Here is a 56,815-nt window from a genome sequence, read left to right on the forward strand (position 1 = left end):
CCGCCATCGCTACCCTCCAAGGCTTTGCCCGAGGGAATCACAATTGACGAATTACGCAACAGGCCCACAAGGGGAGAAGGGGCGGCATCGCTCGTGGCTGGGATCAACTCACTTCATCGCGCACTTGTCGTGGAAGCGATCCTGGTCGTTCTCCACGATGGTCGCGACCGTCTTCAGCGAGAGCTGGCCTTCGCCGTCCTTGACCACGTCCTGGAGGTAGAAGCTCTGCACCGGGATGTGGTTCTTGCCGTATTTGAACGGGCCGCGCAGCGACTTGAAGTTGGCCTTCTCCATCTCGGCCTTCATCGCGTCCTTCTTGCTGGTGTCGCCCTTCACCGCGACCACCGCACTGTTGATGAGCTGGGCCGCGTCATAGGCCTGGGCGCCGTAATAGGTCGGGCGCAGATTGGGGTATTTCTTGCGGTAGTCGGCGACGAAGCGCTTGTTCTGCTCGTTCGGGAGGTCGTTGACCCATTCCTGCGCGCCGGGAACGCCGAGCGCATTCTCCTTCTGGAGCGGCAGCGAGAGCTCGTCGACGGTGAAGGCGGTGTAGAGCGGCATCGTGCTCTTGAGGCCGGCCTGCGCATATTGATTGAGGAACTGCACGCCGGCCGCACCGGGATAGAACACGAAGATCGACTCGGCGCCCGAGGCGCGCGCCTTGGAGAGCTCGGCGGAGAAATCGAGCTGGCTCGGCCAGACCGTGTATTCCTCGCCCTTGACCTCACCCTTGAACGTGCTCTTCAGGCCCGCGAGCATGTCCTTGCCGGCCGCGTAGTTCGGCCCGATCAGGAACACGCTCTTGACGCCCTTCTGGTTCATGTAGAGGCCCATGGCGGCGGGCGTCTGGTCGTTCTGCCAGGAGGTCGAGAACACGTAAGGCGAGCACAGTTCGCCGGCGAGCTGCGACGGACCGGCATTGGCCGAGATCAGGAAGGTCTGCGAGTCCACCGCGGTCTTGAGCGAGGCCAAGAGCACGTTCGACCAGATGTAGCCGACGATGAAGTCGACCTTGTCGGACTGCACCAGCTTCTCGGTCTTCTGCTTGCCGACATCGGGCTTCTGCCCGTCATCCTCGTAGATCACCTCGACCGGCTTGCCGTCCATCTTGCGGCCGATGTGGTCGAGCGCGAGCTCGAAGGAATTGCGCATGTCGTTGCCGATCACGGCAGTCGGGCCGCTGAAGGTCGAAACGAAGCCGATCTTGATGGTGTCGCCGGCGAAAGCCTGATTTGCCAGTACCAGCGCCGCTGCGCCCGCCAGCCAGAATGCCGTCCTCATAACCACTCCCCTCCTTATTATTGATCCCGGAAACGGGGTGATCGCCGCCCCCGGGTCTGTCTCTATTGAACGCAAAATCTGTCGCGCCGCCAATGGCTCAGCGTCCGCCCCTGCACCATATTTCGCCCTAATCGAGGATGGCAAGAAATATAATTCTACTCACTTCGATCAAGGCTGCGGCGCTTTTTCGCGGGGTATGGCGATACGCCCAGCCTATGCCGCGATTGATGACGGCTATTGGACTACGGCGCCCAATGCGCACTTAGATGAAGGGAGAGCAGCAGCGAGATTCGAGGGTGCATCATGGCCGCAAATCCCCACCGCGTCGTCATCGTCGGAGCCGGCTTCGGCGGGCTGGAGGCGACCTACCGGCTTGCGGGCGCGCCGGTCGAGATCACGCTGATCGACCGCCGCAACCATCATCTGTTCCAGCCGCTGCTCTACCAGGTCGCGACCGCCTCGCTCGCGACCAACGAAATCGCCTGGCCGGTCCGGCACCTGATGCGCGACCGGCGCGAGGTGACGACCCTGTTTGCGACGGTGAGTGGCGTCGACGCCGACCGGCGCTGCGTGCTGATCGACGACGGCAGCGAGGTGCCCTACGACACGCTGGTGCTCGCCACCGGCGCGCGCCATGCTTATTTCGGCCATGACGAGTGGGAGCAGTTCGCCCCCGGCCTGAAGACGCTGGAAGACGCGACCACGCTGCGCCGTCACATCCTGGTGGCATTCGAGCGCGCCGAGCGCGAGACTGATCCGGCCAAGCGCGCGGCGCGGCTGACCTTCGTCATCGTCGGCGCCGGCCCGACCGGCGTCGAGCTCGCCGGCACCATCGCCGAAATGGCGCACCACACGCTCCCCGCCGACTTCCGCAACATCGACACCCACAAGGCACGCGTGGTGCTGATCGAGGCCGGACCGCGCGTGCTCGCGGGCTTCCCCGACGATCTCTCTGCCTATGCGCAGGCTTCGCTGGAAAAGATCGGCGTCGAGGTCGTGCTGGGCCAGGCCGTCACCGAGATCAACCGTGAGGGCGTCGTGTTCGGCGGCAAGCTGCTTGAGGCAAAGACACGAATCTGGGCCGCCGGCGTGCGCGCCTCGCCCGCCGCCGAATGGCTGGGCGCACCAAGCGATCGCGCCGGGCGCGTGGAGGTCGAAGACGATCTGACGATACCTGGTCATCCCGATATCTTTGCGATCGGCGACACCGTTGTGATCAACGCCTGGGAGGGTAAGCCAGTGCCCGGCATCGCGCCGGCCGCCAAGCAGCAGGGCCGTCACGTCGCCGAGACCATCAAGGCGCGCCTGCGTGGCGAGAGCAAAGGTGCATTCCGTTACAAGCACTCCGGTAGCCTCGCACAGATCGGCAAGCGGCTCGCCGTGATCGATTTCGGCAAGGTCAAACTGCGCGGCACCATCGCATGGTGGATCTGGGGCATCGCCCACATCTACTTCCTGATCGGCCTGCGCCACCGCCTCAGCGTCGCCCTGAGCTGGCTCTGGATCTACGCCCGCGACCAGCGCGCGGCGCGGCTGATCACGCAGGGGAGCAGCAAGGTGGCGTAGGGACGCTACCGTAGCGCGCTTTGCTTACCCTCCCCTGGAGGGGGAGGGTCGGCTCAGATGGAGCGCAGCGACATGCGAGACGGGGTGGGGTGACGGTCTCTCCGCATCGAACAGTGCCCGTGTTGAGAGATCACCCCACCCCGCTCGCGCTTCCCGCGATCGACCCTCCCCCTCCAGAGGAGGGTGAAGAGGCAACCGCAGCGACATCGCTACTTCACCAGTTCGCATCCGCCCTCCGCGAGCGGCCGGAACGCCTGGTCTGCGGGAATCGTCGAGACCAGCTTGTAATAGTCGTACGGATATTTCGACTCCTCCGGCTTCTTCACCTCGAACAGATACATGGGATGCACGACGCGGCCGTCCTGGCGGATCGTGGTGTCGCCGAACAGCTTGTCCTTACCCCTGAACTTCTTCATCTCGGGCACGGCGTCCTTCGCATTGTCGCTGCCGGTCGCGGCGACCGCGTTCAGATAAGCGAGCGTCGAGGCATAGACGCCGGCCTGGTTGCCGCTCGGCATCTTGCCGTTCATGCCGGGCCGCACAGCGAAGCGCTTTGCAAACGCGCGGGTGTCGTCGTTCATGTCCCAGTAAAATGCTTCCATGAGCTGGAGGCCCTGGGCAACCTTGATACCCATGCCGTGGACGTCGTTGATGAAGAGCAGGAAGGCGACGAGCTTCTGGCCGCCTTGCTGGATGCCGAACTCGGCGGCCTGCTTCACCGCGCTGATGGTGTCGCCGCCGGCATTGGCGAGGCCGATCACCTGCGCTTTCGAGCCCTGCGCCTGCAACAGGAAGGAGGCGAAGTCGGAAGTGCCGAGCGGATGTTTTGACGAGCCAAGCACCTTGCCGCCGTGCGCCTCGATGTATTTCTGCGCCTCCGCCTCGATGCCCTTGCCGAGCGCATAGTCGACCGTGAGGAAATACCAGTCCTTGCCGCCGCGCGACATCATCGCGGCCGCGGTGGTGTTGCCGGTCGCCCAGGCGTCGTTGACCCACTGGATCGTATTGGGCGAGCAGGCCTTGCCGGTGAGATCCGAGCTTGCGGTCGACGACGCCAGGAACGTCATGCGGCTGTCGCGCAAGAGCGTATTGATGGAAAGGCCGACGGCAGAGTTAGGGACGTCAACGATGGCATCGACGCCCTCGACATCGAGCCATTTGCGCGCGATCGCGTTGCCGACATCGGCCTTGTTCTGGTGGTCGGCATAGACGATCTCGACCTTGATGTTCTTGCCGCCGCCGTTGAAATCCTCCGCGGCCATGCGCGCGGCCTCGACCGACCCCATGCCGTTGGTATCCTGAAAGATGCCCGAGATGTCATTGAGCACGCCGACGCGCACGACATTGTCGGAGATCTCGGCGCTTGCCGCGCCGCTCATCAGGCTAGCCGCCAGCGCAAGCGTCCATTTCAGGTGTTTCATTGTTCCCTCCCCTATTTGTTTGGCAGCCGTTCGCGTCAGGCCGGCGTGATCGTCACCGGCAGGCTGTCGAGCCCGCGCAGCGTGTTGTTGAAGCGGCGTTTTGGTTCACCCGTGATCTCGATGCTGGCGACGCGACGGGCCAGTGCCGTGAGCATCGTCTCGCCTTCGAGCCGCGCCACGAGCTGACCGACGCACATGTGAATGCCGGAGCCGTAGCCGACATGGCCGGAGGTGCGGCGCGTGATGTCATAACTGTCTGCCTTGTCCCAGCGCCGCGGATCGCGATTGGCGGCGGCGAGGAACATCAGGACTTTCTCACCTTCGCCGATCGTCGCGCCCGACAGCTCGACATCGCGCGTCGTGGTGCGGAAGAACGTCTGCACCGGACTCTCGAACCGCACCGCTTCCTCGAAGGCGTTACGCGCCAGCGTGAGATCGCCACGCAAGCGCTGCCACTGCTCGGGGAAGCGCGCCAGGCAATAGACCGCCGCACCGATCCCGTTGACGGTGGTGTCGAGGCCGGCCGACAGCAGCGAGCGTACCAGCAGCGGCGCCTCGGTGGCCGTAATCGCGCCCTCGTCGACATGGGCGTGAATACACGCACCGATGCCGCCGGGCGTGAGATTGTCGCGCTGGCATTGGTCCGTAACGTAGGCCTGGTGCGGCGCCGAGCGCGCAATGGCTTCTTGGCGCAGTTCATTGGGTGGGCCGAACGCGTTGAACACCACGCTCGCGTAGGGGATGAGATGCTCGCGTCCCTCAGGCTTCAGCCCGAGCGCATCCGGGAAGATCGAGAGCGGATAGGCTTCCGCGAGATCCGTGATCGCGTCAAAACTGCGCTTGTCGAGCAGCACATCGACCCGTTCTTCAGCTGCCGCTGCAAAGCGGTCACGGAGGCCCTTCATGACGGTCGGCGACAGCACCTTCGAAAGCACGGCGCGGGTCCGCGTATGCGCGGGCGGATCGGCCTCGAGGATCAGGCTCGGCGGCCGCCACGGCGTCTCCTTCCTGAAATCGGAGAGGCCGACGCCGCGGCTGGAGCAGAACGTCGCGGGATCGTTCAGCACGGCGTGGACCTCGGCATAGCGTGCCACGCCATAGACGTTCCACTTGTCGAGATAGACGACAGGGCCAGCCTCCCGCAGCAGCTCGTGCGTGGGATAGGGGTCGGCGAAGAAATCCATTGCGAAGGGATCGACGTCGAGATGCGGGACGCCTGACGCAGGGGAGCCCGATGCGCTCATGAAAATCCTCCCTCATTTTGATCTTGTGAAAGGGCAGCGCTTGCCCTTAGGTCATCAGGCGCGCCGCTAGTGAGCCCGATATGCCGCCTTCGACCAGATCCCGCCAAAGACCTGCGACCGCCGAGGCGGGACCGACGCTCGACCTCGATCGTTACGTCCCGGCCTTCGTCACCTTCATCGCCAACAAGCTCTCGAACAGCGCGACCGCGTTCTACCAGCGAGAGTTCGGCGTCAACGTCACGGAATGGCGGATCATGTCGCTGCTGGCGATCGAGCCCGGCATTCCCGCCTCGCGGATCTGCCACGTCATTGGCTTCGACAAAGGCCCGGTGAGCCGGACGCTCGCGGGGCTGGAGAAGCGCGGACTGGTCTCGATTCGAACCGACCCGAACGACGGCCGCACCCATTCGATCTCGCTGACGGCGAAGGGCCGCGCCACCCATGACAAGGTGATCGTCGCGGCGTTCGAGCGCGAGCGGCGGCTGTTGTCCTGCCTGAGCAAAGACGAGCGCGAGGTGCTGATCGATCTGCTGCGCCGGCTGCACGAAAATCTCGGCGCAGTCACCGGCAGCAGCACCAGTTGACGCAGCGGGCGTGAGACGCGTGAGCCGCGTCGTGTTGCCGCCTTCAGGCATACGACGGCATTTACCCGCGGCCCCCTCTCTGCCGAACATCGTTTCCTCCAGGATCAGGCGCAGCGGTTCCCCCGCCGTCATCCTTGTCTGGAACGGTTCGCACAAATTAGTTGCTTAAGCAACAAAAGAATCATGCAGGATATTGCGGCAGAATGGCTGGCGTATTTTGCGAGCTGTTTCGCACCCTCTCCCCGTTCTTACGGGGAGAGGGTGGGGTGAGGGGCCTCTCTCCGCAAATGAGATGGCCGTGAGACCTGTACCCCCTCACCCGGATCGCAAGAGCGATCCGACCTCTCCCCGCAAGCGGGGAGAGGTGAAGGAGGCGCGAGCTCCGTTGTGATTGACGAACGGCTACAGACCGATCCACTCACCCGACGCATCATCATTCACCCGCGCCACCGCATCGGCCCGCCGCGTCAGCACGGCGCGCTGGTTGATGTAACCCTTGTCGGTGATCTCACCGCCATCGACCGACGGCGGCTCGGCGAGCAGCAGCGCGCGCGTAGCGTGGCCGGAGGAGTTGGCGCCCTGCTGTTTCAGCTTCGCCAGGCCCTGTGCGATCGCGGTCCTGACCTTGTCATCGCCAAGCACATCGTTCACGCCTGCCGTCTCGGGCAAGCCGGCATGGGTACGGCACATGGCCATGTTCGGGAACACCAGAAACCGCACCTCGTCGCCGCCATGGCCGGTGACGACGATATCCTGCGCCAACGGCGCCAGCGCGGCGATGCCGGCGACGCGCAGCGTACCGACGCTGACCCAGGTGCCGGAGTTGAGCTTGAAGTCCTCCGCGACGCGGCCGTCGAAGAACAACCCGCGCTCAGGCCGTTCCGCATCGGCAAGCTTCACGGCATCGCCGATCATATAGAAGCCCTCGTCGTCGAAAGCCTGCCTGGTCAGCTCCGGCGCCTTCCAGTAACCCGGCGTGACATTGGGGCCGCGCACCCGCACCTCCAGCTTGTCGCCCGACGTGACGAGCTTCAGCTCGGTGCCGGGAATGGGCACGCCGATATTGCCCGAGCGCTCCGCGAGGAAATGACAGTCGGTCGCCAGCGGCGACGTCTCGGTCGAGCCCCAGGCCGACACCATCGGCAGCGGACGACCAACAGTCTCCACCGAAAGCTGCTCGAGCGCGTCCCAGAGGTTCTGCGGCAGCGCGGCGCCGGCATAGAAGGCGAATTTCACTTCGCCGAAGAAACGGCGGCGCAGCTCCGCGTCGCCGCGCAGCGCTGCGATCAGCATGTCGAAACCGCGCGGCACGTTGAAATAGACCGTCGGCATCACGCTTTTCAGATTCGCGAGCGAGGTCGCGAACAGACCGGGCGCGGGCTTGCCGCCGTCGATATAGAGTGAACCGCCGTTGCGCAGCACCAGATTGAAATTATGGTTGGCGCCGAAGGTGTGGCTCCAGGGCAGCCAGTCGAGAATGACGAGATCGCCGCCGCCCGGTTCGAGAAACGTCCAGGTCTGCGCCTTGGCCTGCTGGCTCGAGGTCAGCATGCGCTGGGTGTTGATGACGGCTTTCGGCGTGCCGGTCGAGCCCGAGGTGAACAGGAATTTTGCGATCGTGTCCGGTGTTACCGTGGCGAGGGCTTTTGCGACGTCGCCCGTTTCGGGCGTCGCCGCGATGTCACGGAAGGCCAGCGCATCGGCATCGCCGGCATTGCCACTGATGATCTGCGCCTCGTGCAGCGGCTTAATCGCGGCGAGTGCAGCAGCAAACGGCTTTGTCGCGGAGACATAGATTGCGCCCGGCTGAAGCAGCGAGATCATGCTCTTGAGCTTGTCGAAATCCTTCGACATCAGCGAATAAGCCGGCGAGATCGCGGCCGAGGGAACGCCGACATGCTGGGCGGCCAGCGCAAGCAACGCGTGATCGATGCTGTTGTCGGAGAGGATGATGACGGGACGCTCGGCGCTGAGCTCTTGCGCCAAAATCCAGCTCGCCGCTGCGCGGACCCGCCGCAGGGCGCCCGCGTAGGTCATGGTGGCCCAGGGCGTGTCGGCGCTGTCACGCTCGGCGAGGAAGATCGTGTCAGGCGTCTGCCGCGCAAAATGCTCCAGCCAGTCGCCGATGCAGCGCGCGCCGTCGCGCAAGGGTTCTGGCGAGCGCAGCACGATGCTGCCGTCGGCGCGATGCTCGGCGACGGTCTTGGGCGTTGCGAACAGGCTCGAAGCGTCACCGCGTGCGGCGGTTGTCATGGTTTCCTCCTCGCCCTGGACGTCCGGATCGGCTGCAGCCTCGTTCCGGGCCGCTTTGGCCATATTGTTGGGCACGGCAATTGTTGTCGTCAACAACAATCTTCCGCGAGGGCCTTCGGAGCGCTAAGCTTGCACGGCAGGAGAGATCACGTGACAGCCAGCGCAGCCCGAACTGAGCCCCGCCCCGCCCCACGCAAGCGTGCCGGCAACGGCGCGGCGCGGCCGAACGACGCGGACGAGATCGGCCTCGACGCCCTGGTCGGGCACGCCGGTTATGCGGTGCGGCGTTTCCAGATCTGGATCTTTCAGGACTTCATCAAGACGCTCGGCGAGGTCGACATCAAGCCGACGCAGTATTCCGTGCTGACGGTCATCGGCGCCAATCCGGGCCTGTCCCAGATGGCGGTAGCGAAGCGGCTCGGCATCGAGCGCGCCCGGCTGGTGCATCTGCTCGACAGCCTCGAACAGCGCAAGCTGGTGAAGCGGGTCAAGTCGAAGGCGGACCGCCGCTCCCACGCGCTGCACCTCACCGCACCGGGGGAGACGGCGCTGGCAAAGTTCAAGCGCCTCGCTGCCGAGCACGAGCGGCATGTCGTGGAGAAGATCGGCAAGGAGAACAGGGAGCGCCTGCTCCAGATCCTCGCCGGCTTCACCTGATCGACGCTGCCTAATATTTACGCAAATGCCCGTATCAGGGCGCTGGCACGACCGCCCAACAATCCTCGAAATATCTTACAAGCCACTGATCCCTCGATAATATCCGAGACCTAACGCCTGCCCGGATTGTGTACACAATGGCACATCGCTTGCTTCAATCCGGGTAAGACCTGTTGCCGGAGTTTTGTCACCATGGGGGCTGAGCAGCCTGAAACGATCGCCGCGATTGTGGCTGCGCATCGCGCGGGCACGATCACGCCTGCGCAGACCGTCGCGCGAACCTATCAGCGCATCCGCGATCACAACGATCCCGCGATCTTCATCAGCCTGCGCGACGAGAAGGACGCGATCGCAGAAGCCGAGAAGCTTGCCGCAAGGGATGCCACCAGCCTGCCGCTCTACGGCGTGCCGGTTGCGGTGAAGGACAATATCGACGCGCTGGGATTTCCGACCACCGCGGCCTGCCCGGCCTTCTCATATACGCCGATGCATGATTCGACCGCGGTGGAACGCCTGCGTGCGGCCGGCGCGATCATCATCGGCAAGACCAATCTCGACCAGTTTGCCACCGGCCTCGTCGGCGTGCGCTCGCCTTACGGCATCCCCAAAAACTCGATCCGCGAGGATCTCATTCCCGGCGGCTCGAGCTCGGGCTCGGCGGTCGCCGTCGGCGCCGGACTCGTGCCGCTGTCGCTGGGCACGGACACCGCCGGGAGCGGCCGGGTGCCGGCGATGCTCAACAACATCGTCGGCCTGAAGCCGAGCCTCGGCATGATCTCGAATGCGGGCCTGGTGCCGGCCTGCCGCACGCTCGACTGCATCTCGGTATTCGCTCTGACCGTCGACGACGCCGCGCTGGCACTCTCCGTGATGGCGGGTCCAGACCAGGCCGACCCATTCTCGCGCGACCGGCCGCTGGGCGCGATCACGCCGTTCCTCGCGAATTTGCGCCTCGGCGTGCCCCGCAACGGACAGCTGATCTTCTTCGGCGACAGGAAGGCGGAAGCGGCTTACGGCGATGCGCTGAAGCGCTGGACCGCGCTCGGCGCTGAGCTGGTCGAGTTCGACCTCGAGCCGTTCTACGAGACGGCGCGGCTGCTCTATGAGGGGCCGTGGGTCGCCGAGCGTTATCTCGTGATCAAGGATCTGCTGGCGTCCGCGCCTGATTCGATTCATCCGGTGACGCGCGAGATCACCGCGGCCGGCGCGCGGCTGACCGCTGCGGACACCTTCTCTGCGCTCTACCGCCTGCAGGGCCTGCGCAAGATCGCCGAGCGGACGTTTGCCAGCATCGACGCGCTGGTGTTGCCGACGGCGCCGACGGCGTACACGACCGCGCAGGTGCTGGCCAATCCAATCGAGCTCAACAGCCGGCTCGGCACCTACACCAATTTCGTCAACCTCCTCGATCTCTGCGGCCTCGCGGTCCCGGCGTCGATGCGCGCGGACGGCATTCCGTTCGGCATCACGCTGCTCGCGCCCGCAGGACGCGATGCGATGCTCGCGAGCATCGGCCGCGTCTTCCATACCGACACCAAGCTGACGGTGGGCGCCAAGGACGCTACACAAGCACCGCTGGCGCCGCTTGCCGCAAGGAGCAGCGACGAGATTCCGATCGCAGTGGTCGGCGCTCACCTGTCCGGCATGGCGCTGAACGGCGAATTGAAGGCGCTCAACGGAAAGCTTATCGAAGCGACCAAGACCGCGCCCGACTACAAGCTCTACGCGCTCCAGACCACGCCGCCGAAGCCCGGCATGCTGCGCGTGGAAGCAGGCAAGGGCGCGGCGATCGAACTGGAGATCTGGTCGCTGTCGTCGTCGGCTTTCGGCAAGTTCGTGAATGCGATTCCAGCGCCGATGGCAATCGGCACAATCAGGCTTGCGGATGGCCGCAGCGTGAAGGGCTTTCTCGTCGAGCCGGAGGTGCTGGGCGAGGCGCGCGACATCACGGCGTATGGGGGATGGCGCGCGTATATGAAGGAAGTCGCGGCGATATAGGTCTCGTAGGGTGGGCAAAGCGTAGCGTGCCCACCATCACAGCGGTTAGGAAAGACGTGGGCACGGCGCTTTGCGCCTTTGCCCACCCTACGGTACCGCGTGCGCAGCTCTAAACCGACACCGCGTAAATCTCATACTCCCCGCGCACCAGTTCGATATGGGCGCGCATGGCGGCCGCCGCGCCCTGCTTGTCGCCGCGCATGATGGCGACGACGACGCGGTCGTGCTCGGCTTGCGACTTTGCCAATCGGCCGAGATTGCGGAACTGGGCGCGGCGGAACGGTTGCACGCGGACGCGGGTCGCCAGCGTGATCTCGGCGATGTAGCCGTTCTGCGATCCCGCATAGATCGCGTTGTGGAAGCGCTCGTTGACCTCGTGGAAGCGATCGGGATTGCCGGCGTAGCTGAGGACGCGCAGCTCTTCGTGGACGGCTTCGAGACCGTGGCGCTCGGCAGCGGACATGCGCTCGGCGGCAAGGCCCGCGCACAGCGCCTCGAGCTCAGCCATCGCCTCGAACATGCCCTTGAGACGCTCGACCGAGGGCTGCGCCACCACCGCGCCGCGATGGGCGCGCGATTCGACGAGGCCGCTCGCCACCAGCTGGCGCAACGCCTCGCGGACCGGCGTGCGCGAGACGCTGAAGCGCCGCGCGATGTCGGTTTCATCAAGCGGCGCGCCGGGGGCCAGGGTTCCGCGTACGATCTCGTCGGCGAGTTGAAGCCGCAATTCCTCGGCGCGCGTGATCTTGTGCACGCTGGGCTGCGCCCGGTCGACGCGCGGCACCACCGGCTCGGCCGGCAATAATCCCTGCGGAAGATCGTCAAGCGTCATACGATCAGGTCTCTTTCGACTCGTCGATGATGCTGACATGGGCGGCGACGACGCGCCAGCCCTCCGGGAAGCGAATCCAGGTCTGCATCTGCCGGCCGACCTTGCCGGGAGCCGTGTCGCGATAGAACAGGGTGGAGGCCACGGCCGTGTCGCGGCCATAGCTGGTGATCACGGTTTTCGCGGTGCGGCGGTTGAGGCCCACCGGCGAGCGCCCGGCGCGGAAGCCGGAGATCGCCTCATAGCCGTAGAGGTTCTCGCCGATGCCGTAGCGCAGCGTGCGGGGATCGTTGCGGAAGAGCTCGCCGAGCACGGCGACGTCGTTGGTGATCAGCGCCTGCTCATAGCGCTCGAACGCGGCCTTCACTTCCGCGATCACCTCGGGGAGATCGATCTCCATCTTAAATTCCTCTCAAGTCCCCTTTTATAGTCCCCTTGGCGACGGCGCGGATACCACGCCCATCTTCTCCAATGCGTACGCGACGCGCAGCGCGATGTCCTCGCGCCAGGGCGCGGCGATGATCTGCACGCCGATCGGCAACGGCTCGAGCGGCACCGGCACGGCGACCACCGGCAATCCGATGAACGAGATCGGCTGGGTGTGGATGCCGATATTGGCGCGAACCGGCAACTCGACGCCGTCGAGTGTGAAATTCACCTGGCCAAGCTTCGGCGCGGTACAAGGCGTGGCCGGTGCAATCAGCACGTCGACGGATTTGAAGATCTCGGCAAGCTGCACGCGATACCAGCGGCGGAATTTCTGCGCGCGGTCGACCAAGGGCGCGGGCACCATCGCGCCGGCAATCAGCCGGTCACGCACGGCGGGATCGAAATCGTTCGGGCGCTTGCGCAGGCGATCGAGATGCAGCGAGGCGCCTTCGGTGGTGGTGATGACATAGGCCGCCGCGCGGGCGCGCGAGGCTTCGGGCACGTCAACGATCTTCGTCGCGCCGAGTGCCTTGGCGACGCGGCTGACGGCTTCGACGGCCTCGGGAAACAGGTTCTTCTGAAAGTGCCCGCCGGCAATCGCGATGCGCAGGTCCGACACCGGATTGGCGAGCAGCGGCAGCGTCGGCTCCAGGCCACGCGTGGTGCAGGCGGCATCATCCGCATCCCCCCCCTGCATCACGTCATAGGCGAGCGCGAGATCGGTCGCCGAGCGCGCGAACGGGCCGAGATGATCGAGGCTCGCGACGAACGGGAACGAGCGCGCGCGCGACAGCCGGCCATAGGTCGGCTTCAAGCCAAAGATGCCGCAGAAGGAGGACGGCACGCGGATCGAACCATTGGTGTCCGAGCCGAGCGCGATCGGCACCAGCGCGCCGCCGACGGCGCTCCCCGAACCACCAGACGAGCCGCCGGTCATCCGGGTCGTGTCATGCGGATTGCGCGAGGGACCGTCATGGACGTTCTCGCCGGTGAAGTCGTAAGCGTATTCGCCCATGTTGAGCGCGCCGACGAGCACGGCGCCGGCGGCCTCAATCCGCTCGATCAGCGTAGCGTCGCGCTTGGCAGGCGCGAGGTCACGATTGATCTTCGAGCCGGCCCGCGTCGGAAGCCCCGCGACGTCGAACAGGTTCTTCACCGCGAAAGGAACACCGGCGAGCGGGCCGATCTCCTTGCCGGCAGCAATGTCGGCATCAACAGCGCGCGCCTTCGCACGGGCGCGCTCGGCGGTGACGTCGGTAAAGGAGTTGAGGACGCCATCGTGCTGCTTGATACGCGCAAGAGCTGCGTCGGTGGCATCGAGTGCCGACATCTTGCCGCCGGCCACAGCCTTGGCGATGTCCGCAGCCGTCATCTCTGGCTTGGTGGTCATGGCGGGATCAGACCGTGAAGATCGGCGCTGGCTCGGTCTCGTCCGGCAGCGCGAATTCGTCGACCAGTCGGCCAAGCCGGAGCGAGACTTCGAGATTGGCGCGCACCGCCGGCCTCCAGGCCTCCTCGACCGGCAGCGCCAGCGCTTTCGATACGGCGTCGATATAGTTGTCCAGCGGTTCGGCCATCACGCTCCCAAACAATCTCTCAGTGTACCTGCAACGGCGGATGCGGGATCGCCGTCAGCAGCTCCTTGGTGTAGTCGTCCTGCGGATCGCTGAGGACTTTTTCGGAAGAGCCCTCTTCGACGATTCGACCTGTCCGCATGACAATGACACGATCGCACAACAAGCGCACTACGTTCAAATCATGCGAGACGAACAGATAACTCATACCTAAGCGCGCTTTCAGGTCCTGAAGCAGATTGAGGACCACGGCCTGGACCGAGACGTCCAGCGCCGCGGTCGGCTCGTCCAGGATGACGAGTTTTGGATGCAGCGCGATGGCGCGCGCAATGCCGACGCGGGCCTTCTGGCCGCCGGAAAGCTGGTGCGGAAACCGATCCAGCAGATTGTGCGGCAGCCCGACCATGGTCGCGAGTTCCTCGCAGCGCGTGCGCAGCGCATCGCGGCCCCTGATGTCGCCGAGCTGCATGATGGGGTCGGCGATGGCGCGGGCGGCGGTAAAGCGCGGGTTGAGGCTGTCGGTCGGGTCCTGGAACACCATCTGGATGCGGCTGCGTTGCGGCAGCCGGGCGAAGGAGGCAGGCGCGATGGCGCCGATGTCCTCGCCGTCGAACTGGATCAGGCCGGAGGTCTGGTCCAGTAGGCGCATCACCATCATCGACGTCGTCGATTTGCCGCAACCGGATTCGCCGACCAGGCCGACGCTCTCGCCATGGCCGATGGAGAGGCTGATGCCGTCGACCGCGCGGAACACGTCGGGCTCGACTGGCGGCTTGCGGCCGAACAGTTTGCCGAGCGTGGCGGTGGCACCCTGACGAGGATATTCCTTGACCAGCTTTTCGACGAGGAGGAGGGGCTTCTGGCTCTCTGCGGCGGCGGCCGGGGCCGGCTCCGCGGGGGCGGCGGGTTCCGCGCCCTCCTCCTCCGGCAGCAGATCGCGCAAGCTCACACCAAGCCGCGGCGTCGCGCGCATCAGCTTCTTGGTGTAGGGGTGCTGCGGGTTGGCGAAGATGTCGGCGGCCTTGGCGGTCTCGACGACGCGACCCTTCTCCATCACGACGACGCGGTCACAATAGGCGGCCGCAAGGCCGAGGTCGTGCGTGATCAGGATGGTCGACATCGCCTTGCGTTTTGTCAGCTCGACGATCAGGTCCATCACCGCCTTCTGGGTGGTGACGTCGAGGCCGGTGGTCGGCTCGTCCGCGATCAGGAGCTGCGGATTGCAGGCGAGCGCGAGCGCGATGACGACGCGCTGGCACATGCCGCCTGACAGCTCGAACGGATAGGCGTGGTAGCGCTCGCGCGGGCGGGCGATCTTGACCTGCTCCAGCGCCTCGATCGCCTTTTCTCCGTGGTCCGAGACCGTGGCCTGCTGCACGTGGGTGCGCAGCACGTCCTCGATCTGGTCACCCACTTTCCGGATCGGGTTCAGGGCCGCGCGCGGGTTCTGGAAGATCATCGAGACTTCGCGGCCGCGCAGATCGCGCATCTGGTCTTCGGTGGCCGCCCTGACGTCGATGCCGGAGAACATCACCGAGCCCTCGGCGATCCGCCCCGCCCGATCGAGGATGCGCATCACCGCATAGGACGTCACCGACTTGCCGGAGCCGGACTCGCCGACGATGGCGAGCGTCTCGCCCTTGGCGACGGAGATGTTGACGTGCTGGACGGCTTTGACGATGCCGCGGCGGGTGGTGAATTCGACCGTGAGATCCCTGACGTCGAGCAGGGGCTGGGCGGTCATGAGGGCCTCCCGATCAAAAAAGTAGAAAACAACCCCATGCACAGTAGAGATGTGCTTGATTCAACTAAGAAACTTTTTGGAGAATTTTGGCGTGAGGCGGACCCGGCCCTCTCATTCCCTCCCCCCTTGCGGGGGAGGGGCAGGGAGAGGGGTAGCCACGAACTCAGATCTCGCTTGGGGCTACCCCTCTCCCATAGCCGAAGCTTCGCTTCGGCGTTGACTAAGAGGACGGCCGCCGAAGGTGGCCTGTGCCTCCCCCGCAAGGGGGGAGGGAGCGCAGCTGCGAGCTTGGAAACAGCCATCACGTCCTCCGCTGCGGGTCGACGATGTCGCGGAGGCCGTCGCCGAGGAGGTTGAAGCAGAACACGGCGATCATCAGCGCAAGGCCCGGGAACAGCGCGATCCACCATTCCCCTGACACCATGAAGCCCGCGCCTTCGGCAACCATGATGCCCCACTCGGCTGTCGGCGGACGGACGCCGAGGCCGATGAAGGACAGGCCGGCGGCATTGAGGATGGCGTAGCCCATGGTCAGCGACATCTGCACGATCATGATCGGCATGATGTTCGGCAAGATGTGCACCAGCAGGATGCGGAGTTCGCCGTTACCGGACAGGCGTGCGGCCTGCACGAAGCCGGCATTGCGGCGGACGTTGGCTTCGGCGCGGGCGACGCGGGCGTAGAGCGGGAAGTTCACGATGGCCGTGGCCAGGATGATGTTCTGCACGGTGTTGCCGAGCGCGGCGACGATGCCCATCGCCAGCACGAACAGCGGAAACGCCATGATGGTGTCCGCGATGCGGCCGACAATGCGATCGGTCCATCCGCCGAAATAGCCCGCTGCGATGCCGGCAAGGCCGCCCATCAGGAACACCAGCACCACGGAGGCGATCGCGATGAACGTATCGAGCCGCGTCGCAACCACGACGCGGCTGAAAATGTCGCGGCCCAATTGATCGGTGCCGAACCAATGCGCGGCCGAGGGCGGCTTCAGTGCAGCGGCCGTGTCGGAGGCCAGCGGATCATACGGCACCACATAGGGACCGAAGATCGCGGCAATCAGGATCACGATCAGCAGCGCAAAGGCAAAGCCGGTGACCTTGTTCTCGCTGAGAACGTAGCGGGTCTGTTCGAGGATCGCAGTGAGGCCCGACGTTCGCGCGGGGCCGACAGGTTCAACAGCAGGCGCAACCGAACTCATGATTTAGCCCTCCAACCTGACACGCGGATCGATCACGCCATAGAGAATGTCGATCACGAGATTGAGCAGCACGTACATGACCGCCATGGTCAGCACGAAACCCTGCACCGGCGCGAAGTCGGACGAGATCAGCGCTTCCACCGCGTAGGAGCCGATGCCGGGCCAGGCGAACACTTTCTCCACCAGCACGTTGGCCCCTAACAGGAACGAGAACACCATGCTGAGCGTGGTGATCACGGGCAGCATCGCGTTGCGGAACGCGTAGGTGATGATGACGGTCGCCGGCGACAGACCACTGGCGCGGGCCGTCCGCACGAACTCCGACGACAACACCGCCAGCATCGAGGCGCGCGTCATGCGCGCGATCGGCGCCAGCGAGAAGATCGCGAGCGTCGTCGCCGGCAGAATCAGCTGGCTCAGCGCGGAGCGGAACGCCTCGAAGTCGCGCGCGATCAGCGTGTCGATCAGGTAGAAGCCGGTCACCGTCGGCGGCGCGCTGGTGAACACATCGAGGCGACCGAGCGGCGCGGGTGACCAGCCGAGCCTGAAATAGAAGATATAGACCAGCACGAGGCCGGTGAAGAACACCGGCAGAGAGACGCCGGCCGTCGTCGTGACACGGCAGAGATGGTCGACCCATGATCCCGGCCGCGTCGCCGCCAGCACGCCGAGCGGAATGGCGATGACGACCGAGACGATGAGGCCGAGCAAGGTCAGCTCTGCGGAGGCCGGCAGGCGGTTGCGGATCTCGGCCGCCACCGGCTGTCCCGTGGTGAGCGAGTTGCCGAAATCGCCATGGGCAAGGTCGTTGGTGTAGCGGAAGAACTGCTCGATCAGCGGCCTGTCGAGGCCGAGCTTCTTGCGGATCTGCTCGACAGCTTCCTTGGTTGCCGCGGGCCCTGCGAAGTAGGCGGCGGGATCGCCCGGCAGCGCGCGCGTCAGCAGGAAGGTGACGATGACGACCCCGATCAGCGAGGGAATCGCGAACATCAGGCGCTTGCCGATCATGGTCAGCATGGAAAGACGCTCCTGGATGACGAACGAATCTTGCTAGCGGACAAGAGCGTTGCCCCGCGCTCCGCTGCGTTCCCTCCCCCCTTGCGGGGGAGGGTTAGGGAGAGGGGTGGCTCCGGGTGAGATCTGAGTTCGTGGCTACCCCTCTCCCCGCCCCTCCCCCGCAAGGGGGGAGGGAGTGAGAGGCCAGCGCCCGCCTCACTCCGAAATGCAGCTAGCGTCGCGGCCATGTCGCGCGCGCTCATGACGGCTCACCCCTTCACCAGCGCGCGGTAATCCAGCCTCCGGTGGAACCAGTATTGGTAGCCGCTGATGTTCTTCTGCATCGCGACGTTGACGAAGGGCTGGTACAGCGGGATGCGCGGGATGTCGGTGAAAGCGAGATCGACAAAACCCTTCACATCGGCATCGTAGGCCGCAGTGTCGCCGGTCGCAGCCGCCGTGCGCGCGCCGTCGATCAGTCTGTCCATCTCCGCCGACTTGTAGCTCATGGTGTTGAAGACGGAATTATTGCCGTGATAGCACCAGTAGAAGAAGTATTCGGGGTAATCGAGCCAGCCCGAGAACACGTTGGTGAAGAGCGGCATCTCCTTCTTGTTCAGCTCGGTGCGCCAGTTGGCGCCGGGCACCTTGTTGATGGTGGTCTTGATGCCGATCTGCGCCAAGCTCTCCTGCACCAGCACGCAGAGCGGCTCGTTGACGCCGGCGAAATTGAGATCGAAGGAGATCGTGGTCTCGAAGCCGTTGGCGAGGCCTGCCTCCACCATCAGCGCTTTCGCCTTCTCGATGTCGGTGTTGTATTTGTGCGGCTGCGGCCAGGCGACTTCGGTCGACTTGTCCTTGGGCGCGCCGAACATCGGGTTCGCGAGGCCGAACATCACCGCGTCCATGATCTTCTGATAGGGCAGTGCATAGGCCACCGCCTGGCGGACCTTGGGATTGTCGAACGGCGGCTTGGTGACGTTCATGCCGATATACTGGATGCCGTTGGAGAACGGCAGCGACACGACGTTGAGCTTGCCGTTCGCCTTCATCTCCTGAAAGTCCTTGTTGGGCAGCTCATAGGAGATATCGGCGTCGCCCCGCTCCAGCAGCGCGCGGCGGTTGCCGGCCTGCGGCACCATGCGCCAGATCACGCGCTTGATCTTCGGCAGCGGACCGCAGACCCAATCCTCGTTGCGCTCCATGATGACTTCGGTGCCGGCGGTCCACTTCGTCACCTTGTAGGCGCCGGAGCCCGCGGTCTGCTGCTTGGTGAATTCGAGACCCCAGGGGTCCTTCTCACTGGCGTTCTTCTTCACCAGCTCGGAGTTGACGATGCAGGGCACGATCACCGCGAGATCGGGGATCGTCAGCCTGTCCTTCTTCAGGAAGTCGACGCGCACGGTGTGGTCGTCGATCACGACGAACTGCTCGGGCTTTGTGAGAGAGCCCGCGCTCATCTGGAAAGTCGGGAAGCCGCCGACGCTGACGGCGCGGTCGAGCGACCACTTTACGTCCTTGGCGGTAACGGGCGTGCCGTCGTGGAATTTGGCGTTCTTGCGCAGCTTGAAGGTGACCGACATGTCGTCGATCTTCATGTCCTCGGCGAGCTCACCCTTGAACTTGTCGCGGTCGTAATAGGGCACGCCGCCGGGGCCGACCTTCATCTCGTGGCTGATCAGGCGGTCGTAGCAATTCCAAGACACTTCATAGCCGGGCACGTTGGTGCCGACGCCGTGGATGTCGAGATTGTTCGGGCCGCCTTCCGAGACGATCAGCAGCGTCTCCGAGCGCGCATCGGCGTAGGCGGACGAGATCACCTGTGGCATCGCCGGAAGCGCCGCGCCTGCGGCCAATCCGGACACGGACTTGAGGAAATCGCGGCGCTTCATGGAAAATGCTCCAACGCAAAAGTTTCTGGTTGGAACAGGGATTCGCAAGGTTCGTGCCAGCGCTTAACGAGGCTTTAATTTCCACATAAGGTACTGATTCTGAATAATATTTTTGACATTTCGGCGATCGATCGCGCTTCGGGCAGACCGGTCAATTGCATACAAAGGTGCGATTATGCTCCAAAAATAGGCTGAAAGATTGAGCGCTGCCGGATTGAGCAGGCCGTCGCAGATGGCCTGGGCGGTTCAGCCCGGCCAGATCAGATCCTGGAGTTCGACGAGATCGTTCGCCCTGTCCTGCCAGCCCTCGATACAGACGTGGCTGTTGAGGTCGCTGGCGCGGTGCAGCAGCATCAGCGCCATCAGCCGGCGCTTGAGCGCATAGTCCAGCTTCGCATAGCCAAAGCCCTCGAGCAGGCTGCGCACCCTCCCCGGCCGTCCGGCCGCCATGAAGGCGCTGGGGCCGAGCAGGTCGTAATCGCGCCATCCTGCGAGCACGTCGCCGAAGTCAAACAGGCCGGCGAGCGACCAGTTGCCGTCGTCGCAGGCGAGCAGGAAATTCTGGGGGATATATTCGCCCACCAGGATCACCGGCGGCGCATCCATTGGAATCAGCTCGGCTGCATCGCGCAGGAGATCGTCGAGGCCTTCGAGGAATTTCGGCGCAAGGCCAAGCCGCGTGTGCCGCGCCTTGCATCCCTCCATCTGGGCACGCATGAAGTCGTCCCAGCGCGGTTCGATCTTTGCGAGCGGCCCAAGCGGCGCGTGCTGCACGGCGGCGATGGTCTCGCCGATCTGGCGCAGCAGGCGCTCTTTCTGGTCTTCCGCCAGCTGCGGCCACACCTCCGAGCCGAGCGTGCCGGCAAGGCGCGTGATGATGAGGTAAGGCCAGCCGTCGCGCTCACCCTCCGCGACGATCTCCGGGATCGGCAGATGAAGGCGGCCGGCAAGCTGCGCCAGCGACCCGCGTTCGGAGACGAATTGCGCGCGCAAGAGCGGCGGGAAGATTTTCAGGATCAGCCGGTCATCGAGGCCGACGACGAGATTGGTGCCTGTTACAAACACGTGCGGCGAACTGGCATCGAGACCGTGGCTGCGCGCGACGTCTATCGCAATTCCCAGCCATTGCCGTGGATCAGAGCGAAAGACGCGAAAGCTGTCCGCATCGGCGAAAGCCGGCAACACGGCAGTTGTCATGGGCCGCTACCGGTCCGGGCTGGCGCGCTCGAACTGGCGCAGCAGCTTGTTGCCGCGCTCGACCGCGGCATCGAGCGCAGCCTGCGCGCCCTTCTGGCCGGTAAAGGCCTGCTCCAGCTCGTCCTCGATGGCGCCGCGGATCAGCACGAACGAGCCGAGCCGGATGCCCTTCGAGTTCTCCGTCGGCTGATGCAGCGTGATCTCCTCGAACGAGATCGCGGAGCCCGGATTGCGCTCGTAAAAACCCTGCGCGCGCGTCAGCTCGAAGGCGGCGCGAGTGATCGGCAGATAGCCGGTGTTCTGGTGCCAGGCGGCCTGCACGCCGGGCTGCGACAGATAGGCGAAGAACCGCGCCACGCCCTTGTATTCCTGGCGCGGGCGGTCGCGCAGCACCCACAGCGTGGCGCCGCCGATGATCGAGTTCTGCGGCGCGTTCTTTACATCGGGCCAGTACGGCATCATGCCGTAGCCGATATCGAATTTCGAATTCGCCTTGATGTCGGCCCGCGTCGCCGAGGAGCCGATGAAGATGCCGCATTCGCCCTTCTGGAAGCGCGGCTCGGCCGACTGCCCGCGGCCGCCGTAATCGAACACCTTGCCCTTCTGCCACTCGGCGAGCTGGGCGATGTGTTGCACGACGACCGGGTTGTTGATGGTCAGCTCGGCATCCAGCCCCGCAAAGCCATTGGTCCGCGTCGCGAGCGGCAGATTGTGGAAGGCGGAGAAATTCTCGATGTGGATCCAGGACGGCCAGGAGGTGGTGAAGCCGCAAGCCGCGCCGCGGTCGCGCAGGCGTTTTGCGGCAAGCCCAAGCTCGGGCCATGTCTTCGGCGGCGTCTCCGGATCGAGGCCCGCGTCGCGGAACATGGTCTTGTTGTAATAGAGGATCGGCGTCGAGGAATTGAACGGGAAGGACAACAGATTGCCGGCCGCATCGGTGTAATAGCCGGAGACGGCGGGAAGGTAATCATCCAGCGAGAACGGCTCCTTCATGTCCCGCATCATGTTGAACACGGGATAGATCGCGCCCTTGGCCGCGGTCATGGTGGCGGTGGCGACCTCGTTGACCTGGACGATCGCCGGCTGGCTGCGCGAGCGGAAGGCGAAGATCGCCGCCGTCACGGTCTCGGTGTAATTGCCCTTGTAAGCAGGCACGATGCGGTAATCGGACTGCGAGGCGTTGAAATCGGCGGCGAGCTTCTCGAGCTGCCGGCCGAGCTCGCCGGACATGGCGTGCCACAGCGCGATGTCGGTGGCGGCGCGCGCCTGAAGAGGCATTGCGAGGACGATGAAAGCGGCGAGGATCCGCAAAAGACGCGATGCTGAAATCACGATGGCTCTTCCCGTGGCGCGCGGCAAAAGGCGACCATACCTGCTTAAGGCGCGGCATTTCCCGTTTCAACCGGGAATGAACGGCGGCCGCGCCGCACAATCGCCCCGCCGGGTGCGGCGGGATGGCCTTCCCTTAACCATCTGCTAGATTGCATTGAACCTTTTGGCTTCGCCATAGACTCCACCACTGAGGGGTTGAGTGTGCCAGTGCTGAACCGTGCCGAACTCTCGCGGACCGGGGTGATCTTCGTTGCGCTTCTGCTCGCGGTATGCGCGACGGGCGCAGCTGCGCGCGAATTCCGCGCCGCCGACACCCAGACCGAGGACTACCCGACCGTCCAGGCGCTACGCTACATGGGCGCGCTGATCGCCGAGCGCACCGGCGGCCGGCACGAGATCAAGGTGTTCCACTCCCGTCAGCTCGGCGAAGAGAAGGAGACCATCGAACAGACCAGGGTCGGCGCGATCGACCTCAACCGGACCAATGTGGCGCTGATCGGCAACTTCGTCCCGGCGATGAACGTGCTCGCCATGCCGTTCCTGTTCCGGTCCATCGAGCACATGCAGAGGGTGCTGGACGGGCCGATCGGCAGCGAGATCCTCGGCAGTTTCGAGCCCTACGGCTTCGTCGGGCTCGCCTTCTACGATTCCGGCGCGCGGTCGATCTACAACGGCGTCCGTCCGATACGGAGTGTCGCCGACCTCAGGGGATTGCGGATCCGGGTGCAGCAGTCGGAGTTGATGAGCGAGATGATCCGCTCGCTCGGCGCCGAGCCGGTCGAGATGCCCTACGGACAGGTGCTCACCGGACTTGCCAACCATCTGATCGACGGCGCCGAAAACAACTGGCCATCCTTCGTGACGACAGACCATTACAAACATGCTGGCCACCTCGCGCTCACCGAGCACACGATGAGCCCGGAAGTGCTGGTGATCTCGCTGAAGGCCTGGAAAAGCCTGTCGGCGGACGACCAGCAGATATTCCGCGAGGCCGCGGCTCGCTCCAGCCGGTTCATGCGCGAGAAGTGGCGCGACCTCGAGGAGCAGTCGCAGCACAAGGCTGAAGCCGCCGGCATCACCGTCGTCAAGGACATCGACCGCAAGCCGTTCGAGGAGGCGATGGCTGCGATCTACGCCAAGGCTGGGCGCGATCCCGCCGCGGCCGCGCTGATCGAACGCATTCGCAAGGTGGAGTGAGCCGCTTGGCTGCACTTGGACACAGCGAGCACGCAGACAGGCCGCCCGGCCCGCTCGGGCGGCTGCGCGCGCGTCTGGTCGGCATGCTCCGCGCGGTGCCGATCCGCTGGCGCATCCTGTCGATCGCGGCGCTGAACTCGGCCGTGGTCGTGGTGCTGGTGGGGCTGATCTGGAACGGCACGCAGGTGCTGGGCTCGGCCTGGGGCGACGTCCGCCAGGTGCGCGAGTCCGACCGCATCCTGGCGCTGCTCGAAAGCGAGACCGGGCGCCTGCACAATCTGATCCACCGCTACATCAACCAGCCGAGCCCGGACCTGTTCGCCGAGATCCTGCTGCTGCGCGAGGCGGTGCTGGGCACGCTGACCGACCGTGCCGCCAAGGACCCGATGCTGTCGGGCTCGGTCGAGGAGCTGGAGCGCACCACCGACCGCTTCCTCAACGGCTTCGGCGAGCTGCGTAGCGTGCAGGCGACCATCGCCAAGACCTATGAGGAGCAGGTGCAGGGCCCGGCCCGGGACATGGCCGGTCTCTATTCCATCATCGAAGGCGCCACCGGCCACCGCGACGCGCTGATCTGGCCCTCGCTCGGCAAGTCCCGCGAGGCCTTTACCGCGATGCTGGTGGCCGCCAACTCCTACTATCTGTCGCTGTCGCCTGGTGCCGCCGACGACGCGCGCCGCAACACCGAGACGATCGAGAAGACCATTCCGGTCATGATCGATCTCGCCGACAACGACCTGCAGCGCATGGCGCTGCAGCGGCTCGGGACCCGCACCATGGCGCTACGCGAGGGTTTCGCAAAACTCTCCGAGCAGCTGACGAGCCGCACCGAATTGCTGCGCAACACCATCGACGCCAGCCAGGCCGAGGCGATCGGCGCCATCGACGACCTCTCCACCAAGATGCGCCAGCGCGAGCAGAAGGCGCAGGAGACGTTTGATCGTACCCTGGCCGATATCTCGCGGCGGGTGCTGTCGATCGCGGTGATCTTCCTCGGCATCATCCTCACCGCGGGCGTGCTGATCGCGCTGTCGATCCGCCTGCCGCTGCAGCAGATCATGACCGCGATGCGCGCGATCACGCTCGGCGACCTCGACCGCGAGGTGCAGGGCACCAAGGCACGCGACGAGGTCGGCGCCATGGCGCGCGCGGTCGAGGTGTTCCGCGAGAACGCGATCGCGAAGCGCGAGACCGAGGACGAGCTGCGCGCGTCCAAGGAGAAGGCCGAGAGCGCGCTGCTCGAGCTCAACACCGCGCAGCAGAATTTGATCGACGCCGAACGGCTGGCGGCGCTGGGCGGCCTCGTCGCCGGCGTCGCGCACGAGGTCAACAACCCGATCGGCATCAGCCTGACCGTCGCTTCCAGCTTCGCCCGGCGCACTGAGATCTTCGAGGCCCAGCTCAAGGGCGACGGCGGCCTGCGCCGCTCGCAGCTGGAGGAGTTCGTGCAGTCCTCGCGCGACGCCTCGCAGCAGCTCGTCGCCAACCTCACCCGCGCCGGCGAGCTGATCCAGTCGTTCAAGCAGGTCGCGGTCGACCGCTCGCACGCCGAGCGGCGGCAGTTCTCACTCAGCGAAGCTACCGACCAGATCATCGCCAGCCTGCGTCCGGTCCTGAAGCGCTCGCCGATCACGCTCCAGGCCGACGTGCCCGAGGGGCTCCTGCTCGACGGCTATCCCGGCTCCTACGGCCAGATCCTGACCAACCTCTTCCTCAACGCCGCCAACCACGCCTTTGCCGACGGCCGCGCCGGCACGATCACGATCTCGGCGCGGCCGCGCGGGACCGACGACATCGAGATCATCTTCGCCGATGACGGGGCCGGCATGACCCCCGACGTGCAGCGCCAAGCCTTTGACCCATTCTTTACCACCCGGCGCAATGAAGGTGGTACGGGACTCGGGCTTCATATCGTCTATAACCTTGTCACCCAGCAGCTCGGCGGGCGCATGATGCTGGAATCCAAGCTGGGACAAGGCACTACTTTTCGCATTATCATGCCCCGGGTCGCCAAGGGCGGCGCGCAAAGCACAGAGACTGACGGGACTTCTCAATGGCCGAACAGGACGATGTCCTCCACCTGATCGACGATACCGGTACCGCACCGGAGGACCAGAACGCACGGAAGTGGAAGATCGCCGTCATCGACGACGATCCGGCCGTGCATGACGGCACCCGCTTCGCGCTGTCCGACTACAGCCTCAACGGCCAGGGTCTTGAGATCCTCTCCGCGCATTCCGCGGCGGAAGGTCGCAAGCTGATGGCCGCGCATGGCGACATCGCCGCCGTGCTGCTCGACGTCATCATGGAGACCGATGTCGCCGGCCTCGAGCTGGTCGAGTTCATCCGCAACGAGCTCAGGAACGAGACCGTGCGCATCATCCTGCGCACCGGACAGCCCGGCCAGGCGCCGGAGCGGCGCGTGATCGTGCAGTACGACATCAACGACTACAAGGCCAAGACCGAGCTCACCGCCGACAAGCTGTTCACCTCGCTGACCGCGGCGCTGCGCTCCTATCAGCAGCTCGAGCGCATGGTGCAGACGCGGCGCGGGCTCGAGATCATCATCGACGCCGCCTCGACGCTGTACGACTTCAAGTCGATGCAACGGCTCGCCGAGGGCGTGCTGACCCAGCTCGCCTCGCTGCTCAATGTCGATTGCGCCGGCATACTGGTGCTGCGAGACAATGGCGGCGTGGACCCCGAGCTCTCCGTGCTCGCCGGCAGCGGCTGCTACAGCCGCTTCATCGGCACGACCTCGTCGAAGGCGCTCGACCCCGATCTGCGGACGATGGTGGAGGCCGCGTTTCAGGGCCGCAAGAACGAATTCGCCGACCACCGCAGCGTGATCTATCTGCGGACCGGCTCCGGTCGCGAGGTGGTGGTGCTGCTGCAGGCCGAGCGCGAGCTGTCCGAGACCGACCGCTCGCTGGTCGAGATCTTCTCCAGCCGGCTCTCCATCGCCTTCGACAACGTCATCCTCTACCAGCAGCTCCAGGACGCCAACACGCAGCTGGAGGACCGTGTCGCCCAGCGCACCCGCGCGCTGATGCAGGCCAACCGCCGCCTCTCTGCGCAATGGCTGCGGCTGCAGCGCGCCAACGGCTTCAAGAACGAGATTCTGGGCACCGTCGCGCATGACCTCAAGAACCCGCTCGGCGTCATCCTCGGCCGTACCGAGATGCTGAAGGAGCTGATTTCGACCGGCGCCTCGTCCGACGGCGTGGTCGCCCAGGTCGATCACATCCGCGATGCGACGAAGCGCCTGACCACGATGGTCGATCATCTGATCTCGGACGCAATGGCCGATGCCTTCGACATCACCATCCGCCGCGAGCCGGTCGACGTCGCGGCCCTGGTGAAAGAGGTGGCCGACGCCAACCATCCGCTCGCGGTCAACAAGCAGCAGGCGATCAGCGTCACGGCGCCGCCCAACATCGTCACCATGTGCGACACCGACCGCATCCGCGAGGCGATCGACAATCTGATCAGCAACGCCATCAAATACTCACCGATCGGCGGCAAGATCATCGTCGCCGTCACCCATGAGGCCAATGATACCGTCGTCCGCGTCAGCGACGAGGGCGCCGGCCTGTCGCCGGAGGATCTCGGCCGCCTGTTCGGCCGGTTCCAGCGGCTGTCGGCCAAACCGACCGCGGGCGAGAGCTCGACGGGGCTTGGGCTTTCCATCGTCAAGCGTATTATCGACATGCATGGCGGCGAGGTGACGGCCGAGAGCGACGGTCCCGGCAAGGGATCGACCTTCACCATCACCCTGCCCGCGACCGAGTTGCCGTGATTCGAGTACCGAGATCTGAGTGATATGACCCAAAGCCAGCACATCATGATCGTCGACGACGAGGCCCCGGCCCGGGAGATGGTCGGCGATTACCTCAAGATGCACGGCTTCACCGTGACGCTGTGCGACGGCGGCAAGAGCTTGCGCACCGCGATCGACGGCAGCATGCCGGACCTCGTCGTGCTCGACCTCAACATGCCCGAGGAAGACGGCCTCTCGATCATCCGCGACCTCAAGAGCCGCATCAACGTGCCCGTGATCATGCTGACGGCGACCGCGAGCCCGATCGACCGCGTCGTCGGTCTCGAGCTCGGCGCCGACGATTACGTGGCAAAGCCGTGCGAGCTGCGCGAGCTGATGGCGCGCATCCGCTCGGTGTTGCGGCGGAGCACGCCGGTGAAGGCGGTCGAGACCGCGCCCGCCAAATCGGACAAGGATCAACTGGTGCGCTTTGGCACCAAATGGCTCGACCTCGAAGCGCAGGCCTTGCGCGACGACGAAGGCAACGAGCATCCGCTCACCGCCTCCGAGTTCGGGCTGCTGAAAGTGTTCGCGGCCAATCCGAAGCGCGTGCTGTCGCGCGAACGCCTGCTCGAACTGGCCAATGCGCGCGACGCCGAAGCCTTCGACCGCGCCGTGGACCTGCGCATCATGCGCATCCGCCGCAAGATCGAGCCCGACCCGACCAAGCCAGCCGTGATCCGCACCATCCGCGGCGGCGGCTATCTGTTCTCGCCCGCGGGCGAGAAGGCGTAAGGCGGCCGAGCACGCGGTGCCGTAGGGTGGGCAAAGCGAAGCGTGCCCACCATTCTCTCCATGGCGAAAAGAACGTGGGCACGGCGCTTTGCGCCTTTGCCCACCCTACGAGATCGTCGTCCTGGCTGCGCGCGCCCCACGACGACAGTACTGGGCGTCGCGCGGCCGAACGCAATCCCCCGAAATACGTTCCCGGCGCCACCGTCCGCGTCAAAATCCCCACCCCCGTATTTTCCGTACATTGAAATTCCACGGCTTTTCGCCCCGAATGTTTCGTCGCGGCCTGTCCGACGAAACAATTTGGCGGCGCACGAAACCATTTTCCGCTTTTGGTGCAGACGTCCCGAAACGTTCGCTGATTAACACTTTGGTCCAAGGAAACGCCGCTCGGTTGCGGCGCTACGGGGAGCAAGTCAATGCCGAACGTCATCGCCATCAACGCCCAAGCCAGCCAGAGCATCATTGCCGCTCAGGCGACCTCGGACGACATGCTTCTTGAAAGCATTGCCGACGGCAACCGGACGTCGATGCACATCCTCTATTGCCGGCACAATGTGCGGGTTTATCGCTTCATCCTGCGCATTGTGCGTGACGCGACCACGGCGGAAGACCTCGTCAGCCAGGTGTTCCTCGACGTGTGGCGCACCGCAGGCCAGTTCCAGGGCCGCTCGCAGGTCTCGACCTGGCTGCTCTCGATCGCGCGCTTCAAGGCGCTGACCGCGATGCGCCAGCGCCGCTTCGAAGACATCGACCAAGACGACGTGCGCCAGATTCCCGACGATGCCGAGACGCCCGAGACCTCGCTCGACCGCAACGACACCAGCGCCATCCTGCGCGCCTGCGTGCAAAAACTGTCGCCCGCGCATCGCGAGATCATCAACCTCGTCTACTACCATGAGAAGTCGGTGGAGGAGGTCGGTCAGATCATCGGTATCCCGCAGAGCACGGTGAAGACCCGGATGTTCTATGCCCGCAAGCAACTGGCCGATTTGCTTAAGGGCGCCGGCGTCGACCGTTTCGCCGCATAAGGCCAAGGATTTCAATTGGATAGGACCGGACTTTCGGCCCTGCCCTCGGACACGGAAGTGTTACCGCCGACGAAACAATTGAAACAAAGCACAACATCACGCGGAAAAACTTCCCTCCTATAAAGCTCACATACGGTTTCGTTAAACCTCCCAAGACCTCCAGCGACCCGGACGGGATGCCCCCCCTCCGGGTCGTTTTGTGTTTGGGGATGGCTGAGGTCCCGCTTCCTGCTGGAGTGAGGTAGGCACCACTCTCTCATTCCCTCCCCCCTTGCGGGGGAGGGGCAGGGAGAGGGGTACCGCACGGGGGCTCTCTCGATTTGTGCGTACCGCGATCGCGTAGACCATTTCCCGGGGCCACCCCTCTCCCCCGCCCTCCCCCGCAAGGGGGGAGGGAGCGCACCGTCGCCGTGGCCGACTGGGTTGCCTCGCAATGCCGCCCGGTACGCCCCACACCAGGCAGCCGCCCCCTCACGAAGACGTGACGCCACGTAACAACGCGTGCATCCATCCCGAACTGCCCTCGTGACCTCCTTCACGAGTACCCGATGCTCGAACTTGTCTTCGCCGTCCTTGCCGGCATCCTGACCATCGCCGCGCCCTGCACGCTGCCGATGCTGCCGATCCTGCTCGGCGCCTCGATCGGGCGGGTGGGGCACTTGCGGCCCGCGATGATCGCGCTCGGCTTCGTCGTCTCGTTCTCGGCGACCGCGCTGCTGTTGGGTGCGATCACGCAGGCATTCGATTTCGATCCGAACGTGCTGCGCGAGGCCGCGTCGATCCTGCTGCTCGGCTTCGGCTTGCTGATGCTGTGGCCGGCGCCGTTCGAATGGCTGTCGATCCGGCTCAACGGCTGGCTCGATCTCGGCAATTCCGGCGCCGTGCAGCGCGAGGGCGCGCTCGGCGGCCTCGTGCTCGGCACCACGCTCGGCCTGGTCTGGACGCCCTGCGCCGGTCCCGTGCTCGGTTCGATCCTGACGCTGGTCGCGACGTCGAAGAACGCCAGCTGGGCCGGCGTGCTGTTGATTGCCTATGCCATCGGCGCAGCGATCCCGATGCTCGCGATCGCCTATGGCGGACAGGCCGCGACCACGCGGGTCCGCAGCCTCGCGCGGATCTCGCCGCGGCTGCAGCAGGGCTTTGGTGTCGTCGTGATCGCCTTCGCGGTCGCGGCCTATTTCCAATACGACACGCTGATCGTGGCGTGGCTCACCGGATTCTATCCCACCGGCCAGATCGGCCTGTGATCATCCCTCATCTTCACCGGAGGACGCTTCCATGACTTTCAAACTGCTCGCTGTCTCCACCGCATTGATCGGCATGGCCGTGACAGGCGCCGTCATCCCCGGCATCTGCGACGAGGCCGCGCGTGCCACCCCTGTCGTCACCGCCGCCGCAAGCCAGCAGGCCGCCCCTGATTTCACCGGCATCAACAATTGGTTCAACTCGAAACCGCTCAACATCGCCGACCTCCGCGGCAAGGTCGTGCTGGTCGACTTCTGGACCTATGGCTGCGTCAACTGCGTCAACACGCTGCCGCACGTCACCGATCTCTACGCCAAGTACAAGGACAAGGGCCTCGTCGTGGTCGGCGTGCACACGCCGGAATTCCCGTTCGAGCGCTCCGCCGCCAACGTGCAGGCCGCACTGAAGCGCCACGGCATCACCTATCCGGTGGCGCAGGACAATGATTCCAAGACCTGGAACGCCTACCAGAACCAATATTGGCCGGCGCAATATATCATCGACCAGAACGGCAAGATCGTGTTCCAGCACGAGGGCGAAGGCCGTTACGATGAGATCGACCGCACCGTGGCAAAGCTGCTGAACGCCAATAGCTGAGGCCGCATGCTGCACGAGCGACTCGATTTCGGCGCCGTCGTCGATTTCCAACAGCGGCAGCACCACTCTGTTCAACGGAACGACGACAGCGTCATCCACGCTTTGTAACGTGCAATACCACGTGCTCCAGAGCGGCACTTGGCACGGCTGTCAGTCCCAGATGTCTGCCAGCAGTTCGGGGGGCCTTTAACTGAAAATTAGTCATTCCGGCCAGGATGCTTGTGTTTCTATAGATTGCTGAACGCGCTCGACATGGCATTCTTGGCGCAAGATCGCGAGGGCATTCAGGGAAAGTTCGGCCCCATGAGCACCATTGCCACCACAAACGTTTCAACAAACGACGCGCTGCTTTCACTAATAAGGTCTGCATCCGCCGGCAGTTCCGGCGGAGCTTCAATCGCATCGGCTGGTGCTGCTCGTTTTCCATCCGACCGCGTCGAACTCTCGGATCGTGCTCAACAAATTCTCGAACGAAACAGGGCTGATCAGACGGCCGCAGACAAGCTCACCCAATTGATCCAAGATTTGAGAAGTCGGGGCTCCAAGGGCAAGACCACAACCTATTCCGACTTGGCGAAGATTTCCGGACCAGCAGATGCTTCGACGACCGGAGATAAGACGGTCGATGCGGTCAAGGCGATGGCAAAGATGCCGGAATTTCGTTCAGCAGTGAACGGTCGCGCCGACGATACCGTTCGGGCGCTCGTGCGTGATGGCAAGGTCCCGCAATTGCCCCTTCACCTGACTGATGCTCAGGCGGCGCAGCTCAGCGAGAAGGAGTTGAACCTTTTTGAGATCGTTCCGGGTGTGCAGGGCCTTTACGATGCGATGCCCAAAAGTCTCGACGACGCACTTTCTCAGCACGTGAAGCAGGTGATCGACGGGTATCCGGACATGATCAACCAGATGAAAGCCGACATTGCCGCAGGAAAGCTCCCTGGTGAATACGGGGAGAAACAAGTGAGCCGCTACGAGTCGGAGCTTGCAGCCGCGCGGGGCGGCACGATGAAGATTTCCGCCGAGACTGACACACGTCTGGTTAGGGGCAAATCCGAGTTCACAATGCAGCGCGACGCGATTGGATACAGCGGTCGGGGTCAGACGACGACGACTTCAGACTGGAATGCGATCATCAAAAAATATGGGACCGAGAATATTCAAATCGGATCGGGCCCTTATACGCCTGGATGGGTGATTACCTGGTAGCTTGTTCTTGATCGGATCTTGGCACGCGACTGGCCGTTCGTTGTGATCACTGCTCCACCGGCCATCGCGATGCCTGGGGCGGTGAGAATCCAGGCGATGTAGCTCGCGGCCCAATACGCAACAGCTATGATTTGAAAACCTCGCTATGCTGCAGCTTACGCAACCTCCCCTTCTGCGTTTGAAATTGCAGCGAATCGCCTAGAATCTGCCTCTCCTCGATGCCCTCGAAGCGCAGTCAACTGGCAAATTGACCACACCGATCCGGGCGGTGCCCCGTGCTTAAATAGTGCCCAGGCCCATGTGATTCGGTGGTGAATGGAACTTGAGCCGGCCCTAACGGCGATCGACCGCGCAAAGAATATCGCGGACCTGTCGGATGTGCTGAATCACTGGCGCGACGAAAGCGGCCTCGCGCATCTCGCCTATCATGCCATCCATGTCCCGACTTGCGACAAACCCAACCCCGTGTTGCTGCTCACCTATGACACAGCTTGGGTCGATCGCTACATCACCCAAGATTACTTTCAGATTGATCCCGTGGTCGCCGCGGGCCGGAAGAGCGACCTGCCAGTTGACTGGTTGAGGGTCGATCACGAAACGCCCGCAGCGAAGCACTTCTTCGCTGAAGCCGAGAGCCATGGCGTTGGCCGACACGGCTTCACAATGCCGATCCGAGGCCCGTTCGGGGAACGCGGCCTTTTCACGATCACCTCAAACGAAAGCGACGAATATTGGCACCGCTGGCGCTATGCGCACCTGCGCGACTACGCGCTCCTTGCCCACTTCCTCCACGACAGGGCCATTACGCTCGCCGGCCTTCGTTACACGCCAAGACCACGGGCCCTCTCGCGCCGCGAGCAGCAATGCCTCAAGCACCTCGCAAATGGCGACACTCCTCAGCAAATCGCAGGGCTGCTGAATATCTCCGCCGCGGCCGTCCACCTGTACCTGCGATCGGCGCGGGACAAACTCGAATGCAAAACCATCGAGCACGCCGTCGCAAAGGCCGTCTGCCTCGACTTCGTGCAGTATGGCGGAGCCTGAACGCCAATAGTTGATGCCGCATGCAGCGGCTTTCCGATGTCGCTTGACTCCACGGACCCGTCCGTGGAGTTTCGCGCCGACGAAATCAGCCGCCCACAATGGACGACGCGACCACCAGCACCGACATTCGCCTTCGCGAAGGCGCCTCGATCGCGCAGCGGCTGGTCATGTCCGGCTTCGCGGCCGCCGTGGCGCTGTGCTTCACGCCGGGCCTGTTCACGCACGACATTTTGGAAGTGATCGTCTCGGTGGCCGCGCTCTTCGTGGGAGCAGCGTTCGTCGTCGGCATCATGCTGGCGCCTGCGGTGGTGTGGATCATCACGCCGAACGAGATCCTGATCGGGCAACAGCGCCCGTTCGGAAAACTCCGGACCAGGATCGTCGCGAAAGACGACATCAGGGGACTACAGGTTCCCGGCAGCAAGCGGGCAAAAGCCCGTTTCCAGCTGGCCTTCACGTTGGCCTCGGGGGAGCGCCTGACGTCGCCGCCGATCTCGGACGTCACCCATGTACGCGACACCGTGGCGCGGATCGCCGCGCAGTTCGATGTCCCCGACGTCGAGTCACCCGTCAATCCGCTCGATGCCAGCAATCCCGAGATGCGTCTCGGCGAGCCGCTCGAGGCGTTTTCCGCGCGGGACATCAGGATCGTCGCGCTGATCGCCGTCGCCTTGTCCGCCGTTCCCTACGCCTACAAGCTCTGGCGTGGATGGCCGCCAAGCCATGTCGACATCCTGCTGCTGCCGCTCGGCGCGCTCGCCGCATTCGCGGTTTACAGATACGCCAACCTCGTGACCGGCGCGTTCTGGATCATCCGCGAGAGCGATATCCGCGTCGAGCGCCTGTGGGGCGACGGCACGCCGCGCGCCGACCATATCGAGGGCCACGACGTGAAGACGATCACCGTCGACCGCCGCGGCCGGTCCGAGGACGAGCACTGCATCGTCACGATCCGGTTGCGCTCGGGGCGCCGCTTTCGCAGCCCACGAATCGGGTCGCGGATCGAGGCCCGCGCGGTGGCGACCGAAATCGTCCGGCGGCTCGGGATCGCGCCGGAGAACAACAAGATTTAGCTCTCCCCCCTTGCGGCGTTGCGATCGCATTTCAAGGTGAGCTGACAAAGTCGCCTGCGGCCATCCTTCGAGACGCCCGCCTCCGGCGGGCCCTCAGGATGAGGACGGAGTGCGTGGCGGCAATTGCGACGGGCACCGATGCGTCTTCGCCGCATCCTGAGGAGACCGCGAAAAGCGGTCGTCTCGAAGGACGAGGCGCGAACTCAGGCCGCCGCCAAGCAAGCGGGGGAAGGAGCGCACCGGCCTTTGCGGCCGCGATCTAGGCTTTTCGCGCCATCCCCCGTTTGTGGCATTGCGAAGTGCCCGTCAAAAAACCAAAGCATTCTCGTGACATACCAGCCGGGCGCGCCATCAACTTGCCATGAACATGCCCCTGAGATTTGATGGTTCCGAATGATTTTCGCTGTGGCAGCGGGGAGAGCTTAAAATGACGGATTATCGTCGCCTGACCGGGGCGTTCATCGCGGCGCTGGGCCTGGTCCTGACCACCTCATACGCCTCCGCCCAGCAGCCCGACCGCGGCGACGAGCCGGGTCTGGTCGCCGACGACGGCTACCAGCTCGAGCCCGAATGGCAGAAGCAGGTGGTCTACTTCCGCACCACCGAGACGCCGGGCACCATCATCATCTCGACCGCCGAGCGACACCTCTATCTGGTGCAGCCGGGCGGGCGCGCGATCCGCTACGGCATCGGCGTCGGCCGCGATGGTTTCCAATGGCAGGGCCTGGTGAACATCACCAACAAGAAGGAGTGGCCGGACTGGACGCCGCCGCCGGAGATGATCCAGCGCCAGCCCTATCTGCCGCGCTTCATGGCTGGCGGCCCCGGCAATCCGCTCGGCGCCCGCGCCATGTATCTCGGCACCACCGTCTACCGCATCCATGGCACCAATCGTCCCGATACGATCGGCACCAAGGTGTCCTCGGGCTGCTTCCGTCTCGTCAACAATGACGTCGCCGATCTCTACGATCGCGTCCCTGTTGGCACCAAGGTGGTCATCCGGCAGAAGCCCGAACTCTGATCTTCCTCGCCTTAGCGAATAGTCCTTTTCCCGATTTTTTCGAGAGAGCAACATGATGCGCACTTTTCGAGGCGGCCTGCTGATCGGGCTCGCGGTTGCCGTGCTGGTCGGCGTCCTGGCGGTGATCTACGAGTTCTACGATACCCGCACGCTGAAGCGCACCGTGCGCCGTGGCGAGGTGCTGTGCGGCGTCAACAAGGGCCTGCCGGGCTTCTCGATCCCCGACGACAAGGGCAACTGGACCGGCTTCGACGTCGATTTCTGCCGCGCGGTGGCCTCCGCGATCTTCAACGATCCGAACAAGGCGAAGTTCGTTCCGCTCGACGCCGGCGAACGCTTCAAGGAATTGCAGAGCCGGAAAGTGGACATCCTCTCGCGCAACTCGACCTGGAGCATGGCGCGCGAGCTCGACTACGACCTCTATTTCCCGGCGGTCGCCTATTACGACGGCGCAGGCTTTATGCTGCCGCGTTCGCGCAACAAGGAGACGTCGCTGGACCTGACCGGCAGCAAGGTCTGCGTCCAGTCCGGGACCACGACGGCGCTCAACGTCGCCGACTACTTCCGCGCCAACAACATGAAGTATGAAGAGGTGAAGTTCGACAAGCTGGACGACGTCGTGAAAGCCTACGACACCGGCAAGTGCGACACGCTCTCCGCCGATGTCTCCCAGCTCTATGCGCTCAGGCTGAACCTCGGCAAGCCCGGCGACCACATGATCCTGCCGGACATGATCTCCAAGGAGCCGCTCGCACCCGTGGTGCGCCAGCGCGACGACGACTGGATGATGATCGTGAAGTGGACGCTCTACGCGATGATCAACGCCGAAGAGCTCGGCGTGACCTCGGAGAACATCGACGAGGCCCTGAAGTCGAAGAAGCCGGAAGTGATGCGCCTGGTCGGCACCGAGGGCAATTACGGCGAGCAGCTCGGCCTCACCAAGGACTGGGTCGTCCGCATCATCCGCAACGTCGGCAATTACGGCGAGATGTACGAGCGCAACATCGGCGAGAAGTCCAAGCTGAAGATCCCGCGCGGCATGAACCAGCTGTGGAATGCCGGCGGCGTGCAGTACGCACCGCCGGTGCGGTAAGGACGGTCTAACCGCCGTCATTGCGAGCGAAGCGAAGCAATCCAGAATCCCTCCGCGGAAACAGTCTGGATTGCTTCGTCGCATCGCTTCTCGCAATGACGAGATTGGGGCACGAGCTTTCTCCACCTTCTCAACTGTCATCGCCCGGCTTGACCGGGCGATCCAGTATTCCGAGACGTCAATCGTATGCGGACAGGCCGCGGCGTACTGGGTCGCCCGGTCAAGCCGGGCGACGACACCGCGTGTGAGGCGCGCCCCTCGCGCCTCTCCTCAACTCAATACCCCCGCGCCCTTGCCAGCTGCTCGGTGTGGTAACTCGCATCACCGAACAACTCCTCGCACACGCGTGCGCGCTTCATGAAGAAGCCGATGTCGAACTGGTCGGTCATGCCCATGCCGCCATGCATCTGCACGCCCTCCTGCACCGCGCGCGTGGCGGTGGTGCCGGCGCGGGCTTTTGCCACGGCGACGCTTGATGCGGCCTTGGCGACGTCGGCATCCAGTGCCTGGAGCGCCTTCATCGTGGCGGCGCGGGTGATCTCGATGTCGACATAGAGCTCGGCGGCGCGGTGTTGGAGTGCCTGGAATTCGCCGATCAGCTTGCCGAACTGCTTTCTATTCTTGAGGTACTCGACGGTGCGGTTGAAGACTTCTTCGCTCAAGCCCACCATTTCGGCGGCGACCGCGCCGCGGCCGATGTCGAGCACGCCGTCGAGCAGCGCTGCGCCCTGATCGACCTCGCCGAGCACGCTATCGGCGTTGACCTCGACATTGGCAAGCTCGATCCGCGCCGCGTTGTGCGCATCGACCATGATGGTGCGCTCGATCGCAACGCCCTTGGCCTTGGGATTGACCAGGAACAGCGTCAGCCCTTCACGCTCGCCGGCGGCGCCAGCGGTACGCGCCGCGACGATGAAGAGGTCGGCAACGTGACCGTCGATGACCAGCGCCTTGGCGCCGGAGAGCTTGAAGCCGTTGCCGGCGCGCACCGCCTGGAGGCTGGTCTGGAGCGGGCGATGCTTGGCGCCTTCGTCGATCGCGAGCGTCGCGAGCAGCGAGCCGTTGGAGATTTTCGGCAGGTGCTCCGACTTCTGCGCGGCATTGCCGCCGCGGTTCAGCGCGGAGGCTGCGACGACGCTGGTGGCGAGGAACGGCGACGGCATCAAGGTGCGGCCGATCTCCTCCATCACGACACCGGCCTCCATGAAGCCAAGACCGCTGCCGCCGAACTCTTCCGGCACCAAGAGGCCGGCAAAGCCCATCTCGGCTAAGGAATGCCACAGCTCCTTGGAGAAGCCGGTCGGGTCCTTGGCGTCGCGTAGGGATCGCAGGTGCGACACCGGCGCCTTGTCGCTGATCAGCCCGCGCGCTGAGTCGCGGAGCATCGATTGTTCTTCGGTGAGGACGAGGGCCATGTGCGTGTTTCCGATTCGAAGATCTATTTTGGTTCGTCATTCCGGGATGCGCCGTAGGCGCAGGCCCGGAATGACGTGCGGTTGCAGCGTGCCTCACGCCCCCGGCAAATCCAGGATGCGCTTGGCGACGATGCCGAGCATCACCTCAGTCGTGCCGCCCTCGATCGAGTTGGCCTTGGTGCGCAGCCAGGCGCGCGGGCGAGCGCCCTGCCTGGAGCGCTCGCTCTCCCATTCCAGCGCGTTGACGCCACCGGCCGACATCAGGATCTCGTGGCGGCGCTTGTTGAGCTCGGTGCCGTAATATTTCATCGCGGACGAGAACGCCGGATGCGCCTGGCCGGCCTTGGCGAGATCGACCGCGCGTTCGGCGCAAGCGGCGAGCGCGGCCTCGTCGACGTCGAAGCTCGCGATCCGGCCGCGCAGCATGGAATCGTCGAGCTTGCCTTGTGCATCGGTGCCGACGGAATCCGCCGCGATCTGGCCGAGCGGCCGGCCGACGCCGCGCTCGCCCATGCCTGATATCATCGCGCGCTCATGCTGGAGCAGATATTTTGCCACGTCCCAACCGCGGTTGACGGTGCCGACCACATGCGACTTCGGCACGCGGACACCGTCGAAGAAGGTTTCGCAGAACGGCGAATAGCCGGAGATCAAAAGGATCGGCTTGGTCGTCACACCCTTCGAGGCCATGTCGAACAGGATGAAGCTGATGCCGTCGTGCTTCTTCGCCGTGGGATCGGTGCGCACCAGGCAGAAGATCCAGTCGGCGTAATTGGCATAGGAGGTCCAGATCTTCGAGCCCGTGATGACGAAATCGTCGCCGTCGCTCTCGGCGCGGGTCTGGAGCGAGGCGAGATCGGAGCCGGCGTTCGGTTCGGAATAGCCCTGGCACCAGCGGATCAGGCCGGCCGCAATCTTCGGCAGGTGCTCCTTCTTCTGCGCCTCGTTGCCGTATTTGAGCAGCGCCGGCCCCAGCATCCAGATGCCGAAGCTCGACAGCGGCGGACGCGCGCCCATCTTCGCCATCTCGGCGCGCAGCACCTTGTGCTCGGCAGCGCTGAGGCCACCGCCGCCATATTCCCTGGGCCAATCAGGCACGGTCCAGCCCTTGTCGCGCATGCGCTCGAACCAGATGCGCTGTGGCTCGGAGGCGAATTTCGTATTGCGCCCGCCCCAGAACACGTCGGTATCAGAGGTCACGGGCTTGCGCATCTCCGGCGGGCAGTTGGCTTCCAGCCAGGCGCGCGTTTGCTCGCGGAATTGCTCAAGATCGGCGGCTTCAGATTCGCTCATGGTCGTTTCCATCAATCAAAAAGACTTGTTGGGCGCGACTCTGGGCCATCGCACCGTGGAATTCAACCACTTCCGTGGCGCGCATGCCGCGCCGCATTCGGCTATAGTCGATGGCATGGCCGCTTGAAAACAAAGAGGAAACGAGAATGCGCCTGAAACTTCTTTCGCCTGGCGAAATGAACGAGAGCCAGCGGCAGACCTATGACGAGTCGATTGCCGGCAAGCGCGGCAAGCCGCCGGCGCCGATGATGGCCTGGCTCAACAGCCCCGACATGGCCCGTCACGCCACGCGGCTCGGCGAGGTGCTGCGCTACGACACGATATTCCCCGCCAAGCTTTCGGAGATCGCGATCCTGGTGACGGCGCGGCACTGGACCGCGCATTACGAATGGTACGCGCATAAGCGCCTGGCGCTCCAGGGCGGCATGGACCCTGAGATCATTGACGCGATCCGCGACCGCCGCACGCCTGTCTTCGACGATCCCAAGGGCAAGATGATCTACGACGTCGCGAAGTCGCTGCATGAAGGCCATGGCGTCGAGAAGGGCCTCTACGATGCGGCCGTTGCGCTGCTCGGCGAGCGCGGCGTCGTCGAGGTGATCGGGCTGTGCGGCTATTACACAATGGTGTCGATGACGCTGAACACGTTCGAGTTCGAGCTGCCCGAAGGCGAGGTGCCGGAGCTCTCATAGTTTCGTATCCGGAAACGATGGGTTTCAGGACAGGCAGGTAGCACTGCCCCGGAGCCGGCCTTATCTGGAGTTGGTCAACGGAGCAGCACCATGTCGCAAAACCAAGCCGTCGCCGCCGGCACAAGGATCGGCCACGTCCACCTCAAGGTCGCCGATCTCGATCGTGCGCTCGGCTTCTATTGCGGCGTGCTTGGTTTCGAGCTGATGCAGCGGATGGGCTCGGGCGCGGCGTTCATCTCGGCCGGCGGCTATCATCACCACATCGGGCTCAACACCTGGGAAAGCAAGGGCGGCTCGCCGCCGCCGCCGGGCACAACCGGCCTCTTCCACACCGCGATCCTCTATCCGACGCGGCCCGCGCTGGCGGATGCGCTGCACCGCGTGCTCACGGCCGGCATTGCGCTCGACGGCGCCAGCGACCACGGCGTCAGCGAGGCGCTGTATCTGCGCGATCCCGACGAGAACGGCGTGGAGCTGTATTGGGACAAGCCGAAAGAGCAATGGCCGCTCGGGCCGGATGGCAAGCTTGCGATGTTCACGAAGCGGCTGGATGTCGAGGGGTTGCTGAAGCAGCGCGAGGGATAGTCTCGTAGGGTGGGCAAAGCGAAGCGTGCCCACGCATTCTCGCGATGTAGAGACAGATGGTGGGCACGGCGCTACGCGCCTTTGCCCACCCTACGAGAGCTTCGTTTGCGGTTTCCCGCGCACCATGATCAACGCCGCGGCCGCCACCTCCAGCGCAATACACAGATAGAACGGCAACGTATAACCACCGGACCAATCGCGGAGGAATCCGACCACGCCGGGGCCGAACGCGTAGGTCACCTGGTTGATCGCTGTATTCAGGCTGATCAGCACGCCGAACGAGGTGGAGTCGAATTCCTGCTGCACGATCAGCGATGGCAGCGTGATGAGATTGCCGACCGAGAAGCCGAACACCGCGCAGGCCGCGATCAGCACGTAGTCGTTGTGCACATTGATGACGACGCAAAGCGCCGCGGCCTGGCTGAGGAACGACAGTGCCGAGGCAAGCCGCTGGTTGAGGCGGTCGATCACCATCGAGAACAGCACGCGGCCGATCACCGCCATGGCGGTCAGTACCGCGACCGCCACCGCCGCGCGCTCGCGGCCGATCACGGGATCGAGGAACGAGATCAGGTGCACGATGAAGCCGACCTGCGCGAACAGCACCAGCGCAAAGGCAATCGTCACCGTGAGAAAGCCGACGTCGCGCAACGCCCATGCGCGGATCTCGGTCGACGATTGCGGCCTGGCCCTCGCCGTCGCATGCCAGCCGTGAAGATCGGGCGGCCGGCCGACGAGAAGGAGGATCACCGGCAGCAGCAGTACCAGCATGGCGCCGGCGGCGGCGTACATCGCGCTGGCAAAGCCGACATGGCCGATCAGGGTTACCAGCAGCGGCACACCGACGATGCCGCCGAAGCTGGCGCCGTTCAGCGCCAGGCTGATCGCCATGCCGCGCTTCTGGTCGAACCACAGGCTGATCGTGTTGGTGATCATGGCGAGACTCGTGCCGGCCCAGCCGAAGGCGAGCACGGCGTCGGCGAGATAGAGCTGCCAGGGCTCGCGCACCGCACCGATCGCGACCGCGGCCGCCGCCATCGCCAGCGTGCCGGCGATCAGGCAGAGCCGCGGGCCATATTTTCTGACGGCCTCGCCGACGAAGACGACGAGCAGCGCACCGAACAGATAGAAGAACGTCGTCCCCGAGGAGATCAGCGAGGCCGGCCAACCCCGCGCGCGCTGGAGCTCGGCGACATAGACGCTCTGGCCGTAGAAACCGAGCCCCCAGCCGAAGGTCGCGAGCAGGAAGCAGACCGCGACGATGCGCCAACCTTCGTAGCGAAGCGAGGATTCGTCGATGGGCGCGTCGTGCCGGGGATTGTCGAGCATTGGCGCTTTTCCTTCGCTGTCCCCGCGTCGGGACAGCTTCTCCATGACGAGCATCATGTAACGATGCGGGACCAGAAAATCACTTCGACAGCGATCGAAGTATCAACGCTGCTGACAGCCTCCCGCCAACCTATTGAGCATGATCTTTCCGCAAAAACCGCTCCGCACTTTTCCGGATCATGCGTCAGATCGCATCCGGGAACTCGCCCATCGCCGCGTCCAGCCGCGCCTTGCGGCGGCGGGCCCAGGACGCCAGCGAGAGCACGGCGAGGCCGAGCACCACCGGCGGAAACACCACCATGTTCACCGCCGACCAGCCGTAATTCGCCAGCAGCTGGCCGGAGGAGAACGAGCCGATCGCCATCATGCCGAACACCAGGAAATCGTTGAAGGCCTGCACCTTGTTGCGCTCCTGCGGACGGTGCGTCTCCAGCACCAGCGCGGAGGCGCCGATGAAGGAGAAATTCCAGCCGACACCGAGCACGATCAGCGTGGCCCAGAAGTGCATCGCGGTGAGGCCGGAGAGACCGATGCCGGCGGCCACCGCCTCCAGCAGCAGGCCGGCGGCGACGATCTTGGGCGCGCCGAAGCGGGAGATCAGCGCGCCCGTGAAGAAGCTCGGGCCGTACATGGCGACGATGTGCCATTGAATGCCGAAATTGGAATCGCTGACACTGAGGCCGCACATCTTCATGGCGAGCGGCGCCGAGGTCATCACCAAATTCATCATGGGATAGGAGATGACGCCGCACAGCGCGGCCGCGATGAAGCGCGGCTGGGTCACGATGTCGAGCAGCGGCCGGGCACCGTGCAGATCTGCCGGTGCCGGCTTCGGCATGTCGACGCCGGCGACGATGCCCATCGCGACCAGCGCCACCGCGGCCTGCACCAGGAAGCTGAAGGCGAACAGATAGGGCGACCAGACGTCCATGGTCCATTGCACGAGCTGCGGACCGAGCACGCCGGCGAACACGCCGCCGGCCATCACCCAGGACACCGCCTTGGGCCGGTAGGCGGCGCTCGCACCATCAGCCGCGGCAAAGCGATAGGATTGCGCCACCGCGCCGTAGAGGCCGCCGAGGAAGGTCGCGACGCAGAACAGTGCGAACGAGGCATGCAGGATCGCAAACGAGCCGAGCACGCCGGTGAGCGTGCCCAGACCCGTGCCAACGATAAAGGCCGCGCGGCGGCCGAAGCGGCGCGAGATCGCACCGGTCGGCAGCGTGCCGGCGGCGAGCCCCAGCACATACATCGAGATCGGCACGGTCGCGAACGACATGTCGGGCGCAAGCGTCGCGCCGACGATGGAGCCGGTGGCGAAGATCACCGCCGAGTTGGCGCCGGTCAGCGCTTGCGCCGCGGCAAGGCGCACCACATTGGCACGCACGCGGGCGTCGGCAGCGATTTCGTGGGCTGAAGTCACGTCTAACATCGGCATTTCCGCCCGAAGGGGCTCACAAGGGCCTTGTTGATTCCCGGCACTATGGAGGGGCGCGGGAGGGCGGGCAACCGGCGCAAACGGGCGCAGGCCATGCCTCTGACGCAATCGGGCGGATGATATCGGCCCGCGCGCTTGACGGCTTGCGCTCGATCAAATCCTATCCGCCGCGATCCTTGGGAGTTTCGTTCATGTCTGTCGACGACCGGCCCACGCTCAGCGCTCCCGACGACGATCCCTGGCTCTGGCTCGAGGAGATCGAAGGCAAGCAGGCGCTCGATTTCGTCGCGCGGCAGAATCAACTGACGCTCGCGGCGTTCGGGGGCGCAGCCTTCGAGCGCGACCGCGATGTCCTCGCGGCGATCTACGATCGTCCCGACAACATCCCCTATGTCAGCCGGCGCGGAGACGATCTTCACAATCTCTGGAAGGATGCCGTCAACCCGCGCGGCCTGTGGCGGCGAACCACGCTGGCGGAATTTCGCAAACCGCATCCGGCGTGGGAGATCATGCTGGACATCGACCAGCTCGCAGCACACGAAGGCGAGGACTGGCTGCTCAGCGGGATCGCCACGATGCCGGGACGCTCGCGGGCAATTCTGAGCCTGTCGCGCGGCGGCAGCGACGCCGTCACCCTGCGGGAATTCGACATCGACACCAAAAGCTTCGTCGCGGACGGTTTTACGCTGCCGGAGGCCAAGGGCGGCGTGGACTGGATCGATGCCGATACGCTGCTGCTGTCGAGCGCCCATGGCGAGGGCATGGCGACGACTTCCGGATATTCGCGGACCGTTCGCGTGTGGCGGCGCGGCCAGCCCGTCGATCAGGCGCAAACGATCCTCGAGACCACGGCCGATCACATGGCGATGTCGGGCATGGCCGACGATACGGGACCGGCGCCGCGGGTCTGGATCGTCGACCAGATCGATTTCTTCAATCATGCGATCTGGCTGCGCGATGCGGCTGGTGCAACGACGAAGCTCGATCTGCCGACCGGCATATGGATGCAGGCGCATGGCGACTGGTTCGCGATGAAGCTGCGCAAGGACTGGCAGGTCGAGGGGCGGACCTATGCCACCGACACCGTGCTCGGCATCTCGCTCTCCGCGTTCCTGGCAGGCCACCGCGATTTCGCGGTCCTGTTCGAGCCGGCGCCGCGACGCGCGTTGCAAGGCCTGTTCTGGGCGGGCGGCAGACTGGTGCTGTCGATCCTCGACGAGCTCAGGCCGCGCTTCGAGATCTGCACGCCATCAGCGAAGGGCTGGAGCCGCGAGACGCTTCCCGGCCTCCCCGAGATTGGCGTCGTCGACATCTGGCCGCTCGATCGCCATCCGTCCGAGAGCAATGGCGACCTGCTCGCCAATGTGCAGGATCCGCTCACGCCGCCGTCGCTGCTGTTGCTGGAGCGCGGCGCCGCAAGCCCGACCGTGCTGAAGCAGGCGCCGAAGACATTCACCGCGGATGGTCTCGTGGTGACGCAGCACGAGGCGATCTCGATCGACGGCGAGCGCATTCCCTATGTCCAGACGGGTCCCGCGGGCGAGACCGGCGATGCGCCGGTCTATATGAGCGCCTATGGCGGCTTCGGCCATGCGGTGAAGCCGTACTACAACCCCTCGCTCGGCAAGCTGTGGCTCGAACGCGGCGGCACGATCGTGCAGGCGAATTTGCGCGGCGGCGGCGAGTTCGGCACCCGCTGGCACGATGCCGGGCGGCTCGCCGGCAAGAAACTCTCGCACGACGATTTCGCGGCCATTGCCGCCGATCTCGTGCGACGCGGCGTGACGCAGCCAAAGCGGATCGCGGCGCAAGGCGGGTCGAACGGCGGCATCCTCATCACCAACATGCTGGTGCGCTACCCCGAGCGCTTCGGCGCGCTGTTCTGCACCATTCCGCTGATCGACATGCGCCGCTACACCAAACTGCTCGCGGGCGCGAGCTGGATCGCGGAATATGGCGACCCTGACAAGCCCGAAGAGTGGGAGTGGCTGCAGACCTACTCGGCCTATCACAACGTCAAGGCCAGCCAGTCCTATCCGCCGATCCTGATCGCCACGACACGGCGCGACGACCGCGTTCATCCCGGTCACGCGCGCAAGATGGCCGCAAAGCTGCAGGCGATGGGCTACGAGGCCTGGTTCTACGAGCCGGAAGCCGGCGGCCACGGCAAGGACAACAAGGAGCGCGCGGGATTCGAGGTGATCGGCTTCCGATTCTTGAAGGACAGGATCGGGTGGAAGGACGGGGAGGCGTAGTCGAAGCGTCGTCTACGCGGATGTAGCTTTACGACGTGAGGCGGGCGCCGCTCGCTCATTCCCTCCCCTCTTGCGGGGGAGGGGCAGGGAGAGGGGGCCACACGGGGACTCTCTCGATTTGCGCGCGCGGCAGGTCGTAGATGGATAGACCGTTTCCTGGGCTACCCCTCTTCCCCGCCCTCCCCCACAAGGGGGGAGGGAGCGCACCTTCTGCATCGCTAGCGCGAAAACACCAGCGTCAGATTGTTCGCCGGCATCTCGATCGTATCGACCAAGCTTAGCCCGGCTCCGCGTGCGAGCGTCTCGACGTCGCTGATATCACGCACGCCCCATTCGGGATTGCCTTCGCGCAACGAGGTGTCGAACACGGCATTGCTGAGCGCGGTGTGCTTGCCGTCGCGCTTGAACGGGCCGTAGAGGAACAGCTTGCCGTCGGCCCGCAAGTAACGGCCGGCGCCGGTGAACAGGCCCTCGGCCACGCTCCATGGCGCGATGTGGATCACGTTAGCGCAGAACAAGGCGGCCAGACTCGTCGGGCCCTGCCCGCTTCGCATCTCCGGACACCAGTCGGGGTCGGTGAGATCGATCCGCAGCGGTGAGCGGATGTTTTGCAGGCCCGAATGGACGCGCCAAGCCTCGATGCTCTTGAGGTGGCGCTGGTTGAGATCGCTCGGCCACCAGGTCAGGCCGGGCGTGCGCTGGGCGAAATGGACCACGTGCTGGCCGGTTCCGCTGCCGAGCTCGACGACGTTGCCGGTCAGGCCTGCGAGATCCTTTTCCAGCGCCGCCCAGAGCGGCTCGTGATTGCGATGAAATGCCGGTGCATCGAGCCGCCCATCCGACTCGACCCGTCCGCCGTCCCTGCCAAATTCGACGACATATTCAGCCAATTGAGGTCCCCTTGAAAAAACGAGAACGGGAAAAAAATACGATGGGCGCTCAAACGCCCCGAAAACAGCCGGCCAGCGCTCCTGGCCCGAATCCGCCCAACAACTAGTCTCTTTAGTTGCAATGCGGAAGATATTAACTCCATTTTGCCGCGCGCATAGTCTTGATTGTCAGATGATCCCCTTTGTGCTTTGGAACACTATATTTCCACGAACGAGATCATCGACATAACGCCTCGGAATGACGCCTTGACCGCCTTTCCACGGACGCCCGTCCTTTACGTCCTGCTGGCGATCGCCGCCGGCCTTGCCGCAGGCCCGGTGCGGGCGCAATCCGCCGTGGCCGATGGCCAGAAGCTCGCCTTCGACCGCGGCAAGGGCAATTGCCTGACCTGCCACGTCATCAAGGGCGGCGACCTGCCCGGAACGATCGGGCCGGAGCTGAAGGACATCAAATCAAAATACCCTGATCGCAACGAGCTGGTCGCGATCATCTTCGACGAGACCAAGCGCAATCCGCAGACCATGATGCCGCCGTTCGGCCGGAACCGGATTTTGACCGAGCAGGAGATCAGCGCCATCGTTGATTTCCTCCAGACCCTGTGACTTCAGGCACGCCAAGAGACCGTCGAGGAGATTTGAGATGACCATCACCACCGGCCCTCATCCGACGCGGCGCCTGATCCTTCAGGGCGTAGCCGGCGTCGCGCTGCTCGGCCTCGGCAACCTGCCGTTCGCGCCCGCGCGTGCAGCGGCCAACGACAAATATCCGGAAGAAGCATTCAAACAGAAGAGCGAGGCGGACGCGATCAAGGCGCTCTACGGCAAGACCGCCGAGCCGTCCGACAAGGTCAAGCTCGACGCACCCGAGATCGCCGAGAACGGCGGCGTAGTGCCGATCTCGGTGACGACGACGCTCGACAAGGTCACCTCGATCTCGTTCTTCGTGGCCGAGAATCCGAGCGCGCTCGCGGCAAGCTACAAAATTCCCGATGGCACGATCCCTGCTGTCGCCAACCGCCTGAAGATGGCCAAGACCACCAACGTGACCGCGATCGTGGAGGCCGACGGCAAGCTCTATAGCGCGACCAAGGAAGTCAAAGTCACAGTCGGCGGCTGCGGCGGTTAGGAGAATTTAGATGGCATCCAGCATCCGCGTCCGCGCCACGGCCAACGGCGACATCACCGAGGTGCAGGCGCTGATCCAGCACCCCATGGACACCGGCCTGGTCAAGGACGCCAAGGGCGAGGTGATTCCGGCGCACTTCATCCAGCGGCTGAAGTTCGAATGTAACGGCAAGGATGTCTTCGTCGCCGATTGGGGCACCGCGGTCTCCAAGGACCCCTACGTCAAGTTCAGCTTCAAGGGCGCCAAGAAGGGCGACGACCTCAAGGTCTCCTGGACCGACAACAAGGGCGGGTCGGACACGACCACCGCGAAGATTTCGTAATGAATGCCCGCTTCTTTCTCCTTGGTTCGTTGAGCGCCGCGCTGGTCGCGTTCGCCCTCACCTCTCCGCGCGTGATCGCGGCCGACAAGGTCGATCCCGTTGCCGATGCGAAAGCGTTCCAGAACTTCTTCTTCCAGAAGTTTCCGACCGTGAAGCACGAGGATTTCGTCAACGGTCCTTATTCGATGAACGAGGACATGAAGCGGCAGTGGCAGGAGAAGGAGGAATTCCCGCCCTACGAGTTCGCGCTCGACGCCGGCAAGGAGATGTTCGCGACCCCGTTCAGGAACGGCAAGACCTATGCCGACTGCTTCCCGAACGGCGGCATCGGCATCCGCCAGAACTATCCTTACTTCGACACTGGGGAAGGCAAGGTCGTCACGCTGGAGCTCGCGCTCAACCGCTGCCGCGAGGCCAATGGCGAGGCGCCCTATTCCTACGTCAAGGACGAGATGGCTTCGCTCACCGCCTACATGGCGTTCACCTCGCGCGGCAAGCCGATGGACATCAAGATCCCCGACGACCCGCGCGCGCTCGCCGCGTACGAGAACGGCAAGCGCTATTTCTACACGCGCCGCGGCCAGATGAATTTCTCCTGCGCGAGCTGCCATGTGCAGAGCCCGGGCGAGCGCATCCGCGCCGAGATCCTGGCGCCGGCGCTCGGCATTCTGAACGCGATGCCGATCTACCGCTCGGAATGGAGCGGCATGGGCACCACCAGCCGCCGCTTCGTCACCTGCAACAGCCAGACCCGCGCGGTTCCGCTGGAGCCGCAGGCCGATGAATATCGCGACGTCGAATATTTCCTGTCCTACGTCGCCAACGGCCTGCCGATTTCAGGGCCGGGAGCGCGGCCATGAAGCTGTCACTTCCTCTCGCCATGTTGCTTGCCTTGAGCCTCGCGCCGGCAGCGCGCGCGGCAAACGAGGCGGACTACAAGGCGGCCTATGCCGCTGCGGAGGCCGCCTCCAGGGAGGCAGCCGGCATGCGCAACCAGTGGACCGTGACCGTATCAGCGCTGGCGGCAGCCAAGAAGGCGGCCGACGGCGGCGATTTCGACCGCGCGGTTGCCGCTGCGAAGGAGGCCGAGGCGCTGGCGAAGGCCTCGATCTTCCAGGCGACGTCGGAAAAAGAGGCGTGGAAGGCGATGGAAATCCGCTAGACTAAAAATCTCGTGGAACCGTCGAATTGCCGTTGAGAGGCGCGGAGAATTTCTGGATGGCCATCCGCCGCCGCGATTTCCTGAAGAGCACCGCTGCTGTCGCCACATCGCTCAGCCTGCCGCGGCTCGCGCGCGGCGCCGAGACCGCGAGCATTTACGACCTCGAACGGTTCGGCAATGCGCGCATCCTGCACACCACCGACACGCACGCGCAGCTCAACCCGGTCTATGTCCGCGAGCCCAGCGTCAATATCGGCATCGGCGAGATGGCAGGACGGCCGCCGCATCTGGTTGGCCGCGCTTTCCTCGAACGGTTCGGGATCCGGCCCGACAGCGCCGATGCCTATGCCTTCAGCTGCTTCGAGTTCGAGAAGTCCGCGGGCCGCTTCGGAAAGCTCGGCGGGTTCGCCCATCTGAAGACGCTGGTCGACCGTTCGCGCGGCGATGCCGGCGAAAAGCGCTCCGTGCTCGTCGACGGCGGCGACCTCTGGCAGGGCACCGGGCTTGCCAACATCATGCAGGGCCGCGACATGGTCGAGGTCGCCAACCTGCTCGGTATCGAGGCGATGACCGGGCATTGGGAATTCACCTATGGCGAGCAGGTGTTGCGTGAGAATCTCGAGCGCTTCAAGGGCGAGTTTCTGGCGCAGAACGTGTTCCTGACCGAGGAGGCCGCGTTCAACGACGCTCCCGCTTTCGACAAGGCGAGCGGGCGCGTGTTCAAGCCTTCGATGATCAAGGAGCTCGGCGGCCATCGCGTTGCGATCATCGGCCAGGCCTTCCCCTATGTGCCGATCGCGCATCCCAAGCGGTTCACGCCGGACTGGACTTTTGGCATCCGCGAGGAGGAGTTGCAGAAACATGTCGATGCCTTGCGCGGCACTGAGAAGGTCGATGCGGTCATCCTGCTGTCGCACAACGGCATGGACGTCGATCTCAAGCTCGCGAGCCGCGTCACCGGCATCGACGTCATCCTCGGCGGCCATACCCATGATGCGATCCCGCAGCCCATCGCGGTGAAGAACGCGAGCGGTACGACGCTCGTCACCAATGCCGGCTCCAACGGGAAATTTCTGGGTGTCCTCGATCTCGCGCTCGACAAGGGCAAGGTCGGCGATGTCAGGTATCACCTGCTGCCGGTCTATTCCGAGCTGCTGAAGCCCGACCCTGGCATGGCCGAGCTGATCGGCCGGGTGCGCGCGCCGCACGTCACCGACTGGTCTGAGAAGATCGCAACGCCCGACCGCCTGCTGTATCGCCGCGACAATTTCGCCGGCCCCGTCGACGAGCTGATCTGCACCGCGCTGCGCAGCGAACTCGATGCCGAGATCGCGCTGTCGCCGGGCTTCCGCTGGGGCGTCACCGCACTGTCCGGCCAGCCGCTGACCATGGAGGATGTGCTCGCGGAAACCGCGATCACCTATCCCGAGACCTATGTGCAGGAGATGACCGGCGCCCAGATCAAGGAGGTGCTGGAAGACATCTGCGACAACCTCTTCAATCCCGACCCCTATTACCAGCAGGGCGGCGACATGGTGCGCGCCGGCGGGCTCAGCTACACCTGCACGCCGACGGCTGCGATCGGCAGCCGCATCTCCGAGCTGAAGCTCAATGGCGGCAAGGCGCTCAGCGCGAGCCACCGCTACAAGGTCGCGGGCTGGGCCTCGGTCAACGGGCAGCAGGGCGCGCCGGTGTGGGATGTCGTCGCCAAATATCTGCGCTCGGGCCGGATGTTTCAGGAGCGGCTCGGCTCCGGCGTGACGCTGAAGGGCGTCGAGGGCAATCCTGGCATTGCAGGACAGGGATGATGCGGTGGCAAACCTGTCGCGCGATGCTGCTGGCGGCGCTCGCCTTCGCCGCCACGCCATGGGCCTCGGCACAGCAGGTGCCGCTCCAGGACAAGCCGTTCGCCGAGCACAAGATCGTGCTTCAGCTCTCCGACGGCGATGTGAAGAAGCAGGCGCTGGTGCTGAGCGTCGCCAACAATCTCCTGAAGGCCTACGATCCGGACAAGGTCGCGATCGAGGTGGTGGCGTTCGGCCCCGGCATTGATCTCCTGTCCACCGGCAGCGAGCGGCGCAAGCAGGTCGAAAGCCTGATCGCGCAGGGCGTGCGCTTCGATATCTGCCTCAACACGGTCGACACGATCGAACGGGAGACCGGAAAACGGCCTGAGTTCATCCCCGCTGCGACGCCGGTGCAGGTCGGGGTCGGGCAGATCCTGTTCCTGGCGGAGAACGGGTACACGGTGGTGCGGCCGTAGGGGCGCTGGCGCGCCTCATCCACCGCTGTCATTCCCCGCGAAAGCGGGGAATCCAGTACGCCGCGGCTTCTCCGTACCTCTCGGCGCCTCTGGAATACTGGATCGCCCGCTTTCGCGGGCGATGACAGCGAGCATGTGGCGGGCACCTCAGCCCCACCCCCCCCGCAATAAGAATCTTCTAAATTTTACTCTCCACACAGTGAATTGCTTCTCTTTCCGACCCACGGCGTAGTAGAATCTTGGGAACCAGTTCCACCCCGGGTCTTGCCATGATCTTTCGCCAGCTCTTCGACAGCGTTTCGGGCACCTACAGCTATGTCCTCGCCAGCCGCCCCGGCGGCGAGGCACTGATCCTCGATCCCGTGCTGGAAAAGGTCGACCGCTACTGCCAACTGTTGCGCGAGCTCGACCTCAAGCTGGTGAAAGCCGTCGACACCCATCTCCATGCCGACCACGTCACCGGGCTCGGCGAGCTCCGCGACCGCACCCATTGCATGACCGTGATGGGCGACCAGACCAAGGCCGACGTGGTGGCGATGCGGGTTGCCGACGGCGACAAGGTGACGATCGAGGGCCTGTCGCTCGACGTGATGTACACGCCCGGCCACACCGACGATTCCTACTCCTATCTGATGGGTGACCGCGTCTTCACCGGCGACACGCTTCTGATCCGCGGCACCGGCCGCACCGATTTCCAGAACGGCTCGTCGCGCGCGCAATACGAGTCGATCTTCAACCGCCTGCTCAAGCTGCCGGACGAGACGATGGTGTTCCCGGCGCATGACTACAAGGGCGACACCGTCTCCACCATCGGCGAGGAGAAGCGCTACAATCCGCGGCTCCAGGTGCGTTCGGTCGACGAATATATCGAGCTGATGGCGAACCTGAAGCTGCCCAATCCGAAGATGATGGACGTCGCGGTGCCCGCCAACATGCATGTCGGCCTGCATCAGGAGGAGCTGGAGAAAGAGGGCCGCGCAGTCAGCGCCGTCGAGGCGATCCGCATCCTCGGCCGTCCCGACATCCTGCTGGTCGATCTGCGCGAGACCAATGAGCGGATAAAGCACGGCATGCTCGAAGGCGCGCTGCATACGCCCTATCCGTCCGTTGAAGACAGCCTGAAGCCCGGCGGCATGCTGCGCGAGGTCGCGGCCGCCACCGGCCGCCGCGTCGTGTTCTTCTGCGCGTTCGGCGAACGCTCGGCGATGGCTGTCGCCGCCGCCAAGGAAGCCGGCCTTTCCAACACCGCCCACATCGCCGGCGGCATCGATGCCTGGAAGAAGGCCGGCGGGCCTGTGGTGCACTGACGCCCCCCTTCTTGCGGTAAGTCAGGAACCGCACATATTTTGGGGGTAGAAGCGGATGACGCATCACCATCCGGGATCACCCATGGCCAAGATTGGCAAGCCGGGCAAGCCGCCCAAAGTCGCCGATAACAAGCAAGCGGACGACAAGGCGAAGAAGCCCCTGCCTCCGCTCGACGACGACGACGATTGCGACGACGGCGATATCGCGACGCCGAAACGCGACCGCTACGGTTCGGATGACGAGCCGTTGTGAGTGTGTGAGCTTGCCGCACGAACGGTGCGTTCCCTCCCCCCTTGCGGGGGAGGGAGCGCAGCGTGGCCCACTGTACCGTCGAGCAAGCATCGCGATCATAACGCCCCCACCCGCGCTACCTGCCATGCGCCCGCGTTCATGGACAAATAACGGCTCTCCCCGATAGTTTGCGCGTCCCCCTTTAGGACGTGAAACGGAACTGCAATGGTCGACGTTCTCGCCGCACCGCAACAAGGCAAGGCGGACAGCGCGCTGCGCACGCTGACCGGGATTTCGATCGCGCATTGGGTCAGCCATTTCCATCTGCTGGTCCTGCCGATGCTGTTTCCGTTCCTGAAAAGCCAGCTCGGCGTCGGCTATATCGAGCTCGGCTTCGCGCTCACCGTCTCAGCGGTCGTATCCGGCCTGACGCAGGCGCCGACCGGCTATCTCGTCGACCATTTTGGCGCGCGCAAGATCCTGCTGGCCGGGCTCACGCTCGGCGGCTTCGCGCTCATCCTGCTCGGCCTGCATCTCAGCTATGCCTCGCTGATTGCCTGCGCGGTGCTGCTGGGTCTTGCCAACAGCGTCTACCACCCCGCCGACTACGCCATCCTGGCCGAGCACATGGATGAGGCGCGGATGGGCCGCGCCTTCTCGGTCCACACCTTTGCCGGCTATCTCGGCGGCGCGGTGGCGCCGGCGATCGTCGCGGCGCTCGTCACCGTCTCCGGCGGCACCGGCGCGCTGATCGCGTCGGGCGCGATCGCCGTGCTGGTGGCCCTGTTGCTGGTCGTCATGAACATTCCCGATGCCGGCGCGCACAAGACCAAGCCGGGCAACGAAAACGCGCCGAAGCAGGCCGTGATCACGCCGGCGCTGATCACGCTCACCGCGCTGTTCATGCTGCTCAGCCTGTCGGTCGCCGGCATCAACAATTTCGGCGTGGTGGCGCTGATGAGCGGCTACGGCGCGTCCTACTCCGCCGCCAACGTCGCGCTCACCGCGTTCCTCGCCGCCAGCGCCGCAGGCGTGCTCGCCGGCGGCTTCCTCGCCGACCACACCGCGCGCCACGGCTATGTCGCCGCGGCCTGCTTTGCCGCGAACGCAGCGATCGTGCTGCTGATCGCGCTGGTCACGCTGCCCGGCTGGATGCTGACGGCCGCGATGATGATGGCGGGCTTTCTCTCCGGCGTGATCGCGCCGTCGCGGGACATGCTGGTGCGCAATGCCGCGCCTCCGGGTGCGGCGGGCCGCGCCTTCGGTATCGTCTCCACCGGCTTCAATCTCGGCGGCATCGTCAGCCCGCTGCTGTTCGGCTGGATCATGGACCAGAGCGCGCCACACTGGGTGTTCGGAGCGTCCGTGATCTTCATGGTGGCAACCGTGGTGCTGTCACCGTTCACTGAGCGGAAGGCTGCCAAGGCTGCCACGCAACCCTGAGCGCACTTCCCCGCGGTTGACACTTCGCTTGCGCGCCCGAAAATGCGCTCAAGCAAAACAACCCAAGCAAATAGCCAACGGGAAGAAACACCATGAGCACCCCTGATCTCGTGATCCGCGGCGGCACCGTCGCGGATGGAAGCGGCGGCGAATTGTTCGAGGCCGATGTCGCCATCAGCGCCGGCAAGATCACCGAGGTCGGCAAGGTCGCAGGCAAAGGCAACGAAGAGATCGACGCGCGCGGCAAGCTCGTCACGCCGGGCTTCGTCGACGTCCACACCCATTATGACGGCCAGGTCACCTGGAGCCAGGACATCACGCCGTCGTCGCAGAACGGCGTCACCACCGCGATCATGGGCAATTGCGGCGTCGGCTTCGCGCCGTGCAAGCCTGCCGACCACACCCGCCTGATCCAGCTCATGGAGGGCGTCGAGGATATTCCCGAGCCGGTGCTGAGCGCCGGCATTCCCTGGGCGTGGGAGAGCTTTCCGGACTACATGAACTGGCTGTCGAAGCGCGATTTCGACATCGATGTCGGCGCGCAGCTGCCGCATGCGGCGCTGCGCGTCTATGTCATGGGCGAGCGCGGCGCGCGCCGCGATCCCTCGACGGCGGAGGACAACGCCGCGATGGCGAGACTCGCGGGCGAAGCGGTGCGCTCCGGCGCGCTCGGTTTCTCGACCTCGCGCACGCTCAACCACCGCACTTCGACCGGCGATTTCACGCCGACGCTGAAAGCCGGCGAGGACGAGCTCACCGCCATTGCCGGCGCGATGCATCGCGAGGGCCGCAGCGTGCTGCAATTCGTGCTGGATCTCTCCACCCTCCACGAAGATTTGCCGATGATGCTGCGGGTGGCGGATGCCACAAAGTGCCCGATCTCGTTCTCGATCACGCAGAACGACAAGGCGCCAAACCGCTGGCGCCAGACGCTGGACGAGATCAATGCGGCGGCGAAGCGCGGCCTTTCCATCACCGCGCAGATCGCGGCGCGTCCGGTCGGCCTGCTGCTTGGGCTCGAGCTGTCGCGCAATCCGTTCCAGACCCATCCGAGCTACAAGGCCATCGCGCATCTGCCGCTGAAGGAGCGGCTGGCGCGGCTGCATCAGAGCGACGTGCGCAAGGCCATTTTGAGCGAGACGGCGACCGCGACCGACGATCCGCTGTTCTTCCGGCCCAACTACGACAAGATGTTCCTGCTCGGCGATCCCCCCGATTACGAGCAGCCGCCGGAGAACGCGCTGGGGCCGCAGGCGCGCAAGCAGGGCCGCCAGCCGGAAGAGCTCGCCTACGATGCGATGCTGTCGGATGAGGGCAAGGGCATGCTCTACGTGCCGTTCCTCAATTATGCCGACGGCAATCTCGACGCGACGCGCGAGATGCTGATCGATCCGCAATCGGTGCCGGGCCTCTCCGACGGCGGCGCGCATTGCGGCATCATCTGCGACGCCAGCTTCCCGACCTATCTGCTGACGCACTGGACGCGCGACCGCACGCGCGGCGAGAAGCTTACGATTCCCTTCGTGGTCGCCGCGCAGTCGCGCAAGACCGCGCTCTCGGTCGGCCTCACCGATCGCGGGCTTGTCGCTCCCGGCTACAAGGCCGATGTCAACGTGATCGACTACGACCGGCTGCATCTGCATCCGCCGAAGGTGCATTACGATCTGCCGGTCGGTGGGCGGCGGCTGTTGCAGGATGTCGACGGCTATGACGCGACGATCGTGTCGGGCGTGGTAACGCGGCGGCACGGTGAGGCCACGGGACGCCGGCCGGGCAAGTTGGTCCGGGGTGCGCAGGGGGTGAATTAGGCGAGGCTGCCGCTTACCCTCCCCTGGAGGGGGAGGGTCGCTACGCATGTAGCGAAGCGGAATGCGTAGCGGGGTGGGGTGACGGTCTCTCCACATCCAACAGTGCCCGAGCGGAGGGATCACCCCACCCCGCTCGCGCTTCGCGCGATCGACCCTCCCCCTCCAGGGGAGGGTCAGAAGACCGCCCCTTACGTCGGCGACACCGCGCCCTTCAGTGCCGCGGCCTGCGGAGCCGCACCGCGGCTCAGCCTGGCCTTTTCCGTGTTCGGCCACAGCAGCAGCAGACCGATGACACCGGAGCCGACCATCACCACCGCGTTGATGGTGAAGCCGGTCAGATAGCCGTCGACCATGTTGCCGGCGCGCTGGATCACGGCACCCATCACGCTCGGCGCGATGATGCCCGACAGCGTGTACAGCGCGCCGTAGATCGCGATGACCGCGCCGCGCTGCGAGGCCGGGGTGAACTCGCCGAGCATCGGCGGGCAGACGACATAGATCGCGCCGCACAGGCCGGAGCCGACGACGAGCAGCGCGATCTGCAGGCCCGCGCCCTGCACATGCGCCATCATCGCCAGGATCAGGCCGCCGATGATCAGCGGCACCGAGCCGAGCACGCCGCGCGAGATGCGCGTCGTGTAGCCGCGCGCCATCATCACCTGCGAGACCCACCCCGTGAGGATGACGACGGTCGCGCCGAACACCCAGGGCAGGATCGAGACGTAGCCGGCCTGGCTCTGCGAGAAGCCCAGGCCCTTGACGATGAACGGCGTGAACCAGGTGAGGCCGAGCGACAGCGCCCAATAGGCCCCGAAGGTCGCGACCACGCAGCCGAGGAAGGTGCGCGAGGTCAGCAGCTGCACATAAGGGATTTTCGGCTCCGTGACGGCGAGAACCTGCGTATCCTCGAGCGGTCCTTCCTTGCCGAACGTCAGCCAGGCGCAGACCCAGAGCAGTCCGACGACGCCAAGCGCGCCGAAGGCGTAGTGCCAGGAATG

General features: G+C 64.7%; 51 protein-coding genes (1 of these 51 cut by a window edge). 31 read left to right on the forward strand and 20 right to left on the reverse strand.

The features are described from left to right. Positions 1-108 precede the first annotated feature (108 nt). Positions 109-1,281, reverse strand: a complete 1,173-nt coding sequence (locus AC5ZFO_RS14480; RefSeq protein ID WP_028148067.1) for an ABC transporter substrate-binding protein — start codon at positions 1,279-1,281, stop codon at positions 109-111. Between the two features lie 303 nt (positions 1,282-1,584). On the opposite strand from AC5ZFO_RS14480, the gene AC5ZFO_RS14485 reads away from it, so the two are divergent. Beyond that, positions 1,585-2,847 carry an NAD(P)/FAD-dependent oxidoreductase gene (locus AC5ZFO_RS14485; RefSeq protein ID WP_282522429.1) on the forward strand — a complete coding sequence of 421 codons (1,263 nt, stop codon included), beginning with the start codon at positions 1,585-1,587 and terminating at the stop codon, positions 2,845-2,847. Between the two features lie 209 nt (positions 2,848-3,056). Here AC5ZFO_RS14485 and AC5ZFO_RS14490 read toward each other — a convergent pair whose 3' ends face one another. Then, positions 3,057-4,268 carry an ABC transporter substrate-binding protein gene (locus AC5ZFO_RS14490; RefSeq protein ID WP_282522430.1) on the reverse strand — a complete coding sequence of 404 codons (1,212 nt, stop codon included), beginning with the start codon at positions 4,266-4,268 and terminating at the stop codon, positions 3,057-3,059. 35 nt (positions 4,269-4,303) lie between these two features. Next, a complete protein-coding gene (locus tag AC5ZFO_RS14495; protein ID WP_496122186.1) occupies positions 4,304-5,512 on the reverse strand; it encodes a cytochrome P450 in 1,209 nt (402 codons plus the stop codon). A gap of 80 nt (positions 5,513-5,592) precedes the next feature. On the opposite strand from AC5ZFO_RS14495, the gene AC5ZFO_RS14500 reads away from it, so the two are divergent. Next, on the forward strand, positions 5,593-6,096 hold the full coding sequence (locus tag AC5ZFO_RS14500) for a MarR family winged helix-turn-helix transcriptional regulator (RefSeq protein WP_282522432.1): 504 nt from the start codon (positions 5,593-5,595) through the stop codon (positions 6,094-6,096). A 402-nt stretch (positions 6,097-6,498) separates the two neighbouring features. Here AC5ZFO_RS14500 and AC5ZFO_RS14505 read toward each other — a convergent pair whose 3' ends face one another. After that, a complete protein-coding gene (locus AC5ZFO_RS14505) occupies positions 6,499-8,349 on the reverse strand; it encodes a feruloyl-CoA synthase (RefSeq protein WP_282522433.1) in 1,851 nt (616 codons plus the stop codon). Positions 8,350-8,499: 150 nt separating this feature from the next. Here AC5ZFO_RS14505 and AC5ZFO_RS14510 point away from each other — a divergent pair, with 150 nt between their 5' ends. Both AC5ZFO_RS14510 and atzF read left to right on the forward strand, forming a co-directional pair. Next, positions 8,500-9,006 carry a MarR family winged helix-turn-helix transcriptional regulator gene (locus AC5ZFO_RS14510; RefSeq protein WP_282522434.1) on the forward strand — a complete coding sequence of 169 codons (507 nt, stop codon included), beginning with the start codon at positions 8,500-8,502 and terminating at the stop codon, positions 9,004-9,006. Between the two features lie 192 nt (positions 9,007-9,198). Continuing rightward, positions 9,199-11,004 carry an allophanate hydrolase gene (atzF, locus tag AC5ZFO_RS14515; protein ID WP_496122187.1) on the forward strand — a complete coding sequence of 602 codons (1,806 nt, stop codon included), beginning with the start codon at positions 9,199-9,201 and terminating at the stop codon, positions 11,002-11,004. 109 nt (positions 11,005-11,113) lie between these two features. Here atzF and AC5ZFO_RS14520 read toward each other — a convergent pair whose 3' ends face one another. The 10 genes from AC5ZFO_RS14520 to ugpB all read right to left on the reverse strand — a co-directional run bounded on the left by AC5ZFO_RS14520 (position 11,114) and on the right by ugpB (position 22,177). Then, on the reverse strand, positions 11,114-11,836 hold the full coding sequence (locus AC5ZFO_RS14520) for a GntR family transcriptional regulator (protein ID WP_282522436.1): 723 nt from the start codon (positions 11,834-11,836) through the stop codon (positions 11,114-11,116). A 4-nt stretch (positions 11,837-11,840) separates the two neighbouring features. Further along, positions 11,841-12,233 (reverse strand): oxalurate catabolism protein HpxZ, encoded by a 393-nt coding sequence (gene hpxZ / locus AC5ZFO_RS14525; RefSeq protein ID WP_014491241.1) that lies wholly within the window; start codon positions 12,231-12,233, stop codon positions 11,841-11,843. 24 nt (positions 12,234-12,257) lie between these two features. Next, entirely contained in the window at positions 12,258-13,652 is a 1,395-nt protein-coding gene (locus tag AC5ZFO_RS14530; RefSeq protein WP_496122188.1) for an AtzE family amidohydrolase, read from the reverse strand. A 7-nt stretch (positions 13,653-13,659) separates the two neighbouring features. Next, positions 13,660-13,839: a DUF4089 domain-containing protein gene (locus AC5ZFO_RS14535; RefSeq protein ID WP_282522438.1), complete on the reverse strand. Its 180-nt coding sequence runs from the start codon at positions 13,837-13,839 to the stop codon at positions 13,660-13,662. 19 nt (positions 13,840-13,858) lie between these two features. Next, positions 13,859-15,580: a dipeptide ABC transporter ATP-binding protein gene (locus AC5ZFO_RS14540; RefSeq protein WP_496122189.1), complete on the reverse strand. Its 1,722-nt coding sequence runs from the start codon at positions 15,578-15,580 to the stop codon at positions 13,859-13,861. Between the two features lie 301 nt (positions 15,581-15,881). Next, positions 15,882-16,781, reverse strand: a complete 900-nt coding sequence (locus AC5ZFO_RS14545; RefSeq protein ID WP_282522440.1) for an ABC transporter permease — start codon at positions 16,779-16,781, stop codon at positions 15,882-15,884. 3 nt (positions 16,782-16,784) lie between these two features. Beyond that, positions 16,785-17,798, reverse strand: coding sequence for an ABC transporter permease (locus AC5ZFO_RS14550; RefSeq protein ID WP_282522441.1), 1,014 nt, complete (start codon positions 17,796-17,798; stop codon positions 16,785-16,787). Positions 17,799-18,046: 248 nt separating this feature from the next. Next, on the reverse strand, positions 18,047-19,669 hold the full coding sequence (locus tag AC5ZFO_RS14555) for an ABC transporter substrate-binding protein (RefSeq protein ID WP_282522442.1): 1,623 nt from the start codon (positions 19,667-19,669) through the stop codon (positions 18,047-18,049). A 246-nt stretch (positions 19,670-19,915) separates the two neighbouring features. Next, positions 19,916-20,866: an aminoglycoside phosphotransferase family protein gene (locus tag AC5ZFO_RS14560; protein ID WP_282522443.1), complete on the reverse strand. Its 951-nt coding sequence runs from the start codon at positions 20,864-20,866 to the stop codon at positions 19,916-19,918. Positions 20,867-20,872: 6 nt separating this feature from the next. Then, positions 20,873-22,177, reverse strand: a complete 1,305-nt coding sequence (ugpB, locus tag AC5ZFO_RS14565) for a sn-glycerol-3-phosphate ABC transporter substrate-binding protein UgpB (protein WP_282522638.1) — start codon at positions 22,175-22,177, stop codon at positions 20,873-20,875. A 222-nt stretch (positions 22,178-22,399) separates the two neighbouring features. On the opposite strand from ugpB, the gene AC5ZFO_RS14570 reads away from it, so the two are divergent. From AC5ZFO_RS14570 to AC5ZFO_RS14625, 12 genes are all read left to right on the forward strand, one after another. Further along, positions 22,400-23,395: a TRAP transporter substrate-binding protein gene (locus tag AC5ZFO_RS14570; protein WP_282522444.1), complete on the forward strand. Its 996-nt coding sequence runs from the start codon at positions 22,400-22,402 to the stop codon at positions 23,393-23,395. Between the two features lie 83 nt (positions 23,396-23,478). Further along, positions 23,479-25,479, forward strand: coding sequence for a sensor histidine kinase (locus AC5ZFO_RS14575; protein ID WP_223154137.1), 2,001 nt, complete (start codon positions 23,479-23,481; stop codon positions 25,477-25,479). Then, positions 25,449-27,194 (forward strand): ATP-binding response regulator, encoded by a 1,746-nt coding sequence (locus tag AC5ZFO_RS14580; RefSeq protein ID WP_282522445.1) that lies wholly within the window; start codon positions 25,449-25,451, stop codon positions 27,192-27,194. The genes AC5ZFO_RS14575 and AC5ZFO_RS14580 overlap by 31 nt, the downstream gene beginning before the upstream one ends. Positions 27,195-27,218: 24 nt before the next feature. Continuing rightward, on the forward strand, positions 27,219-27,950 hold the full coding sequence (locus AC5ZFO_RS14585) for a response regulator (RefSeq protein ID WP_041957018.1): 732 nt from the start codon (positions 27,219-27,221) through the stop codon (positions 27,948-27,950). 416 nt (positions 27,951-28,366) lie between these two features. After that, positions 28,367-28,978, forward strand: coding sequence for a sigma-70 family RNA polymerase sigma factor (locus AC5ZFO_RS14590; RefSeq protein ID WP_028151983.1), 612 nt, complete (start codon positions 28,367-28,369; stop codon positions 28,976-28,978). A gap of 548 nt (positions 28,979-29,526) precedes the next feature. Next, positions 29,527-30,225, forward strand: coding sequence for a cytochrome c biogenesis CcdA family protein (locus AC5ZFO_RS14595; protein ID WP_282522446.1), 699 nt, complete (start codon positions 29,527-29,529; stop codon positions 30,223-30,225). A 31-nt stretch (positions 30,226-30,256) separates the two neighbouring features. Further along, positions 30,257-30,820: a thioredoxin family protein gene (locus tag AC5ZFO_RS14600; protein WP_282522447.1), complete on the forward strand. Its 564-nt coding sequence runs from the start codon at positions 30,257-30,259 to the stop codon at positions 30,818-30,820. A 303-nt stretch (positions 30,821-31,123) separates the two neighbouring features. Then, entirely contained in the window at positions 31,124-32,026 is a 903-nt protein-coding gene (locus AC5ZFO_RS14605; RefSeq protein WP_496122190.1) for a hypothetical protein, read from the forward strand. A gap of 315 nt (positions 32,027-32,341) precedes the next feature. After that, on the forward strand, positions 32,342-33,070 hold the full coding sequence (locus AC5ZFO_RS14610) for a helix-turn-helix transcriptional regulator (RefSeq protein ID WP_282522449.1): 729 nt from the start codon (positions 32,342-32,344) through the stop codon (positions 33,068-33,070). Positions 33,071-33,168: 98 nt separating this feature from the next. After that, the gene (locus tag AC5ZFO_RS14615; protein ID WP_282522450.1) at positions 33,169-34,143 is read left to right on the forward strand and encodes a hypothetical protein; all 975 of its coding nucleotides are present in this window, start codon (positions 33,169-33,171) and stop codon (positions 34,141-34,143) included. 427 nt (positions 34,144-34,570) lie between these two features. Beyond that, on the forward strand, positions 34,571-35,164 hold the full coding sequence (locus AC5ZFO_RS14620; RefSeq protein ID WP_282522451.1) for a L,D-transpeptidase: 594 nt from the start codon (positions 34,571-34,573) through the stop codon (positions 35,162-35,164). Between the two features lie 55 nt (positions 35,165-35,219). Then, complete coding sequence (locus AC5ZFO_RS14625; protein WP_282522639.1) at positions 35,220-36,257, forward strand: amino acid ABC transporter substrate-binding protein; 1,038 nt, start codon at positions 35,220-35,222, stop codon at positions 36,255-36,257. Positions 36,258-36,532: 275 nt separating this feature from the next. Here the strand turns inward: AC5ZFO_RS14625 and AC5ZFO_RS14630 are convergent, their stop codons facing one another. Further along, a complete protein-coding gene (locus AC5ZFO_RS14630) occupies positions 36,533-37,672 on the reverse strand; it encodes an acyl-CoA dehydrogenase family protein (RefSeq protein ID WP_282522452.1) in 1,140 nt (379 codons plus the stop codon). A 93-nt stretch (positions 37,673-37,765) separates the two neighbouring features. Continuing rightward, positions 37,766-38,965, reverse strand: coding sequence for an acyl-CoA dehydrogenase family protein (locus AC5ZFO_RS14635; protein ID WP_282522453.1), 1,200 nt, complete (start codon positions 38,963-38,965; stop codon positions 37,766-37,768). Here AC5ZFO_RS14635 and AC5ZFO_RS14640 point away from each other — a divergent pair. From AC5ZFO_RS14640 to AC5ZFO_RS14650, 3 genes are all read left to right on the forward strand, one after another. Further along, positions 38,964-39,092: a hypothetical protein gene (locus AC5ZFO_RS14640; protein WP_282522454.1), complete on the forward strand. Its 129-nt coding sequence runs from the start codon at positions 38,964-38,966 to the stop codon at positions 39,090-39,092. The two genes, AC5ZFO_RS14635 and AC5ZFO_RS14640, sit on opposite strands and share 2 nt — an antisense overlap. Before the next feature lie 19 nt (positions 39,093-39,111). Further along, positions 39,112-39,657, forward strand: coding sequence for a carboxymuconolactone decarboxylase family protein (locus AC5ZFO_RS14645; protein WP_282522455.1), 546 nt, complete (start codon positions 39,112-39,114; stop codon positions 39,655-39,657). 90 nt (positions 39,658-39,747) lie between these two features. Continuing rightward, a complete protein-coding gene (locus tag AC5ZFO_RS14650) occupies positions 39,748-40,242 on the forward strand; it encodes a VOC family protein (protein WP_282522456.1) in 495 nt (164 codons plus the stop codon). 90 nt (positions 40,243-40,332) lie between these two features. Here the strand turns inward: AC5ZFO_RS14650 and AC5ZFO_RS14655 are convergent, their stop codons facing one another. Continuing rightward, the gene (locus tag AC5ZFO_RS14655) at positions 40,333-41,571 is read right to left on the reverse strand and encodes an MFS transporter (RefSeq protein WP_282522457.1); all 1,239 of its coding nucleotides are present in this window, start codon (positions 41,569-41,571) and stop codon (positions 40,333-40,335) included. A gap of 184 nt (positions 41,572-41,755) precedes the next feature. Beyond that, a complete protein-coding gene (locus AC5ZFO_RS14660) occupies positions 41,756-43,003 on the reverse strand; it encodes an MFS transporter (RefSeq protein ID WP_496122191.1) in 1,248 nt (415 codons plus the stop codon). A gap of 197 nt (positions 43,004-43,200) precedes the next feature. Here AC5ZFO_RS14660 and AC5ZFO_RS14665 point away from each other — a divergent pair, with 197 nt between their 5' ends. Beyond that, positions 43,201-45,264 (forward strand): prolyl oligopeptidase family serine peptidase, encoded by a 2,064-nt coding sequence (locus AC5ZFO_RS14665; protein ID WP_496122192.1) that lies wholly within the window; start codon positions 43,201-43,203, stop codon positions 45,262-45,264. Positions 45,265-45,482: 218 nt separating this feature from the next. Here AC5ZFO_RS14665 and AC5ZFO_RS14670 read toward each other — a convergent pair whose 3' ends face one another. Continuing rightward, positions 45,483-46,154 (reverse strand): DUF938 domain-containing protein, encoded by a 672-nt coding sequence (locus tag AC5ZFO_RS14670; RefSeq protein WP_282522460.1) that lies wholly within the window; start codon positions 46,152-46,154, stop codon positions 45,483-45,485. A 246-nt stretch (positions 46,155-46,400) separates the two neighbouring features. Between AC5ZFO_RS14670 and soxX the strand changes: the two genes are divergently transcribed. The 11 genes from soxX to AC5ZFO_RS14725 all read left to right on the forward strand — a co-directional run bounded on the left by soxX (position 46,401) and on the right by AC5ZFO_RS14725 (position 55,817). Further along, positions 46,401-46,757 (forward strand): sulfur oxidation c-type cytochrome SoxX, encoded by a 357-nt coding sequence (soxX, locus tag AC5ZFO_RS14675; RefSeq protein WP_028155216.1) that lies wholly within the window; start codon positions 46,401-46,403, stop codon positions 46,755-46,757. A gap of 37 nt (positions 46,758-46,794) precedes the next feature. Beyond that, positions 46,795-47,280 carry a thiosulfate oxidation carrier protein SoxY gene (soxY, locus tag AC5ZFO_RS14680; RefSeq protein ID WP_282522461.1) on the forward strand — a complete coding sequence of 162 codons (486 nt, stop codon included), beginning with the start codon at positions 46,795-46,797 and terminating at the stop codon, positions 47,278-47,280. Positions 47,281-47,290: 10 nt separating this feature from the next. Further along, positions 47,291-47,602, forward strand: coding sequence for a thiosulfate oxidation carrier complex protein SoxZ (soxZ, locus tag AC5ZFO_RS14685; protein WP_039154842.1), 312 nt, complete (start codon positions 47,291-47,293; stop codon positions 47,600-47,602). Continuing rightward, positions 47,602-48,462: a sulfur oxidation c-type cytochrome SoxA gene (soxA, locus tag AC5ZFO_RS14690; RefSeq protein WP_166070898.1), complete on the forward strand. Its 861-nt coding sequence runs from the start codon at positions 47,602-47,604 to the stop codon at positions 48,460-48,462. Before soxZ ends, soxA begins: the two co-directional genes overlap by 1 nt. After that, the gene (locus tag AC5ZFO_RS14695) at positions 48,459-48,764 is read left to right on the forward strand and encodes a hypothetical protein (RefSeq protein WP_282522462.1); all 306 of its coding nucleotides are present in this window, start codon (positions 48,459-48,461) and stop codon (positions 48,762-48,764) included. Before soxA ends, AC5ZFO_RS14695 begins: the two co-directional genes overlap by 4 nt. A gap of 56 nt (positions 48,765-48,820) precedes the next feature. Then, on the forward strand, positions 48,821-50,572 hold the full coding sequence (gene soxB / locus AC5ZFO_RS14700) for a thiosulfohydrolase SoxB (protein WP_496122193.1): 1,752 nt from the start codon (positions 48,821-48,823) through the stop codon (positions 50,570-50,572). After that, a complete protein-coding gene (locus AC5ZFO_RS14705; RefSeq protein WP_282522464.1) occupies positions 50,569-51,027 on the forward strand; it encodes a DsrE family protein in 459 nt (152 codons plus the stop codon). Before soxB ends, AC5ZFO_RS14705 begins: the two co-directional genes overlap by 4 nt. Positions 51,028-51,296: 269 nt before the next feature. Next, positions 51,297-52,334, forward strand: coding sequence for an MBL fold metallo-hydrolase (locus tag AC5ZFO_RS14710; protein WP_282522465.1), 1,038 nt, complete (start codon positions 51,297-51,299; stop codon positions 52,332-52,334). Positions 52,335-52,416: 82 nt separating this feature from the next. Beyond that, on the forward strand, positions 52,417-52,587 hold the full coding sequence (locus tag AC5ZFO_RS14715) for a hypothetical protein (RefSeq protein ID WP_282522466.1): 171 nt from the start codon (positions 52,417-52,419) through the stop codon (positions 52,585-52,587). Between the two features lie 204 nt (positions 52,588-52,791). Then, entirely contained in the window at positions 52,792-54,009 is a 1,218-nt protein-coding gene (locus AC5ZFO_RS14720; protein ID WP_282522467.1) for an MFS transporter, read from the forward strand. A gap of 92 nt (positions 54,010-54,101) precedes the next feature. Then, positions 54,102-55,817 (forward strand): N-acyl-D-amino-acid deacylase family protein, encoded by a 1,716-nt coding sequence (locus tag AC5ZFO_RS14725; protein ID WP_282522468.1) that lies wholly within the window; start codon positions 54,102-54,104, stop codon positions 55,815-55,817. Between the two features lie 188 nt (positions 55,818-56,005). Here AC5ZFO_RS14725 and AC5ZFO_RS14730 read toward each other — a convergent pair whose 3' ends face one another. Beyond that, a protein-coding gene (locus tag AC5ZFO_RS14730; protein ID WP_282522469.1) for an MFS transporter crosses the window boundary here: on the reverse strand, positions 56,006-56,815 show its 3' portion. The gene runs 528 nt beyond the window's last position; only the last 810 of its 1,338 coding nucleotides appear in the window; the start codon falls outside the window, past its right edge; it ends in the stop codon at positions 56,006-56,008.

Source organism: Bradyrhizobium sp. Unk1 (genome assembly GCF_059512345.1).

What these genes read in the sequence shown, in the direction of transcription:
- AC5ZFO_RS14480 (WP_028148067.1), bottom strand. Translation starts at nt 1,281, where the DNA reads ATGAGGACGGCATTCTGGCTGGCGGGCGCAGCGGCGCTGGTACTGGCA.
- AC5ZFO_RS14485 (WP_282522429.1), top strand. Translation starts at nt 1,585, where the DNA reads ATGGCCGCAAATCCCCACCGCGTCGTCATCGTCGGAGCCGGCTTCGGC.
- AC5ZFO_RS14490 (WP_282522430.1), bottom strand. Translation starts at nt 4,268, where the DNA reads ATGAAACACCTGAAATGGACGCTTGCGCTGGCGGCTAGCCTGATGAGC.
- AC5ZFO_RS14495 (WP_496122186.1), bottom strand. Translation starts at nt 5,512, where the DNA reads ATGAGCGCATCGGGCTCCCCTGCGTCAGGCGTCCCGCATCTCGACGTC.
- AC5ZFO_RS14500 (WP_282522432.1), top strand. Translation starts at nt 5,593, where the DNA reads ATGCCGCCTTCGACCAGATCCCGCCAAAGACCTGCGACCGCCGAGGCG.
- AC5ZFO_RS14505 (WP_282522433.1), bottom strand. Translation starts at nt 8,349, where the DNA reads ATGACAACCGCCGCACGCGGTGACGCTTCGAGCCTGTTCGCAACGCCC.
- atzF (WP_496122187.1), top strand. Translation starts at nt 9,199, where the DNA reads ATGGGGGCTGAGCAGCCTGAAACGATCGCCGCGATTGTGGCTGCGCAT.
- AC5ZFO_RS14520 (WP_282522436.1), bottom strand. Translation starts at nt 11,836, where the DNA reads ATGACGCTTGACGATCTTCCGCAGGGATTATTGCCGGCCGAGCCGGTG.
- hpxZ (WP_014491241.1), bottom strand. Translation starts at nt 12,233, where the DNA reads ATGGAGATCGATCTCCCCGAGGTGATCGCGGAAGTGAAGGCCGCGTTC.
- AC5ZFO_RS14530 (WP_496122188.1), bottom strand. Translation starts at nt 13,652, where the DNA reads ATGACCACCAAGCCAGAGATGACGGCTGCGGACATCGCCAAGGCTGTG.
- AC5ZFO_RS14535 (WP_282522438.1), bottom strand. Translation starts at nt 13,839, where the DNA reads ATGGCCGAACCGCTGGACAACTATATCGACGCCGTATCGAAAGCGCTG.
- AC5ZFO_RS14540 (WP_496122189.1), bottom strand. Translation starts at nt 15,580, where the DNA reads ATGACCGCCCAGCCCCTGCTCGACGTCAGGGATCTCACGGTCGAATTC.
- AC5ZFO_RS14545 (WP_282522440.1), bottom strand. Translation starts at nt 16,781, where the DNA reads ATGAGTTCGGTTGCGCCTGCTGTTGAACCTGTCGGCCCCGCGCGAACG.
- AC5ZFO_RS14550 (WP_282522441.1), bottom strand. Translation starts at nt 17,798, where the DNA reads ATGCTGACCATGATCGGCAAGCGCCTGATGTTCGCGATTCCCTCGCTG.
- AC5ZFO_RS14555 (WP_282522442.1), bottom strand. Translation starts at nt 19,669, where the DNA reads ATGAAGCGCCGCGATTTCCTCAAGTCCGTGTCCGGATTGGCCGCAGGC.
- AC5ZFO_RS14560 (WP_282522443.1), bottom strand. Translation starts at nt 20,866, where the DNA reads ATGACAACTGCCGTGTTGCCGGCTTTCGCCGATGCGGACAGCTTTCGC.
- AC5ZFO_RS14575 (WP_223154137.1), top strand. Translation starts at nt 23,479, where the DNA reads ATGCTCCGCGCGGTGCCGATCCGCTGGCGCATCCTGTCGATCGCGGCG.
- AC5ZFO_RS14580 (WP_282522445.1), top strand. Translation starts at nt 25,449, where the DNA reads ATGGCCGAACAGGACGATGTCCTCCACCTGATCGACGATACCGGTACC.
- AC5ZFO_RS14585 (WP_041957018.1), top strand. Translation starts at nt 27,219, where the DNA reads ATGACCCAAAGCCAGCACATCATGATCGTCGACGACGAGGCCCCGGCC.
- AC5ZFO_RS14590 (WP_028151983.1), top strand. Translation starts at nt 28,367, where the DNA reads ATGCCGAACGTCATCGCCATCAACGCCCAAGCCAGCCAGAGCATCATT.
- AC5ZFO_RS14595 (WP_282522446.1), top strand. Translation starts at nt 29,527, where the DNA reads ATGCTCGAACTTGTCTTCGCCGTCCTTGCCGGCATCCTGACCATCGCC.
- AC5ZFO_RS14600 (WP_282522447.1), top strand. Translation starts at nt 30,257, where the DNA reads ATGACTTTCAAACTGCTCGCTGTCTCCACCGCATTGATCGGCATGGCC.
- AC5ZFO_RS14605 (WP_496122190.1), top strand. Translation starts at nt 31,124, where the DNA reads ATGAGCACCATTGCCACCACAAACGTTTCAACAAACGACGCGCTGCTT.
- AC5ZFO_RS14610 (WP_282522449.1), top strand. Translation starts at nt 32,342, where the DNA reads ATGGAACTTGAGCCGGCCCTAACGGCGATCGACCGCGCAAAGAATATC.
- AC5ZFO_RS14615 (WP_282522450.1), top strand. Translation starts at nt 33,169, where the DNA reads ATGGACGACGCGACCACCAGCACCGACATTCGCCTTCGCGAAGGCGCC.
- AC5ZFO_RS14620 (WP_282522451.1), top strand. Translation starts at nt 34,571, where the DNA reads ATGACGGATTATCGTCGCCTGACCGGGGCGTTCATCGCGGCGCTGGGC.
- AC5ZFO_RS14625 (WP_282522639.1), top strand. Translation starts at nt 35,220, where the DNA reads ATGCGCACTTTTCGAGGCGGCCTGCTGATCGGGCTCGCGGTTGCCGTG.
- AC5ZFO_RS14630 (WP_282522452.1), bottom strand. Translation starts at nt 37,672, where the DNA reads ATGGCCCTCGTCCTCACCGAAGAACAATCGATGCTCCGCGACTCAGCG.
- AC5ZFO_RS14640 (WP_282522454.1), top strand. Translation starts at nt 38,964, where the DNA reads ATGGTCGTTTCCATCAATCAAAAAGACTTGTTGGGCGCGACTCTGGGC.
- AC5ZFO_RS14635 (WP_282522453.1), bottom strand. Translation starts at nt 38,965, where the DNA reads ATGAGCGAATCTGAAGCCGCCGATCTTGAGCAATTCCGCGAGCAAACG.
- AC5ZFO_RS14645 (WP_282522455.1), top strand. Translation starts at nt 39,112, where the DNA reads ATGCGCCTGAAACTTCTTTCGCCTGGCGAAATGAACGAGAGCCAGCGG.
- AC5ZFO_RS14650 (WP_282522456.1), top strand. Translation starts at nt 39,748, where the DNA reads ATGTCGCAAAACCAAGCCGTCGCCGCCGGCACAAGGATCGGCCACGTC.
- AC5ZFO_RS14655 (WP_282522457.1), bottom strand. Translation starts at nt 41,571, where the DNA reads ATGCTCGACAATCCCCGGCACGACGCGCCCATCGACGAATCCTCGCTT.
- AC5ZFO_RS14660 (WP_496122191.1), bottom strand. Translation starts at nt 43,003, where the DNA reads ATGTTAGACGTGACTTCAGCCCACGAAATCGCTGCCGACGCCCGCGTG.
- AC5ZFO_RS14665 (WP_496122192.1), top strand. Translation starts at nt 43,201, where the DNA reads ATGTCTGTCGACGACCGGCCCACGCTCAGCGCTCCCGACGACGATCCC.
- soxY (WP_282522461.1), top strand. Translation starts at nt 46,795, where the DNA reads ATGACCATCACCACCGGCCCTCATCCGACGCGGCGCCTGATCCTTCAG.
- soxZ (WP_039154842.1), top strand. Translation starts at nt 47,291, where the DNA reads ATGGCATCCAGCATCCGCGTCCGCGCCACGGCCAACGGCGACATCACC.
- soxA (WP_166070898.1), top strand. Translation starts at nt 47,602, where the DNA reads ATGAATGCCCGCTTCTTTCTCCTTGGTTCGTTGAGCGCCGCGCTGGTC.
- AC5ZFO_RS14695 (WP_282522462.1), top strand. Translation starts at nt 48,459, where the DNA reads ATGAAGCTGTCACTTCCTCTCGCCATGTTGCTTGCCTTGAGCCTCGCG.
- soxB (WP_496122193.1), top strand. Translation starts at nt 48,821, where the DNA reads ATGGCCATCCGCCGCCGCGATTTCCTGAAGAGCACCGCTGCTGTCGCC.
- AC5ZFO_RS14705 (WP_282522464.1), top strand. Translation starts at nt 50,569, where the DNA reads ATGATGCGGTGGCAAACCTGTCGCGCGATGCTGCTGGCGGCGCTCGCC.
- AC5ZFO_RS14710 (WP_282522465.1), top strand. Translation starts at nt 51,297, where the DNA reads ATGATCTTTCGCCAGCTCTTCGACAGCGTTTCGGGCACCTACAGCTAT.
- AC5ZFO_RS14715 (WP_282522466.1), top strand. Translation starts at nt 52,417, where the DNA reads ATGGCCAAGATTGGCAAGCCGGGCAAGCCGCCCAAAGTCGCCGATAAC.
- AC5ZFO_RS14720 (WP_282522467.1), top strand. Translation starts at nt 52,792, where the DNA reads ATGGTCGACGTTCTCGCCGCACCGCAACAAGGCAAGGCGGACAGCGCG.
- AC5ZFO_RS14725 (WP_282522468.1), top strand. Translation starts at nt 54,102, where the DNA reads ATGAGCACCCCTGATCTCGTGATCCGCGGCGGCACCGTCGCGGATGGA.